This window comes from Bradyrhizobium sp. JHI2711 (assembly GCF_056156565.1).
Genome location: NZ_JBPZPT010000003.1, coordinates 841,536 through 895,499, shown reverse-complemented (window position 1 = coordinate 895,499; position 53,964 = coordinate 841,536). Strand labels below are relative to the sequence as shown.

The window sequence follows — 53,964 nt, the reverse complement described above, 5'->3', positions numbered from 1 at the left end:
GATTGCCGAGGCCGAGCAGCGCCACGGAGGCAGCGCCCTGAAGGATCAGGCGCCGCGTCGGATGAGGCCTCCAATGAGGCTTGGGGGTCGTGGTCATCTCAAGTCTCCTAGGGGCCGCCGGCGGTTACAGGGTCTGCAGGAAATCAACAATCGCGTTGATCTCCTGCTCGGTCAAAATCCGGTTCCGGCCGAACGGCGGCATCATGGTTTGCGGATTGCGCTTGGTCTCGTCGAAGATGATCGCGGTGAGCTCGTTGCGATCGGGGTATTTGGCCTTGATGTCCTTCAGCTCCGGTCCGATCGTCCCCGGCAGGTCGCCGCCTTTGATGACGTGGCAGGTGAGGCAATTGCCCTTGCCGCGGTCGAAGGCGAGCTTCTGGCCTTCCGTCACGGTGGATTGCGCCCCCGCCGGGGCCATTGCCGCGCCGGCGAGGAGGGCCAGCGCAGCAAGCAGAGCGGGCTTGCGAGGAAAGGCGGTCAAGGCATCGTCCCGGCGTTATCTCGATGATCTCGTTTGCGGAATTGTTCAAAAGCACAAAGGCCATCGCCTGACAATCAAGACTATGCACGCGGTGAAATGGAGTTAATATCCTGCGCATTGCAACTGACGAGATAGTTCGTTCATTCGGATGGGCGTGAACTAGCAGATTATTCTCGGACGTTTGGCCGCCTTTTCTGGTTCGCATTTTTTGGGGACGTCACTTGGCTGAATATGTGGTCGAATTTGGCAGGGATGGCGGACGGGTCGAGCCGGATGGCCGGCTCGATGCGCCTGCCTTCCATCGCAATCACGAACCGATCTGGGCAGCGCTGGAAAAGCATCTCGCGGATGCGACCGGCAACGTCGTGGAACTCGGCAGTGGAACCGGGCAGCACGTGGTGCATTTCGCCCGCCACACGCCGGGCCTGATCTGGTGGCCGAGCGATCTCAACCAGCGCCACCTCAAGAGCATCGAAGCCTGGCGCGTGCATGCCGGCCTGCCGAACATCCGTTCACCCCTGCGCATCGACCTCACCGATCCCGACTGGTGCCCGGAAATGAAAAGCGGGCAGGGGCCGACCAGCCTCGCGGCCGTGTTCTGCGCCAATGTCATTCACATCGCGCCCTGGGCCGTGGCCGAAGGCCTGTTCGCCGGCGCGGGCCGTTATCTGCGCCGCGACGGCAAGCTGTTCCTCTACGGCCCCTTCAAGCGCGACGGCAAGCATACCGCGCTCAGCAATGCGGTGTTCGACACCTCCTTGCGCGAGGGCAATCCCGAATGGGGCGTGCGCGACGTCGTCGACGTCGAGAAGCTGGCGAAGGCGGCAGGCCTCGGCCTCGTCGACACGATCGAGATGCCCGCGAACAATCTGACGCTGGTGTTTGCAAGAGGCTAGGAGGTCGTCATGCCCGGGCTTGTCCCGGGCATCCACGTTCTTCGGGCGGTAAGGCAAGGCGTGGATGGCGGGGCCAAGCCCGGCCATGACGATGTGGAGACGTCAGCGCACCCAACTCTAGCCTTCATCCCGCCACCCGATCTTCTCCTTCAAGAACCGATAGCCCAGCACCTCGAAACCGGCGCGCTCCTTGTTGTCCTTGCCGTAGCCGTGGCCGCCTGCGGGCGGCTCGTAGAACCAGGCCTCATAGCCCATGGCCTGCAGCTTTGCCGCCATCTTGCGGGCATGGCCGGGATGGACGCGGTCGTCGCGCCGCGTCGTTGCAATCAGGATCGGCGGATAGGACCGGCCGGCTTTCACATTGTGATAGGCCGAGTATGTCTGCAGCCATTCCCATTCCTCCGGCTTGTCGGGATCGCCATATTCCGCGATCCAGCTCGCGCCGGCGAGCAGCTTGGTGTAGCGGCGCATGTCGATCAGCGGGATGGTACAGAACAATGCGCCGAAACGCTCGGGATAGCGCACCAGCATGTTGGTGATGAGGATGCCGCCGTTCGATCCGCCCTGCGCGGCGATGCGTTTTGCGCTCGTCACACCGCGGCGGACGAGATCGGCGGCGACGGCGGCGAAATCGTCGTGTGAAAGCTTCTTGCCGGCAAGCCGTCCGGCATCGTGCCAGCACGTGCCGAACTCGCCGCCGCCGCGCAGATTCGCCTGCACAATCGTGCCGCCGCGCTCCAGCCACAACTTGCCGAGCGAGGAATTGTAGTACGGCTTCACCGAGTGACCAAAGCCGCCATAGGCGCTCAGATAGACCGGCGCATCGCCGGTCTCGCCGGCAGGGCCCGTCTGCACATAGGGGATACGCTCGCCGTCAACGGAGATCGCCTCGTGCTGCGTCACCACGAGGCCATCGGCGGTGAACGTCTTCGGCGCCTGCTTCAGCACGATCGGGCTTGCGACGCCGCGCTCGATCAGCAGCAGCGCCGGCGGCGTCAGCGGGTCCTGCACATTGGCGAGCAGATCGCCATTGCTCTCCGATGCATGGCGGTCGAGCGGCCAGACATCGACGACGCCGATCTGCGGCAGGCCTCCAAGTGTCTCGCGGCTCCAGCTAGTGGCAGACGGTGTGCAGATCTCGAAGCGAGGTTTGAGCTCGTCGAGAATCGACATCACCAGCTTTCCTTCCGCCCAGAACAACCCTTGCAGCGCGCGCCGCGGTGCGGGCTCGAACAGGACGACAAAATCGCGGCTGCCGGCGAGGAAGGCCGAGAGCGAGATGCCGAGCACGGTGTCGGTGGCATAGGTCCGGCCATCGACCTGCCAGTCCTTGCGTAGCTTCATCGCGAACCAGTCGCCATGCGCCTGCATCCAAATCCCGGTCGGCAGATCGAGCTTCGTCGTCGTGCCGGCCGCATCGCGCAGCCAGATGGCGTGGTTGAAGAAGTCGATCTGGTCGACGATCCAGACCCGGGGCGCCGCTCCGGTGTCGTCGGCCATGCCATAGATCACCATGTGATCGGCGGTGGTCTCGATGACCATCTGTGCCTGATCGACCGGTTGGCCGCGCCGCCACAGGCGGACGGTGCGCGCATAGCCCGAGCTCGTCGCCATGTCCTCGCCATGCGCGCTTGACAGCAGCAGCGTGTCGGCATCGAGCCAGTCGACGCCGCCTTTCGCTTCCGGCAGCGCAAAGCCGTTCGCCACGAAACTTTTCGTGGCGAGGTCGAATTCCCGCAAGGTGACGGCATCGCTGCCGCCGCGCGACAGGCTCAAGATCGCCCGCGAGCTTCCCGGCATCGTGGCGATACCGCTAAGCAACCAGTCCTCGTCTTCGCTTCTCGCGAGCTGGTCGATGTCCAGCATGGTCTCCCATGCCGGATCGGCTTTGCGAAATTCCGCAAGCGAAGTCCGCCGCCACAGGCCGCGCGGGTTGGCGGCGTCTTTCCAGAGATTGTGCAGGTCGTTGCCGCGCCGGCTGACATAGGGAATGTTGTCAGGTCGGTCATAGATCGCCGCGAGGATGTCGCGATCGTGCTCGAAGGCCTTGCCGCCGAACGCGGCGAGCGTCAGGCTGTTCTGCCGCTCGACAAAATCGAGCGCCTGCCGGCCCTCGATCTCCTCCAGCCACAGCCAGGGATCGTCGTCGGGCGCTTGACGTGTGGGCCTGTCGTCGACGGACATGAAGGTAACTCCCGGAAGATCGCGGCGGATAGGATTTGATCGAGCGCAAGCCGTCAAGGGTGCGCAGCGTTATCATTCCAGCGATTGCGTCAGGGGCATGGCCCGCGCCCGTTTGCGCCGGTTGCCGGCCCTCTCTCACCCCTCCATAGTGCCGCGAATCAACAGAGCCCTTTGGGCGGAAATGCCGATGCTGGACGTGACTGCAGCCCATGAGATCGCCGACGATGCCCGCGCGCGCGCCAACGTGGTGCGCCTCGCCGCCGCGCAGGCGCTGACCGGCGCCAACTCGGCCGTGATCTTCGCCACCGGAGCGATCGTCGGCGCCACGCTCGCGCCCGACATGTCGTTCGCGACCGTGCCGATCTCGATGTATGTGGTCGGGCTCGCCGCCGGGACGCTGCCGACCGGCGCGATCTCGCGCCGCTTCGGCCGCCGCGCCGCCTTCGTCATCGGCACGGGTCTCGGCACGCTCACCGGCCTGCTCGGCTCGCTCGCAATTCTGCGCGGCTCGTTCGCGCTGTTCTGCTTTGCTACCTTCCTCGGCGGTCTCTACGGCGCGGTGGCGCAATCCTATCGCTTCGCCGCCGCGGATGGCGCCAGTGCGGCCTACCGGCCGAAGGCCGTGTCCTGGGTGATGGCGGGCGGCGTGTTCGCCGGCGTGCTCGGTCCGCAGCTCGTGCAATGGACCATGGATGTCTGGCAGCCTTATCTGTTCGCCTTCAGCTTCCTGGTGCAGGCCGCCGTCGCGCTGATCGCGATGGGCATCGTCGCCGGCGTCGATATGCCGAAGCCCGCGCCGGCCGATCTGCACGGCGGCCGGCCGCTGCTCACGATCGTGTCCCAGCCGCGCTTCATCGCGGCAGCGCTGTGCGGCGTCATCTCCTATCCCATGATGAACCTGGTCATGACCTCGGCGCCGCTTGCGATGAAGCTGTGCGGCCTGTCCGTGTCCGATTCCAATTTCGGCCTGCAATGGCACATCGTTGCGATGTACGGGCCGAGCTTCTTCACGGGCACGCTGATCGCGCGCTTCGGCGCTCCGAAGATCGTCGCCGCCGGCCTGCTGCTGGAAGCGGGCGCCGCCATCATCGGTCTCTCCGGCCTTACGGCGATGCATTTCTGGGCGACGCTGATCGTGCTCGGCGTAGGCTGGAATTTCTCCTTCATCGGCGCCTCCGCGCTGGTGCTGGAGACGCATCGCCCGCAGGAGCGCAACAAGGTGCAGGCCTTCAACGATTTCCTGGTGTTCGGCATGATGGCGATCGGCTCGTTCTCATCGGGCCAGCTGCTCGCCAATTACGGCTGGTCCGCGGTGAACCTCGTGGTGTTCCCGCCGGTGGTGCTGGGCCTTGCGGTGCTCTCGCTGGTCTCCTGGGCGAAGCGCCGCAAGGCGCGGCTGGAGGTGGCCATGGGCGAATTCCCCGACGCCGTGTGAGTGGCGGGAGGTTGTCAGCAGCGTTGACACTTCGATCCAGGCCGAAGTGATTTTCTGAGGAAGGTTATTTAGATGTCGTCATGGCCGGGCTTGTCCCGGCCATCCACGTCTTTGCGAGGTCGGAAGAAGAACGTGGATGCCCGGAACAAGTCCGGGCATGACGGAGCAAAACAAACGGCAGATGAAATGCTCGACAATCCTCAGACCCCAGCGGCCCACGAATCCTCGCTCCGCTATGAAGGCTGGCGCATCGTCGCGGTCTGCTTCCTGCTCGCCACCTTCGGCTGGGGGCTCGGCTTCTACGGCCAGAGCGTCTATGTCGCCGAGCTGCAGCGCGCGCGGGGCTGGCCGGCCTCGCTGATCTCCTCCGGCACCACGTTCTTCTATTTGTTCGGCGCGCTGCTGGTCGTCTTCGTCGGCGAGGCCGTGCGGAAATACGGTCCACGGCTCAGCCTGATCGCCGGGACGCTGGCGATGGCGTCCGCCGCGGTCGCGATCGGCGCGGTGCGCGAGCCCTGGCAGCTCTATCTCGCCAATGCCGTGCTCGCCTTCGGCTGGGCCGGCACCAGTCTCGGCATGATCACCAACACGATCAGCCTGTGGTTCGACCAGAAGCGCGGCATGGCGATCAGTCTCGCGCTCAACGGCGCCAGCTTCGGCGGCATCGCCGGCGTGCCGCTGCTGGTAGCATTGATCGGCCATATCGGCTTCGCCGGTGCGATGTACGCCGCCGCCGGCGCCATGCTGATCCTGCTCGTGCCGGTCATCCTCCTTCTCGTCGGCCGCCCGCCCGATCGCCACGGGTGGAAGGCGGCGGCGAAGGCGAAGCCGCAATCATCGACTGAGATCCGCGCCTGGGCGCTGCGGGACGCCGGCTTCCTCACGGTGACGATCGCCTTCGCCCTGGTGCTGTTCGCCCAGGTCGGCTTCATCGTGCATCTGATCTCGTTCCTCGATCCCGTGATCGGACGCGAGCGCGCCGCCGTGGCCGTCGCGGTGCTCACCGCGATGGCGGTGGTCGGCCGCGTGCTGTTCTCGCTGGTGATCGACCGCATCAATCAGCGCCTCGCGTCCGCGCTGTCGTTCCTCAGCCAGGCCGCCGCGCTTCTCGTCGTCGTCAACCTGCACAACGATTACGTGCTGATCGCGGCCTGCGCCGTGTTCGGCTTTTCGGTCGGCAACCTCATCACGCTGCCCTCGCTCATCGTGCAGCAGGAGTTCGACTCCGCCGCCTTCGGCGTGCTGATCAGCCTCAACACGGCGATCAACCAGGTGACCTACGCGTTCGGTCCCGGCGTGGTCGGTTTCCTGCGCGATCTCTCCGGCGGCTATACGCTGCCCTTCTATCTCTGCATCGTGCTGGAGGTGATGGCGGCGGCGCTGATCATGGTGCGGGGGAGGCCGCGTCTCTCTGGGATGACATCCGCTTAGCGCGGCGTCGGAGCATGGTCCGGAAAAGTGTGTAGCGGTTTTCCGAAAAGATCATGCTCAAAAGAATAACCTAAAGCGCGATGACGATCCCAATCGCATCGCGCTTTAGTCCGCCACGATCTTGACGCGGTCGCGCACCTTCACCTGCGCGGTGCGATCGAGGCCGTTCAGTACGCGGAAGCGCTCGGCGGGATGGTCGACGCCGGCCATGCGGTGGGAGAGCGACTCTACGGTATCGCCGGGCTGCACAGTGATGACCTTGATGCGCAGCGGGCGCGCGGCCTGGATTTCCTCCAGCGTCAGCCGCCGGAACGAGTTGACGGTCTCGCGCGCATTCCGCTCGCTCTCGGTCGATTTCTGCCGTGCCGCGAAGATGAAGCGATAGACGTCGCTGCCGAAGCGCAGCGCATAGACCTTGAACTGCCACTGGTCGCCCTTGGCGGTGGCGGACGCCGCTGGAAAACCGTTGACGGTGAGATCCTCGGTCGAAGCCTTCTCGACGCCTTCCATCCAGCCGGAATTGAGGTAGTCGCCGAGCGACTGTTCGGCCGGCACGCGCACGACGTCGAAGCGCATCGCCTGCGCGCCGCCCTCGCGGACGCCGATCACGGCCTGCGCGGTGTTGTCGAGCGTGAAATTGTCCGGCGCCTGGAAGGTGAAGCCGAGCTTCGGATGCAGGAAGCGCCGGCCGCGGACAAAACCTTCGCTCGGGTCTTCGCCATAGACGAGATTGTCGATCGCGGCGAGATAGCTTTCGCGATCGCGCTCGGCGCCTTCAGGCGCGGTGTATTGGCGGGCAATGTTCTGCGCGTTCTGGACGCGTTCCGGGGTTGCCGGATGCGACGAGGTGAAATCCTGCGCGCGCGGATCGAGCGAGCTCTTGCCGGCCTTCAGCTCGGCATTTCGCTCCATCGCGGACAGGAAGCGCGCCGCGCCGTACGGGTCGAAATGCGCCTTGGCGGAGATGCCGACGCCGATGCCGTCGGCCTCGAACTCCTGCTTGCGCGAGAAGCTCGCCATGGTGAGCTTGGTCTTGGCCAGCGCCAGCGCGGTGAGGTCGGGATCGTTGCTCATGTCGGTGACGACGCGGGTGACGATCGCGGCCTGGCGGGCCTGGTCCTCGCGCATCGCCGCGTGCTTGGACAGCACATGCGCCATCTCGTGGCTGAGCACGGAGGACAATTCGGAGGTGTCGCTGGCGAGCGCGAGCAGGCCGCGCGTGACATAGAGCTGGCCGTTGGGCAGCGCGAAGGCGTTCACCGCCCCGGAATTGAGGATGGTGACCTTGTAGCCCTGGTCGGGCCGCTCGGAGGCCGCGACCAGCCGGTCGACGGTCTTGCTGACGAGCGCCTCGAGCTTGGGATCGTCATAGGTCCCGCCATAGCTCGCCAGGATGCGCTCGTGCTCCTTCTCGGTGGCCGGGGTTTGGGCGACGGCGGGCTTCGGCTTCGGCATCGCGACGGCTGCCGGGGTCGCCGCAGTCTGGAACCGGCCCATATCGCCGCAGCCAGCGAGAAGTCCGCCCAGCGCAAGGCAAAGCGCGGCCGGCGCAGCCCGCAGGCGGCGGCAATCGCCCAGTCCGTGCCGTTCTAGCACCCCATTCACGTCGTTTAACCCGTGCCCGGCCTGTCTTAAGGCCTTACCCCTGTCGGCTCGTTTGCGCCCAGCAACTCGATCTGCCCCACGAGGCGTACATCGATGCGTGGCCCCGTATTCCCCTCAACCCAGCCCCGAACGCGAATACGCCGATTCTCCAGGGACTTAAGGGCCATACCAGCGCTTTCGAACGCCGCTAGCGTGCGCTTTGAAATAGTCACGGCAAAGCCGCGTGTCCAGTTTCGTCCGAAGTTGAGGTAGGTCGTTGCCCCAGCTTGCCGGACCGACAGGACTTTGCCTTCGACCACCGTAAAGCGCCCGATCTCCGCCAAAATATCGTCCGGACTTTCCGCGTTTTTTATGGCCGACGGGTCAGCCCAGCTGCCCATTTTTTGGCGCCGCGCCGCAGCTTCGGACGCCATCAGGGCGGCCGCGCAGTCCTTGTCCAGGATCTCGGCGGAGGCGATGGCATCGCCCCGAGCGAGCAGCATGGCCTGCACCGAGATGTCGCCTTCGCCGATGAAGACAAGCGCACTCTGGCGGCCGTAGCGATCAGGCGTGTCGTCAGCGCTCCGCAGCATCACGTCGTGGCCGGCGAGCAGCGAGGTCAGCGCCTGCTTCGTGGTCGCGGTCGGCGCGATGCCGCTGAGGCGGATCTCGCGCCCGTCATCGAGCCGCACGCTGCGCGCATCGACGATGGCAGCGACGCGGCCTTCGCCTTGGGACTCGAACTGGCAGGGGCCCGCGAATGCCGAGCTACTTGCGACGAGAAGACATGCGACGATGAAGCGAAGCCGTTGCGTCACGTGATCCGGAGAGGTTGCATTGCGGCCGGACTTTAACTCATGCGTGGTGAGACGCGAAGGGGCTTTCTCACACCCTTCATTGCGAGGAGCTCTTCGCGACGAAGCAATCCAGACTGTTTCCGCGGACGCATTTCTGGATTGCTTCGCGGAGCCTGTCATCCGGCCGCGCTTCGCGCGGACCCGTTGGCTCGCAATGACAATGCGGGGACAGCTTCCGTCCTCGCGGCATTCCGCTTTGCGGAAAGCGCGCATTGATCATTCATCTGCATCGCACCTGCGCTTGCTGCGCTCTTGCGCATGCGGCATGATTGCGGCAACAGCGAATGGCCAAGAGCAATAACCCAAGAGCAATAACCAAGCCGCCATCAGAGCACGGCGCGATAAGGGAGGTCGTTTTCGATGAAGACTATTTTGTCCGGCATTTTTGCCGCCGCGTTTGCCCTCAATGCGAGCGCCGCACAGGCTCAGGACAAGCCGCCGCTGAAGATCGGCGGCATCCTCGACATGTCGAGCCTTTATGCAGATATCACCGGCTCCGGCAGCGAGACTGCGGCGAAGATGGCGGTCGAGGATTTCGGCGGCGAGGTGCTGGGACGCAAGATCCAGGTGCTGGCGGCCGACCATCTCAACAAGGCCGATCTCTCCGCCAACATTGCCCGCGACATGCTCGATAATCAGGGCGTCGAGATGATCTACGACGTCGCGGCCTCCGCGACCGCGCTTGCCGCCGGCGAGATCGCGAAAGCGCGCAACAAGATCATCATGTTCAACGGGCCGGGCTCGATCCGTCTCAGCAACGAGGCCTGCGGCCCCTACACCATCCACTACGTGTTCGACACCTACGGCCAGGCCAACGTAACCGGTCTTGCGGCGGTGAAATCTGGTCTCGACAGCTGGTTCTTCCTCACCGCCGACTACGCCTTCGGCCAGGATCTCGAAAAGGACACCAGCGCGGTCGTGACCAAGACCGGCGGCAAGGTGCTTGGCAGCGTCCGCCACCCGCTCAACACGTCGGATTTCTCGTCCTTCCTGCTCCAGGCCCAGGCCACCAAGGCCAAGGTGATCGGGCTCGCGAATGCCGGCGGCGACACCATCAACGCCATCAAGCAGGCGGCGGAGTTCGGCATCACCAAGGGCGGCCAGAAGGTCTCGCCGCTGCTCGCCTTCGTCACCGATATCGACTCGATCGGGCTCGAGACCGCGCAGGGCCTGCTGCTCGCGGAAGCGTTCTACTGGGATCTCAACGACGACACGCGTGCCTTCTCGAAGCGCTTCATGGAGCGCACCAAGCGCGTGCCGACCTCGGCACAAGCCGGCGTCTATTCCTCCGTCACCCATTATCTGAAAGCTGTGAAGGCAGCCGGCACGACCGACGCGGCGGCGGTGATCAAGGTTATGAAGGAGACGCCGATCAACGACTTCTTCGCCAAGAACGGCAAGATCCGCGAGGACGGCCGCATGATCCACGACATGTACCTGTTCGAGGTGAAGAAGCCGTCGGAGTCCAAGGGGCGCTGGGACGATTACAAGCTGCTCGCCACCGTCCCCGGCAACGAGGCGTTCCAGTCATTGGAGCTGTCGCGCTGCCCGCTGGTGAAGAAGTGACGGCGTGACGTAAGGCACGCCGTCATCCCGGGGCGCGCCAAACAATAGGTCGTCATCCCGGGGCTCGCGAAAGCGAGAGCCCGGGATCCATTGGGCGGCATTGACGGTTGAGAGATGGATTCCGGGTTCGCGACTTCGTCGCGCCCCGGAATGACAAAGTGAGAGAGTGGCACCACAGAATGAGGCCAACATCCATGAACGACATGGTCCTGCAAAAGCTCGAAGGCGGGCTGCTCACCATCACGATGAACCGGCCGGAGCGGAAGAACGCGCTCAATCCCGAGATGGTCGCCGGGCTGGTCGAGGCGGCACGGCGCGCGGCTGATGATCCCGAGGTGCGGGCGGTGCTGTTCAAGGGCGCCGGCGGCTCGTTCTGCGTCGGCGGCGACGTCAAGTCGATGGCGCAGGGGCGCGCGCCGCTGCCGTTCGAGCAGAAGCTCGCAAATCTGCGCCGCGGCATGGAGGTCTCGCGCATCCTGCATCAGATGCCAAAGCCCGTGGTGGCCCAGCTCGATGGCGCGGCGGCTGGCGCCGGCCTGTCCATGGCGCTGTCCTGCGACCTGCGCATCGCCTCCGAATCCTGCAAGATCACCACTGCTTTTGCCAAGGTCGGCTTCTCAGGTGATTACGGCGGCACCTATTTCCTGACCCAGCTGCTCGGCAGTGCGCGGGCGCGCGAGCTCTATCTGATGTCGCCGGTGCTCACCGCGAAGGAGGCACATGCGATCGGCATGGTGACGAAGGTCGTGCCCGACGCCGAGATCGACGCAGCCGCGCACGAGCTCGCGCTGTCGCTGGCGCAGGGGCCGTCGATCGCGCTCGGCTTCATCAAGCGCAACATCAACAACGCCGAGCACCTGGCGCTGGAGGATTGCTTCGACGGCGAGGCGATCCATCACACCCGTTGCGGCGACACCGAGGATCACAAGGAGGCGGCCAAGGCCTTCGTCGAGAAGCGCAAGCCGACCTTTAAGGGCGCATGACGATGACGCCCTATATCCGGCTGCGTCAGATCTGCCTGGTCGCCCCGCAGCTCGAGCCCGTCATCACGGATATCGGTCGGATCATGGGCCTCGCCGTCTGCTATCGCGACGGCAATGTCGCCAAATACGGCCTCGAGAACGCGCTGCTCCCGGTCGACACGATCCTGCTGGAGGTGGTCGCGCCGTTCAAGGACGGCACCACGGCCGGTCGCTTCATCGAGAAGACCGGCGGCCGCGGCGGTTACATGGCGATCTTCTGCTGCGACGACCCGGACGAGCGCGGCCGCAACGCCAATGCGCTCGGCGTGCGCATCGCCAATGTCATCGACCACGCGCCGTATCACGGCGTCCAGCTCCACCCCCGCGACTGCCGCGCCGCCTTCATCGAGTTCAATCACACCGAAGGCAGCGACGACATCCTCGGGCCGTATCCTCCGGCGGGACCGGACTGGCAGAAATTCATCCGCAAGGATGTGACCGAGGCGCTGACGGCGGTGGAGATGCAGAGCCCGGATCCCGCGGGGCTCGCCGAGCATTGGGGCAAGATCATCGGCGTCCCGCCTGAAGGCACCGAACTGAGGCTGCCCAACGCGACCTTCCGCTTCGTTAAGGGCGCCAGCGAGATCATGAGTGCGCTGGAGTTTCGGGTGGCTGACGTGGCGCAGGTGCTGCATACAGCCAAGGCAAAAGGGCTCGCGGTTGCGGGCAACGAGTTTCTGCTGGGCGGAGTGAAGTTCCGCGTGAGTTGATCGACTCATCCGTAGGGTGGGCAAAGCGAAGCGTGCCCACCAATTCCGCCACACAAATGAAGCGATGGTGGGCACGGCGCTATGCGCCTTTGCCCACCCTACTGCCCCGGCTTACCTTCCCTTGAAATTCGCCACCCGCCGCTCTTCCGTGGCCTTCACGCCTTCCTTGAAATCGTCCGTCGCGCGCAGCCGCGTCTGCTCGGCGAGCTCGTGATTGGTCGCGGCCATCACGCGGTCGGCGAGGCCATTGCGCATCGTGGCGCGGGTGGAGAGCAGGCCGAGCGGGGAGCATTCGGCGATCTCGCCGGCGAGCTTCATCGCGGCCACCTTCACCTGGTCCTGCGGCACCAGCTCGTTGGCGAGGCCCCATTTGTAGGCTTCCTCGCCCGTGACGCGGCGGCTGGTATAGAACATCAGCTCGGCGTTGTTCTTGCCGATCAGCTCCGGCAGCGTCACGGTCAGGCCGAAGCCGGGATGGAAGCCGAGCTTGGTGAAGTTTGCGGAGAAGCGCGCTTCGGGACAGGTGACGCGGAAATCGGCCGACACTGCAAGCCCGAGACCGCCACCGATGGCCGCGCCCTGCACGGCGGCAACGATCGGCTTCTTGGCGCGGAAGATGCGCACGGCCTGGATGTAGAGATGGTTGATCGGGCCGAGACTGTCGGCCGGATCGCCCTTTTTCTCGGCCTCGCGCGCCTCCTGGGCCTGCCGCGCCGGATCGCCGAAATTGGCGCCGGCGCAGAACGCCTTGCCCTGCGCGGAGAGCACGGAGGCACGGATTTCGATGTCGCGGTCGAACTCGTCGAGCGCGTCCGCGATCTGGTTGATCAGCGAGATATCGAAGAAGTTGAGCGGCGGACGGCGGATCTCGATGGTGCCGACATGCCCGACCTTCTCGACGCCGATATCTTGATAGGTGCTCATGATGATCCTCGATTGACTTAACGCAAACCCAATCCGCGGGCGATGATACCGCGCAGCACCTCGGTGGTGCCGCCCTGGATGGTGAGTTTCGGCGCGGTCTTGATCGCGAAGTCGAGCTGCCGCTCCAAGGTCTCGCGGTTGCTCGCGGTCTCCTCGACGAAGGCGGCGAGATCGCGCACGCGATGCGGCAGCTGCTGCTCCCAGACCGTGCCGATGTCCTTGACGATGGATGCCTCCACCACCGGCTCCTTGCCGGCTTCGAGCATGCCGGCCACCGAGACCGACATCCGCCGCATGGTGTGGAGCTGCGCGACCAGGCGGCCGATGCCCTCGGCGCTGCGCGTATCGGGATTGGGACCGACAGCGCGGACCAGCTCGGTGAGGACGTAATAGGTCTCGAGGAAACGCTCAGGGCCCGAGCGTTCATAGGCGAGCTCGCTCGTCGCCTGTTTCCAGGCGCCGTCGACCTCGCCGAGCACATGGTCATCGGGAATGAAGTGATCGGTGAAGACCACCTCGTTGAATTCATACTGGCCGGTGATCTGGCCGATCGGGTTCACCTTGATGCCCGGCTGTTTCATCTTGACCAGGAACTGGGTCAGGCCGTGGCGGCGGTTCTCCTTGGTCGGCGGCGAGGTCCGGAAGATCGCGATCATGTAGTCGGCTATATGCGCCGACGAGGTCCAGATCTTGGTGCCGTTGATGAGATAGCCGCCGTCGATCTTGGTCGCGCGCGTCTTCGCCGCGAACAAATCGGAGCCCGAGTTCGGCTCGCTCATGCCGATCGCAAAGCAGATCTCGCCGCGGCAGATCCGCGGCAGGATCTCCATCTTTATGTGCTCGGGCGCATATTTCAAAAGCACCGGCCCGCTCTGGCGGTCGGCGACGAAGAAGCGCCGCGTCGGCGCATTGGCGACGCGCATCTCCTCGGTCACCACGTAGCGCTCGAGGAAGGAGCGTTCCTGGCCGCCATACTTTTTCGGCCAGGTCATGCCGAGCCAGCCCTTGGCGCCGACCCGGCGGGAAAATTCCGGCGCGTCGGTGTCCTCGCGATTGGGCTTGTGCGGATCGAAAGTGCCAGCGGCGATTTCCTCGGCGAGGAAGGCGCGCACTTCCTTGCGCAATTGCTCGCATTTCTCCGGCAGGCGGATCGGATCGAAACGGAGGGCAGCGGTCATTTTTGTCTCGTCCCCTGATCAGCGCGACGCCACGAGCGGCCACAATTCATCGGCGCCGCGGTTTGCCACGAGCTTGCCGAGCTCGACGGCCCAGTAGCTTTCCGAGCCGAAATCGTCGCGCCAGGCCAGCGCGCGCAGCGAATAGCGGTGCAGGATGTGCTCCATGGTGAAGCCGATCGCGCCATGGACCTGATGCGCGATGCCGCCGCCCTTCTCGGCAGCTTCCGCGCAGCGGATCTTTGCGGAGGCGGCTTCGAGATAGATCTCGTCCTTGAACGATCTTGCATTGGCGATGGCGTCGGCGGCGGACGTCGCCGCCGCGAGCGCCGCGGCGGATTCGCCGGCAAGGCGGGCGAGATTGTGCTGCACGGCCTGGAATTTCGAGATCTTCTTCTCGAAGGCGACACGCTCGTTGGAATAGCGCACGGAGATGTCGAGCATGGATTCCAGCGCGCCGGCGATCTGGAGGCTGCGCGCGACGCCGCCCATCAGCATCAGATGGGTCTGCTCAAAGCCGTTCGGCGCGGGCTTGATGGCGACGGGCTGGACCTTGTCAAGCGTGACGGTATCGCTGTGGTCGTAGCCGACATTGAGCCCGGCCTCGATCCGCGCCCTGGCCGCGTCGATCAGCGCAATGGAAGCACCGTCCTTGCCGTGTGCCAGCACCGCAAAATGCTTCGCTGCTTTTGCAAAGGGCACGCCGCGCGCGCGACCGGAGAGCGCACCGTCGGCATCGAGGGTGATACGGTCCTTCGGGGACGCCGGCACGATCGTCATCTCGCCTTCGGGGGAAGCGATCTTGGCCTGTGCCAGCAGCCATCCCGCCAGCATGGTCTCGGCCAGCGGCACCGCGACTGCGAAACGGCCGGCGGCGTTCAGCAGCGCAAAGCCGTCGGCGAGGCTCGCGCCCGAGCCGCCGAGATCGTCCGGCACCCAGGACAGCGGCAGGCCGGCTTCGCTCAGCGCCTGCCACAGCGGCGCCTGCCAGGAATTGTTCTTGTCGTTGTTGATGGTTTGCGGGTCGGCGAGATCGGCGAAGATTTTCTCCGCGGTCTCGACGACGATATTGTCACTCTCCGCCACAGCGTTCCCCGTATCTTGCCATTGGCGCGTCCGGTCTGATCGGCCAGTGCGCAGTCTCTTCTTGCGCCCGATGATCGGAAAAAGCCATGGCCCTGACAAGCGTTGATCGCAGGTCCATCTGCGGCGTGGGCATGGGGCCAGGCTTCAGGAAATGCTAATTCCGCTTAGCGGAGTTTGCTCGATTTGCAGGGCGCGGCAAACTCGCTAAACAGGACGCCACACCAGAGACAGGGGAAGGAAATTCGGATGGCAACAGACGGCTTGTGCGCAATCGTGACGGGGTCCGCATCCGGGCTGGGTGCAGCGACTGCGGAGATTCTCGCCCGCAGCGGGGCGCGGCTCGTCATCAACTATTCGTCGAGCCAGAAGGAAGCCGAGGCGACGGCCGAGACCTGCCGCAAGGCCGGCGCCGCGGAGGTTTTGGTCGCACAGGGCGACGTCTCCAAGGATGAGGATTGTCGCAAGATCGTCGCAGCAGCCAGCGGCTGGGGCCGGCTCGACATCCTCGTCAACAATGCCGGCACCACCAAGCATGTGGCTCACGCCGATCTCGACGGTCTGTCGGCGGAAGATTTCCAGCGGGTCTATGGCGTCAACACCATCGGTCCGTTCCAGATGGTGCGCGCGGCGCGCAGCCTGCTCGAAGCCGCCGCCAAGGCTTCGGGGCGGCCATCTGCGGTCGTGAACGTCTCCTCGGTCGCCGGCATCAGCGGCGTCGGCTCGTCGATTGCGTACGCCGCGAGCAAGGGTGCGCTCAACACCATGACGCTGTCGCTGTCGCGCGCGCTGGCGCCGCTGATCCGCGTCAACACGGTCTGCCCTGGCTATATCGACACGCCCTGGTTCACCAAGGGCCGCGGCGAGGCGCAGGCCAAGCAGGTGCGCGACAGCGTCGTGGCGAAAGTGCCGCTGAAGGTCGCATCATCCGCGGAGGACATCGCCCAGCTCGTCTGCTTCCTGGCGACGCCGGCCTCCAGCAACATGACCGGCGAGGTCGTGCGCATGGATGCGGGGATGCATTTGATTACGTGAGACCCGATACGCCCTCTCCGCGTCATGGCCGGGCTTGACCCGGCCATCCACGTGAGGCCGCTCGGGTCGAAGGACGTGGATGCCCGGGTCAAGCCCGGGCATGACAATGAGGAGGTGGCGTGCTCTCGTCGTTACCGCTTCTAAGCGCTACCCCTTGATCACGCCGCTCGCTACCAGCCGATTCCAGATGAACAGCACCACCACCGCGCCGATGGTCGCGGTGATGAAGCCGGCGCCCTGGTCGGGGCTGTAATGGCCGATGGCCTGGCCGATCCAGGTGGCCAGAAACGCGCCGGCAATGCCGAGGATGGTGGTGAGGATGAAGCCGCTCGGATTGTTCGGCCCCGGCGACAGCCAGCGCGCGATGAGGCCGGCAATGAAGCCGACCAGGATGATCCAAAACAGGCCGCCCATGCTCATGACAGTGCTCCCCTCTCTTTGAACCGATCAGACCCGATCCGAGAGTTCATTCTCGGTCGGCAGCCGTCCGTCCGGCGTCAAATGGTCGACCACCTGCGGCAGATACTGGCTGAGGCCGGAGAGCAGCTCTTCGCGTGACAGGCCGCTCTGGGCGGACAAACTCTCGATCTGGTCGGCGCCGAGCGCGCTGGCGAGATCGCCCGGCGCGATTGGCTTGTTCTCGCCCTTGCCGACCCAGGAATTGGCGGCATCACCGTGTCCGCTCTGCTGGAGCTGGTTGAGGAGATCGCCAAGCCCGCCGCTCAGAATGCTGCCGGCCGCACCGCCGGCGAGCAGGCCGCCGAGGCCGCCCTTGAGCATGTCGTTCAGACCGCCGCCCCGACCTACGTTCACCGGCGGAGGCGCGGGTGTCGGCAACGGTTGGGGCGCTGAGCCGGACTGGTTGCCGGTGAAATGCTTGAATGCCTTCCAGGCGAGCAGGCCGAGCAGCGCCATGGTCATCGGCGACATGCCGCCGGAGGATTTCTCGGAGCTCGGTGTGCTCTGGCCGCGCGGGCCGTTCTGCATGCCGTTGAGGACGTCGAGTAGACCCATGGTGCTCTCCTTTGGCGTCTCGTTCGGCGAGCGCTCGCCGCTGACTGCCCCCGGGGCGAGAAGATATGGGGCACTCATGACCGTTACAAGTCGGATGCGCCGCGATTGGTTGTCGGGCTCGGCTCTGCTATCGAAGGCCGGTCATTCAGGGAGTGAGCTCGGTGATTGCGGATCGACCGATCGTTGTGGCCGGCGCCGGCGCCATCGGCTGTTTCGTCGGCGGCATGCTGGCCGCCAGCGGCCGCCGCGTCGCGCTCCTGGTGCGGCCGCGGGTAAAGACCGAGATCGAGCGGTTCGGCTTGCTTCTGACTGATTTCGACGGCTCCGAGAACAAGCTCGGCGCGGGTCAACTGGCGCTGTCGGAGGATCCCTCGATCTTCCACAGCGCCGGCATCGTGCTGGTGACGGTGAAAAGCGCCGATACCGCTGCTGTCGCCGAGCAGATCGCGCAGCATGCGCCTGAGGATGCCGTCATCGTCTCGCTTCAGAACGGCGTCGGCAATGTCGCTGCGCTGCGCGAGCGGCTGGGCGGCCGCCGCGTGCTGGCCGGCATGGTGCCGTTCAACGTGATCGCGATGGGCGAGGGCCGCTTCCACCGCTCGACCTCCGGCGACATTCATGTTGGCGAGGATGCGGAGAACACGGCCGGGAAGCTCTCGGTCGCCGGCCTCACGATGCGCGCGAGCGGCGAGATCACCGGCGTGCAATGGGGCAAGCTGATCATCAACCTGAACAACGCGCTCAGCGCGCTGTCGGACATGCCGCTTGCCGCGCAACTGGCCAGCCGCGACTGGCGCAGGCTGTTCGCCGACCAGATGGCCGAAGGGCTGGCCGTGCTGAAGGCCGCCCACATCGTGCCGGTGTCGTCGACGCCGATCCCGATGAGCTGGTCTCCAACCCTGCTGCGGCTGCCGGATGCGATCTTCGGTGCAATCCTGGGACGGACCATGAAGATCGATCCCGAGGCGCGCTCCTCGATGTGGCAGGATCTGAAGCAGGGCCGCAAGACCGAGATCGACTATCTGCAGGGCGCGGTGATCGCGCTCGCCGAGCGGAACCATGTCGCCGTGCCGCTGATGCGCCGCATTGTTGCGCTGATCAAGGAAGCCGAGGCGGCCGGCAACGGTCCGCTCCGTATGACGCCGCAGCAGATTCGGGGGTAGCGCCCGAAAGGAGGAGCGTGATGAAACGTGGTCTTGTGATCGGGCTCGCGCTGACCGCCTTCTGCGGCACATCGACGCTCGCCTATGCGAGGCCGCCGACGGTGATGAACTCACCTGGATATGACAGGCGATTGCAGGAGAGCCGGTCGCAGTTGGGTGCTTCGCCGATGGTGACGGAGCCGGCGACTGCGCCGTTGGTGAAACCGAAGCAGGGCAAGAAGAAGCGCACGAACTGAGGGTGGGAGCTGATCTCCATCCAACTCGTCATTGCGAGCCACCGGGTCGGCGCAAAGCACCGCCCGATGACAGGCTCCGCGAAGCAATCCAGAATCCTACCGCGGAAAGACCCTGGATTGCTTCGTCGCAAGGGCTCCTCGCAATGACGGTTATGGATGCAACTCACCCCTTCTTCGCGGGCTTGCTCGGGGTCGGGTTGAACAGCTTCTTCAGGTCGTTCAAGCTCTCCGACAGCCGCGGCCATTCGCAGGAGAACGAGCCCTTGGCGCAAGGTGCAGCCTTCGGCTTCGCGCCCGCGGCTTGCTGCACCTTCGGCCGCTCGACCGGCACCGGCACGCGCGCGACTTCGGTCCGCAGCGCGACCTGCTGCAGCTGCTGCAACTGCTGCTCCTGCTGTTCGCGCTGCTGCCGGGCGATAGCCTGGGCCGCTTCGTTGCTGCGGCGCTGGTTGGCGAGATAGGCCGTATAGGCTTCGTCGATCTTCTTCTGCTCCTCCGGCGTCGGATTGGGACCGGCGATATCGAAGGTGCGATCCTGGAGGAAATCGTAATAGGAATAGCCGCCGCCCGGCTTGCGGCGGCCGGCGAACTTGGCGTTGCAATCGGCAAGGGCGGCCGTCTTCTCGGCTTTGGTTGCGGCCTTCTCGGCGGCGTCGGCGCATTCCTCGAAATCAACCGGAGCGCGCTTCCACCATTGCGCCTCGGCATGCCCGTGCGTCAGCAGGAACAAACCTGCTGTACCTACGGCGAGCAGCGCCGCACGACGCGATGTAACGACCGACGACATTCTACGAGAGCATTCCTTGCGCAACTCAACCCGAACTGAGTCGAGCCGGATTTTTGCCCCTTTCTTGCCGGCTTGTCACCCATGGAACCCAGGAAATTCAGGGCTGCGATGCTGACATTTTGTGCTTGACGTGGCGCGAGAGTCACAGCGCCCTGACCGCAGGCTGGTACACTCGTGCCGCGAGCGCCTCACTCCTGCGGCGACGCCAAGAAGACGAAATGGAAACGCCTGATGTTGCTGCCGCTCTCAGATGTGCCGCGCTGGTACGCGGAACGCAAACCACACGGCACGATTGCGATCCGTCACGGGCAGGACACGCTGACCTGGGACGAGCTCGAGCGCGGCGCCAACCGCCGCGCGCGGGCATTCATGGCCAAGGGCGTCAAGCCCGGGGATTTCGTCGCGATCGGATTGCCGAGCGGCAACGCGTTCTTCGAGACCTCCTTTGCGGTGTGGAAATGCGGCGCAACGCCGACCTCGCTGTCGTGGCGGCTGCCGCGCGGCGAAGCCGCCGCCGTGCTTGACATTCTCAAGCCTGCGCTGGTGGTCGGCGGCGAGGCCGACTGGAATGCGCCCAACCGGTTGGCCGCCGACTTCGTGCCGGAAGGATTCTCGGATGGGCCGCTGGCGCCGCCGGTGGCGCGATACTGGAAGGCGATGACCTCAGGCGGCTCGACCGGCCGACCCAAAGTGATCCTCGATCACCAGCCGGCCGTGACCGATACCGCGGCTGCGCCGCCGCTCAATATTCCATTCGGCGTATCGCTGCTCAATCCCGGTCCGCTCTACCACAACGCGCCGTTCATCGTGTCGCATTATGCGCTGTTCGTCGGCGGCAAGCTCACGGGGCTGACCAAGTTCGACGCCGAGGAGACGCTGCGGCAGATCGAACGCGAGCGCGTGCAATGGGTCAATTTCGTGCCGACCATGATGCACCGGATCTGGGCGCTGCCTGCGAGCGTGCGCAACTCTTACGATCTGTCGAGCCTGCAGACGGTCTTCCACATGGCTGCGCCGATGCCGCCGTGGCTAAAGGAGAACTGGATCGGCTGGCTCGGACCCGAGCGGATTTGGGAGCTCTATGGTGGCACCGAGCGGCAGGGCGCCTGCATCATCTCCGGCACTGAATGGCTGACGCACAAGGGCTCGGTTGGCAAGATCGGCGACATGGCGAAGCTTCGCATCGTCGGCGAGGACGGCAAGGACGTTGCGCCCGGCGAGACCGGCGAGATCTATTTCCTCAACAATGACGGCAAGGACGCCACCTACCATTATCTCGGCGCCGAGCCGAAGCGCCGCGCCGACGGCTGGGAATCGCTCGGCGATATCGGCCGGCTGGACGCCGAAGGTTATCTCTATCTCGGCGACCGCCTCGCCGACATGGTGCTGCGCGGCGGCGCCAACATCTATCCGGCCGAGGTCGAGGCCGCGGTGTCCGAGGCTCCCGGTGTGCGCTCCTGCGTCGTGGTGGGCCTGCCCGATCCGGAATTGGGCCAGCGTGTGCATGCCATCATCGAGCCGGAGCCCGATGCGGACGGGCAGGCCATTGCCGACGGCATGGCGGATTTTCTCAAGGACCGGCTCAGCCGCTATAAGCATCCCGAAAGCTTCGAATTCGTCAGCGCCCCGCCGCGCGACGATTCCGGAAAAGTTCGGCGCACCCTGTTGCGCGATGAGCGTGCGACGTGGATGAAGGAGGGGCGCGCGTTCCGGATCTTGCCTTCGAAGGCGCGGGCGCATGCCGAATGAGACAAGCAAGGAAGGACTGACATGACGATCACCATCGTAGCGAGCAGCGTGCCGAAGCCGCCGGCAAATATCATCGAAGGTTTCAGGGACGCGCCGACCTCGGGGATCTCGGACAATCTCGCCCGGCTGCCCGGCGCAGTGGGGCTGAGGCCCTATCACCGCGGCGGCAAGCTGGTGGGCACGGCCTTCACCGTGCGCACCCGTCCCGGCGACAATCTCGCGATCCACCGCGCGCTGGATCTGGTCGGGCCCGGCGACGTCATCGTGGTCGACGGCGGCGGCGACGAGACGCGCGCGCTGATCGGCGAGATCATGAAGAACATCGCGCAATGGCGCAAAGCCGAAGGCTACGTAATCGACGGCGCGATCCGCGACGTCGCAGCATTCGCGGCCGACGACTTCCCCTGCTACGCCCGCGCAGTGATCCATCGCGGTCCCTACAAGAACGGCCCCGGCGAGATCAACGTGCCGGTGACGATCGGCGGCAGCGTGATTGCGCCCGGCGACATCGTCGTCGGCGACGAGGACGGCGTGGTGTCGTTTCCCGCTGCCGGCGCGGCCGCCCTGTTGGACGCGGTGCGTGTCCAGGTCGCGCGCGAGGAGGAGACGCTGAAGGCGATCCGCGAGGGCCGTTACCAGGGCGCCTACGGCAAGTCCTGATCAGAGGAGCGTGAAGGGAGGATGGCGTGAGCCAGAAGGACGAATTCCACAATCTCGATGATGCCAGCGACGGACTCTTCCGCGAGCTTGCCGCCGGCGTGACCACGCGCATCTTCTCCGGCGAGCAGGCGATGCTATCGGTGGTGACGCTGGCACCGCATGCGCAAGGCACGCTGCATCATCACCCCGAGGAGCAGTGGGGCGTGCTGCTCGACGGCTCCGCCATCCGCGTCCAGGGCGAGGAGGAAATCCCGGTGAAGAAGGGCGATTTCTGGCGCACGCCCGGGAACGTGCCGCACACCATGCGCGCCGGGCCGGACGGCGCCCGCGTGCTGGACATCTTCAGTCCGCCTCGGCCAGAATACAGAAAAGCAGGATCAGGCTTCGGCACGACCTAGCGCTTAAAAGCAAAAAAGCAAAGCGCTACACATAAAGGGAGGGGACCATGACGATCACACGACGGGCGCTGCTGGCCGCGCCGGCTATTCTCACATTGACGCCGGCGATGGCGCAGGCCGGCAAGATCACGCTGGTGGTGCCGTTCCCGCCGGGCGGATCGACCGACGCCATGGCGCGGCTGCTGCAGACGAACCTGCAGACCAAGCTTGGTCGCATCGTGGTGGTCGAGAACAAATCGGGCGCGGCCGGTGCGCTCGGCGCGGCGCAGGTCGCCAAGAGTCCGGCCGACGGCTCGACCTTCCTGGTGACGTTCGATTCCCACGCCGTGATCCCGTCGATCCTCGACAAGCCGCCGGTCGATGTCGAGCGCGAGCTGATGCCGGTGCTGCTGATCGGCACCGCGCCTTACGTGATCGCGGCCGGCGCCGGCCGCCCCTACAAGAGCTTCGCCGACGTGGTCGCCGCCTGCAAGGCAAGCCCCGGCGCGGTGAAATACGCCTCGGTCGGCATCGGCACGCTCGGCCATCTCGCCATGACCGTGCTCGGCAGCAAGGCCGGCGTCGAGATCATGCACGTGCCCTATCGCGGCGGCGGGCCGGCCATGAACGACGTGCTCGGCGGCCACGTCGATCTCATCGCGGGATCGGCGGCGCTGGTCGCCGCCCAGCTCGGCACCAATATGCTGCGTCCGATCCTGCAGCTCGGCCGCGAGCGGCTGCCGGCCCTGCCTGATACTCAGACCGCGATCGAGGCCGGCTTCCCGGACTTCGAGACGCTGGCCTGGTGGGGCATCTTCGCGCCCACGGGCACGCCGCCGGACGTCGTCGCGGCCTTCGCGGCGGCGTCCAAGGAGATCCTGAGCGAGCCCGCGACCGCCGCCCAGCTGAAGGAGACGCAACACATGACGCTGCTGCTCCAGGACGGCGCCGCCTTCAAGACCTTCTTCGACAAGCAGGTCGCCACCTGGGGCAAGGTCGTGAAGGACAACAATATCAAGGCGTGAGGCCCCGTCATGCCCGACGAAGGGGACGTGCGAAACTGAGCTCATGGCCATCGGGGTCGGTGAGATGGAAGTAGCGCTCGCCCCATTCGGCGTCGCGCGGCGTGGTTGACGGCTGCCATCCGGCGGCGCGCGCCTGCTCATAGGTTGCGTCGACATCGGCGACATGGAAGATGACGCGGCCCCACCAGGACCAGCGCTTGTCGTCCGGCTGTGCCGTCAGGTTGAGATAACCGGGGCCGACGCGAAAGCTCGTGAATGCGGCGGCTTCGCCACCATACAAGAGCTCGAACCCCAGCGACCGGTAGAAGTGCACGGCGCGCCCCATGTCATGCGTGCCGAGCGTGATGGCGCTGATGCTTTCGATCATGTGAGCTGCTCCGTTGGGAGGGGCCTGGAAGTATAGCCGCCCCGTTCAGGTTGATGAGATCTCGCCCGCTTGACGGCTGGCGAACCGCATTTTGCTCTGCTATGAGGGGGCCGAGCCCGCACCCACGGGTTCCGCGGTCCCGTAGCTCAGCCGGATAGAGCGGCGGTTTCCTAAACCGTAGGTCGGAAGTTCGAGTCTTCCCGGGATCGCCATTTTCCGCGCGTTTGCGCCGCGCCAAGGGCACGCAACGCCGGTATTCCCCCCAAGCGTTATTCCATCGTGACGTGTGCCGACAGCCGGCTAAAATACGGCGGGTGCAGGGGGCCTTGCATGGCGGACTCATGGTACTACGCTGAGGGCGGGCAGCGGCGCGGCCCGTTCTCGATTTCTGAACTCCTTCCGCTCCTCGCTAGTATCGCCGATCCTCGGCGTGTGCTGGTCTGGCGGCACGGCTTCGAGAATTGGAAGCCGGCCGGGGAGGTGCACGAGATCACGCAGCAGCTCCTTCAATCGCCGCCGCCAAGCCCAGCATCGCCGCCGGTTGAGGTCATTCGCGAGGCGGCCGCTCCCGCAGAAGACGGCGCTTCATTCAAGGACGTCCAGCCAGAGATGACCGGCATCAGCGGCTGGCTCGGGCTTCTGGCGTTCGGCCAAATGATCGGCATCGTGCGCCTAGTCGTCAATACCGCGCAATATGTGCAGTCGATCTCCAGCGAGACCTGGGTGCAATTCTCAATCGTATTTTGGGGCGAGATTGCGATGAACGTCGCGCTGATCGGTCTCGCAATCTGGACGGCGGTGCTCCTGTTCATGCATTCCCGTAGATTTCCAGCGTTCTTCATTGTGCAGATGATCTGTGCGGTACTGATCCCGTTGATCGATCTGGTTTGGGTTGCATCGATCTTTTCCATCGGCTTGAACCGTCCGTTCGGTGATTTTTTCACTATCGAACCTCTTCAAGTCGCACGAATGGTCGTCGGTGCGATCAGTGCCGCGATTTGGATAACCTATGTCCTTCGCTCCCGTAGAGTCGCGAATACGTTCACGGAGTAAGCCGTCATGCATCTGGCGGCCCGCAAGCCGGGCGGACAGGATGCCCGCTGATTTGCTCGGCTGGTGCAAGAATTGCTAACAGAAGCGGCCGGGCCGGAAGGGGCACCTTCCAGCCCGGTCCATGCCTGTCCGTTGCCATACCCGGAGACCATGATGCCTTTTGACTTGATCCTTCGCGGCGGAAGGGTCATTGACCCCTCGCAGAAGCTCGATGCCGTGACGGATGTCGCATTTTCGAACGGCAAGGTTGCCGCTGTTGGCACTGGGCTCAAGGCGGATCCGGGCACGGAGGTGCGTGACGTCTCCCGGTTCATCGTGACGCCGGGACTCATCGATCTCCACACCCATGTCTACTGGGGCGGCACCTCGCTCGGCATTGATGCCGAGGAGTTCTGCCGCCTCTCCGGCGTCACCACGGCGGTGGATACCGGCAGCGCTGGCCCCGGCAATTTCGCCGGCTTGCGCAAGCATGTGATCGAGCCGAGCCAAGTCCGCATCCTCGCCTATTTGCACGTCTCGCATGCCGGCATCTTCGGCTTCTCGCACCGGATTATGGTCGGCGAGAGCGAGGAGCTGCGCCTGATGAATCCGATCGAGGCGGCCGAAGTGGCCGATGCCAACCGCGATCTCATCGTCGGCATCAAGGTGCGCGTGGGCCTGCATTCGTCGGGCACGTCGGGCGCGGTGCCGCTCGACATCGCGCTCGAGGTCGCGAACGAGGTCGGCATGCCGCTGATGGCGCACATCGATCATCCGCCCCCGAGCTATGAGGACGTGTTGGCGCGGCTGCGTCCCGGCGACGTGCTGACCCACGCGTTCCGCCCCTTCCCGAACACGCCGGCGACGGCGCAAGGCACCGTGAAGAAGGCGGTGCTGGAAGCGCGCGAGCGCGGCGTGCTGTTCGATATCGGCCACGGCAAGGGTTCGTTCGCGTTCAAGACCGCGCGCGCCATGCTGGCCAATGGTTTCCATCCGGACACGATTTCCTCGGACATCCATCAGCTCTGCATCGACGGACCGGCCTATGACCAGGTGACGACCATGTCGAAGTTCCTGTGCATGGGCATGGAGCTGCCGGATGTGATCGCGGCATCGACGGTGAATGCGGCGATGGCGCTGCGGCGTCCTGAGCTCGGCAGCCTCAAGCCGGGCAGCGTCGGCGACGCCACGTTGATCTCGGTGCGGCAGGGCCAGTTCGACTATGAAGACGTCGTCGGCGAGCACCTGATCGGCGATCGCAAGATCGTGTCCGAAGGCGTCGTCATCGGCGGCCGCTGGTGGCATCCGAATTGAGCGGCGCGCGCGGATCGTGACCACGTGCTCGCATGACGCACTGATCAGTCGCGCCCCGCCTCCATGATCGCCTTGGCGAGCCGCGCCGGATCGGAGAAGCACAGCTCGTGGCTTCCCGGCACCTGCACCAGGCGGAACAGGCCGAGCTTCTCCGACAGGCGCGGATGCCAGCCATGGCTGTGCGGCATCGCGGTATCCTCGGTGCAGTTGATGTAGGATTTGGCCAGCGGCATCTCGGCCGGATTGCTCTTGAGCGTGATCTTGTCGCTGAAGGTCGCCAGCGGATGCGGGTTGAGCACGTCATAAGCGCGCTGCGCCGTCTCCAGATCGGCATCGTTGATGAAGGCCTCGCGCCAGATCGGGAAGGGCAGCACCACCGAGCCGTCGCCGCGCTCGGCCGCGATGGCGTCGAACAGTCCGATATAATGCGGCGGCACCATGTCGTTGAGGCATTCGCCGTCATTGGGCACGAAGGCATTCCAGTAGACCAGGCGGCGGATGCGCTCCGGCGCGAGGTCGGCAACGCCAGTGATGACCATGCCGCCATAGGAATGGCCGAGCAGGATGACGTCCTTCAGATTATTCTCGGCCAGGTAGTCCGCGATCGATTGGATCGCTTCCTTCAACCCGGTCGTCTTGGCATCGCCCGGACGGTTGCCCTTGATGGTGGGGGTATGGACCTGATGGCCGGCGGCGCGGATCGGCGCGGCGACCGGCTCGAGCTCGGCGCCTGTATGCCAGGCGCCATGGACGAGAACGTAGGTCGACATATTGTGGCTCCTCCCGAGGGTGTGGTTAGATCGGCGCAGCGTCGCCGCACGGCAAGTGTGGACCGGCGACCGATTTGCCGCTTGGCTGGAAGTGAACCGTATTGGTCTCGGAGTGAACCGATGCAGCAGATCGAGCGCCCCGTCCCGTCGCGCCACTCGGCCTGGAATACGGTGGGTGTACGGCCTCACGAGCAATTCGCCTATTATCGCGAGGCAATCTGCCAGGCTTTCATGAATCTGACGCCGGAGCCGGCGGCGGCAAGCGGCTTTCCCGCCAGCGTCGAGCACGTCCGTCTCGGTGATGCCGCGATCAACCGCGTCAGCTTCCCTGAGCATTTGGTGCGCCGTTCCGCGGCCGATATCGCGGCGTCCGATCGCAGCTGCTTCTACCTCAACCTGAAGCTGGCCGGCCGCTGCCGCATCCAGCAGGACGGTCGCGAGATCAGCCTGTCGCCCGGACAGGTCGGCATCTTCGACAGCGACCGCCAGTTCGCGCTCCTGCACGATCGTGGTCCGCAGCTGTGCGTCGCCTCGTTCTGGGTGCCGGCAGAAGCCTTGCGTGAACGGCTGCCGGCTTCGTTCGACGTCGTTGCGGCACGCCTCTCGGACGATCCCGTCGTCGGCCACCTCATTGTCGAGACCGCGCGCACGCTCAGCGAGGGCGCGCTGCAGATGAGCGAGGACGAAGGTGTGCGGCTGTTCCGGGCGCTGATCGAATTGGTTGCCGTGAGCCTGTCGCGAAGCAGCCGCCTGCACGCAGCTGAAGCCGAGAGTCTCGCCGATGCAACCACGCTGGCGGTGAAACGTGCCATCCACCGGCGGCTCCGCCAGCCGGGACTTGCGGTCGCAGACGTCGCCGCCGCCGTCGGCATCAGCGAGCGCTACGTGCACAAGCTGCTGGCGCGATCGGGCTCCAGCTTCACCGACTACGTCATCGACCATCGTCTCGACGGCGCGGCCAGGGATCTCAGGACTCCCGCGATGGCGGAGCGCGCGATCGGCGCCATCGCGTTCGATTGGGGTTTTTCGGACCTCTCCCACTTCACCCGCCGCTTCAAGCAGCGCTTCGGCTGCCGGCCGCGCGACTGGCGCGCGCGGTGAGAGAAACTGCGCGGCGACTCGCTCGATGAGCCCCCTCTCCCCGTTCTTACGGGGAGAGGGTTGGGGTGAGGGGCTGCTTCCGCGAATACGGTGAGAGACGGACCTGTGGAGAGTCCCCCTCACCCGATCGCTACGCGATCGACCTCTCCCCGCAAGCGGGGCGAGGTGGAGCGCCTCACAGCGACCGCGCGATTAGCAGCTTCATGATCTCGTTGGTGCCGCCATAGATCTTCTGGATGCGGGAATCGATGAAGATGCGCGAGATCGGGTATTCCTGCATGTAGCCGTAGCCGCCGAATAGCTGCAGGCATTCGTCGGCGGTCTCGACCTGCTTCTCCGAGCACCAATATTTCGCCATCGAGGCCGTCACGGTGTCGAGGTCCTTGGCGATCAGGCGCTCGATGCACCAGTCGACGAAGACGCGCGCGATCATCGCCTCGGTCTTGCGCTCGGCCAGCGTAAAGGCGGTGTTCTGGAAATCCATCAGCGGCTTGCCGAACGCCTTGCGCTCCTTGGTGTAGTCGGTGGTGAGCTTGACCGCGCGCTCCATCGAGGCGACGGCGCCGACCGCGAGCGCAAGGCGTTCCTGCGGCAATTGCTGCATCAACTGGACAAAACCCTGGCCCTCCTCCTTGCCGAGCAGGTTTTCCGGCGGCACGGTCACGTTGTCGAAAAACAGCTCCGAGGTGTCGGAGGCGTGCAGGCCGATCTTGTCGAGGTTGCGCCCACGCTTGTAGCCGTCCGCGCCCGCGGTCTCGACCACGATCAGCGAAATGCCTTTGGCACCTAGCTCGCCGGTGCGCGCGACCACGATGACGAGATCGGCGGCCTGGCCGTTGGTGATGAAGGTCTTCTGGCCGTTGATGACGTAGGAATTGCCCTGCTTCTTCGCCGTGGTCTTGACAGCTTGCAAGTCCGAGCCGGTGCCGGGCTCGGTCATGGCGATGGCGCCGACCATCTCGCCGGACGCCATCTTCGGCAGCCAGCGTTTCTTCTGCTCCTCCGAACCGTAATTGAGGATGTAATGCGCGACGATGGCGCTGTGCACGGAGACGCCGGTGGTCAGCTCTGGCACCGTGCTCTCGAGATCGTCGAGCACGGCGGCGTCATAGGCGAAGGTGGCGCCGAGACCGCCATATTCCTCCGGCACGCTCGCCAGCAGCGCTCCCATCTCGCCGAGCCCGCGCCAGGCGAAGCGGTCGACCATTTTCTGCTCGCGCCATTTCTCGGCATGCGGCGCCAGGTCCTTGGCGAGATATTTGCGGAACTGGTCGCGGAACGTGTCCAGCTCTTCGGTCATCCACGACGATCGGTACTGCATCAGCGCCTCGCTCTCAGACAATCAGGCCGCCGCCGGCGACGACCACCTGACCGCTGATATAATTGGATTCCGGACTGCAGAACAGATAGACGGCATCGGCTGCCTCTTCCGGCGTACCGCCGCGGCCGAGCGGGATCATGCGCGACATGGCTTCGAGCATGTGCGGCTGCACGCCGACCTTGATGTCGCGGCCGGCGACGTCGATGGTCTTCTGCTGCGCCTCGATCGGCTGGGTCAGGCGGGTGTTGATGAGGCCGAAGGCGACGCAATTGACGTTGACCTTGTAGCGGCCCCACTCCTTGCACATGGTTCGGGTCAAGCCGATCAGCGAGGCCTTGGCCGAGGAATAGCTGGCCTGCCCGGCATTGCCGTAGAGACCCGCGATGGAGGAGATGTTCACGACCTTGCGGAACACCTCGCGTCCCTCTTCGGCCTCCTTCCTGGCGAAGACGCGGATCGGCTCGGCGGCCGCGCGCAGGATCCGGAACGGCGCGACGAGGTGGACGTCGAGCATGGCCTGGAACTGCTCGTCGGTCATCTTCTGGATGGTGGAGTCCCAGGTATAGCCGGCATTGTTGACGATGATGTCGAGCCCGCCGAACTTGTCCAGCGCGGCGCCGACGAAGCGATCGGCGAAGCCCGCCTCGGCGACGCTGCCGTTCACGGCAGTGGCATTGCCGCCGAGTGCCTCGATCTCCGCGACCACGGCGTTGCCGGGCTCGGCATCGAGGTCGTTGACGACCACCCTGGCGCCTTCGCCCGCCAGCTTGAGCGCGATCGCGCGTCCGATGCCCCGGCCTGAGCCGGTGACGAGCGCGACCTTTCCCTGCAGTCTTGTCATTTGAATGAGTCCTCTTGCTGTCACAGCGCGACGACGGCGCTGCCTTCGAGCTTGACCTCGCCGCGATCGTCCTTGGTGGTGAGCGCGAGCCTTGCGCGACGCTCGCCGTCCTCGACGAAGAGCTCGGTCACGGTGCCTTCGCAAGTGAGCTTGGCGCCGAGCTGAGTGATCGAGACGAACCGGGTCGCAAAGCTGCGGAGCTTCGACGGCGGCACCACATCCGTCAGCGCCTGCCCAAGACAGGCCATCACCAGCATGCCGTGGGCGAACACATCGGGAAATCCGGCCGCCTTGGCGAAGTCGATGTCGACGTGGATCGGATTATGATCGCCCGATGCGCCGCAATAGAGCGCGAGCGTGTGGCGGGTGATCGGCGGAAAGACCTTGTGGACGATGCGCTCGCCGGCCTTGATGTCTCCGGATGCCGTCATGACGCCGCCTCGTTGCGCACGACGATGGTGCGCGCGGTATCGGCGACATGCACGCCGTCTTGATTGGTCACCTCGCATCGGATGCCGATCAGCGTCATCGCGCCGCCCTTCTTGTCCGTTACGCTGGTTACGCGCGGCCGAAACGTTAGGGTGTCGCCGACCAGAACCGGCGCGTGATAGGCGAAGCTTTGCTCACCATGCAGCACGCGGGACAGATTGATGCCGAGCGCGCTGAACATTTCGAAGGGATCGTCGATGTCCATCATCTCCAGGCAGAACAGATAGGTCGGCGGCACCGGCATGCCGGTGAACCCGGCCGCCCGGGCAGCATCCGCATTGCGGTAGACCGGATTCTGTTCACCCAGCGTGTTGAGGAAGTAGCGGAGACGGCCGGGCTCCACGCGCGCGGTGACCGGCGTGAAGCTGCGCCCTACGGCGGACTGGTCGACCATGGCCGATATCAGTGCCGCTTGTAGAGCGTGACGACGCAGGCGCCGCCGAGGCCAAGATTGTGCTGAAGTGCGACCTTGGCACCCTCGACCTGCGTGGCGCCGGCGGTGCCGCGCAGCTGCCGCGTCAGCTCGTAGCACTGCGCAAGCCCGGTGGCGCCGAGCGGATGTCCCTTGGACAGCAATCCGCCGGACGGATTGGTCACGATCCGGCCGCCATAGGTATTGTCGCCGTCATTGATGAACTTGCCGGCTTCACCCTCGCCGCAGAGGCCGAGCGCCTCGTAGGTGATGAGCTCGTTATGAGCAAAGCAGTCGTGCAGCTCCACCACGTCGAGATCGCCGGGGCCGATGCCGGCGCTCTCATAAACCCGGCTGGCAGCCTCTTTTGCCATGTCGTAGCCGACCAGCTGCATCATGTCGCCGGCCTTGAAGGTCGAGGGCGTATCGGTGGTCATGGCCTGCGCCGCGATGCGTACTTCTTTGCCGATGCCATGCTTGTCCGCAAACCGCTCGGAGACCAGCACGGCGGCGGCGCCGCCGCAGGTCGGCGGGCACGCCATCAGGCGCGTCATCACGCCGGGCCAGATCACCTGGTCGTTCATCACGTCGTCCGCCGTGACTTCCTTGCGGAAAAGCGCGAGCGGATTGTTCTTCGCATGTCGGCTCGCCTTGGCGCGCACCTTGGCGAAGGCGTCGAGCGGCGTGCCGTATTTCTTCATGTGGCTGAGCCCGGCGCCGCCGAAATAGCGCAACGCCAGCGGAATGCCGGGGGCGTCGATCAGCTGGTCCGCGGCGGCGTCGAACTCCTCGAACGCGCTCGGGCGATCGGTGTAGACGCTGCCGAGCGCGCCGGGCTTCATCTGCTCGAAGCCGACCGCCAGCACGCAATCCAGCGCCCCGCTTGCGATCATTTGCCGCGCCATGAACAGCGCGGTCGATCCGGTCGAGCAATTGTTGTTGACGTTGACGATGGGGATGCCGGTCATCCCGACGGGGTAGAGCGCGCGCTGCCCGCAGGTGGAATCGCCATAGACGTATCCGACATAGGCCTGCTCGATCTTCTCGTAGCCGAGGCCGGCATCGGCGAGCGCGAGCTTGACCGCTTCCGTTCCCATTTCGTGATAGGGGGCGCTGGCGCCCGGCTTGGCGAACGGAATCATGCCGACCCCGGCGACGACCACGTCAGACATCGCTTCCTCCCAATAAATTACCCGTTGGACTTTTTCTTACCCCTGGGTAACATATCGTCCGATCTCCACCAGAGTCAACCGACCGACCATGGATTCAGCGCCGCCCGCTCCGCCGTCATCGCCTTCGCCCTGGCTGCCGTTCGAGAGCCGGCGCCGCGCCCGCGACGAGAAGCGCGAGGCGGTGCTGCGCGCCGCCGTGCAGCTGTTCCTGGAGCAGGGCTATCATCGCGCAACGCTGAACGAGGTTGCGGACCGGCTGAACATCACCAAGCCCGCGCTGTACAATTACTTCCGGGGCAAGGACGAGATCCTGTTCGAATGCTGGTCGATGGGCGCCGAACTCGTCGACGGCGTGATCACGGAGATCAACGCCGGCGGCGGTTCGGGTCTCGCCAAGCTGCGCAAGCTGGTGCACGCCTATGCCGAACTGATGGCGACCGATTTCGGCGCGAGCCTGGTGCGTTTCGATTTGCGCGATCTGGCCGAGCGGAACGCCGGTGTCGCACGCGCCGCCAAGAGGCGGATCGACGCCACCTTCCGGCGATACATTACTGCAGGCATTGCTGACGGTTCGATCAGGCCTTGCGATCCCAAGCTTGCAGCCTTCGCGATCGCGGGTTCGCTCAATTGGATCGGCCATTGGTATCGACGGGAGGGCAAGCTGTCGCCGACCGCGATCGCCGACGAGTTCACGGTGCGGCTGACGGACGGCCTGGCGGCCGAGGTTCGGCTGCAAATGACAAAGAAGACGCCGAGGGCGCCGCAAGGGCGCAACTCAGGACGCAAAGCAACAGGGAAGAAACGCACGGGAGGAGAGACGGGATGAACATCACGCACGGCCTGCGCAGGGCGCTGCAGATCAATCCGAATGGGCTGGCGACCGTTTATGGCCAGCGGCGGCGCAGCTGGGGCGAGCTCGGCGAGCGCGTTACAAGGCTGGCCGGCGGCCTGCGCACGCGCGGCGTCAGGGACGGCGACCGTGTTGCGGTGCTGTCCTTCAACTCGGACCGCTATCTCGAGCTCTATCTGGCGACCGGCTGGGCGGGAGGCGTGATCGTGCCGCTCAACATCCGCTGGAGCGCGCTGGAAAACGAGGATGCGCTGCGCGACTGCCGCGCGTCCGTTCTGCTGGTCGACAAGGCCTTTGCGCAGGTCGGCGCGCAGCTCGCCGGCGCCATTCCGGGGCTGAAGCTGATCTATGCCGACGATGGCGAGGCGCCGGCGGGGATGGAGAGCTATGAGGCTTTGGTTGCGGGCAGCGCTCGGGTGCCCGACGCCATGCGCAAAAGCGACGATCTCGCCGGCATCTTTTACACCGGCGGCACCACCGGCCGTTCCAAAGGCGTGATGCTCAGTCACCAGAATCTGATGGCCAATGCGCTCAACGCACTCGGCGAAGGCCTGTTTCCGGCAAGTGCGATCTATCTGCATGCGGCTCCGATGTTTCACCTTGCCAACGGGGCGGCGATGTATTCGCTGCTGCTCTCCGGCGGCTCGAACGTGATCGTTCAGGGCTTCACGCCCGAAGGCGTGATGGCTGCGATGCAGAACGAGCGCGTCACAGACGTGCTGCTGGTGCCCACGATGATCCAGATGTTCGTCGATCACCCCGCGATCGGCAAATACGACCTGTCGTCCCTGAAGAACATCATCTACGGGGCCTCGCCGATCAGCGAGGCGGTGCTCGATCGTGCCGCGCGCGCACTGCCGCATGTGCGCTTCACCCAGGCCTATGGCATGACCGAATTGTCGCCGATCGCGACGCTGCTACATGCGAACGAGCATGTCGCGGAGGGGCGCAGAAAGGGACGTCATCGCGGTGCGGGCCGCGCCACGCTCGGCTGCGAGGTGCGGATCGTCGACGAGAACGACCAGCCGCTGCCGGCGGGCGCCGTCGGCGAGATCGTGGTGCGCGGCGACACCGTGATGATGGGCTATTGGGAGCGGCCGGAGGAGACCGCGCGCGCCGTCGTCGACGGCTGGATGCACACGGGCGATGGCGGCTACATGGACGAGGACGGGTTCATCTATGTCGTCGACCGGGTGAAAGACATGATCATCTCGGGCGGGGAGAATGTGTACTCGGTCGAGGTCGAGAACGCGCTGGCGCAGCATCCGTCGGTGCTGCAATGCGCCGTGATCGGAATTCCCAATGAGCAATGGGGAGAGCAGGTCCATGCCGTCGTGGTCAAACGCAGCGGCGTAGAGGTTTCAACCGGCGAGCTGATCGAGTTCACGAAGACGTTGATTGCCGGCTACAAATGTCCGCGCAGCATCGAGATCACCGAGACGCCACTGCCGTTGTCCGGTGCCGGCAAGGTGCTGAAGCGCGAGCTGCGCAGGCCGTTCTGGGAGGGGCGGGAACGGCGGGTCAGCTGACGGCTCCCGCGCGTTACGGCCTGCGCGCCGAGGACGCGCGAAGATTGATGTTTTCCAGATCGTGGTCGCGCGGATACGCCCACCGGGATCGCCATGAACTGTGTTTTCAGGCTGCGTCCGATCTAGCCATGAGCCGTCTTGCCGCCGTCGATCACGAACTGGCCGCCGGTCGTATAGGGATGATCGTCGGAGGCCAGCACCAGCGCAAAAGCCGCGATCTCCTCAGGCGCTGCCACGCGCTGTAACCCCGGGACGTTGGATTTGGCCCATTGCGCGATGCCGATATGCCAGGCCGCATCGGGCAGGCCCTCCATGCCGGCGAGCCGGCGGATCATCGGGGTGTCCGTGGTGCCGGGGATCAAGGTGTTGATGCGGATGCCATGCTTTGCGTAGTCGAGTGCCGCGGCCTGCACCAGGCCGACCAGTCCCCGCTTGGCAGCCGAATAGGCCGAGCGCTTGGCCGACGTCGCAATGGCGTTGGACGAGGAGGTGACGACGATCGATCCGCCTTTCTCCAGCATGTGCGGGATTTGATATTTCATCGACAGGAACACGCCGCGCAGATCCGTGCCGATCACGTCGTCGAATTCGGCCGCGCTGAATTCATGCAGCGGCTTCTCGATTGAGATGCCGGCATTGTTGAAGGCGACGTCGAGCCGCCCGTAGCGCGCGATGGTCGTATCGACCAGCGCCTTCACCTCGGATTCGTGGCGCAGGTCGGCGCGAACGAAGACGGCCTCGCCGCCGGACTCGCGCACCTCGGTCTCCACCTGCTTGCCACGGTCGGTGTTGCGCCCGCAAAAGGCGACGCGGCCGCCCTCGGCGGCGAACATCAGCGTTGCGGCCCGCCCGATTCCGGAGGTGCCGCCCGTGACGATGACGACCTTGCCCGCGAACCTTTGCTTGCCGCTCGGCTTTTGCTGCGGCAGCGCCGCGCCCTGGCCGAGCGCCACGCCGCCGGCGAGGCCGCCGACGGCACCTGCGAGCATGCCGAGGGCCGCGCCCCCAACCAGATGACGCCGCTTTACGGAATGGCTCGCGGTGATATTCTGCATTTCGGTCATTTCGAACTCCGATCCGCTCAATCTGAACAGTGTTAAGATAGATATGCTGCAATCTGAACAGTGTCAAGTTACATGAAGAAACGGGCCCCCGCCGCCAAGCGCAGCACCGCTCCGACCCGGCCAAGGCCGGAGGTCGGATACCATCACGGCGAATTGCAAGAGGCGCTGATCGCCGCGAGCGAAGCCATTCTCGCCGAGCAGGGTGCGGAAGCCTTCACGCTGCGCGAAGCCGCACGCCGCGCCGGCGTTTCGCCGGCCGCGCCGTCTCATCATTTCGGCAACGCCCAGGGCCTTCTCACCGAAGTGGCGATCCGCGGCTACGACGCGCTTGCCGGCGCCTTGCGCGAGGCGGCCTCCGGCAAGCAGGGCGTCCGCGACAAGCTCCATGCCCAGGGGCTTGCTTATGTCGATTATGCGTTGAGGCATCCCGGCCGTTTTCAGATGATGTTTGCCAACAAGCGGCTGGTTGCCGACGATGCGCGCCTGAAGCAGGCGAGCAGGGCCGCCGGCCATGCGTTCGAGGTCGTCGTCGCCGAGCTGACCGGCGGCACCGCGAAGGAGGCGAAGACGGCGGCTGCGGCGGCCTGGTCCACCGTTCACGGCTTTGCCAAGCTTGCGCTCGAGGAGAAATTCGGCTCTGTGAACAACGAGGCCGGACGCCGCGAGATCATGATGACGCTCGATCAGGTCCTGAACTATCTCTGGCCCGCGAGCGGCACGCGCCAATAGAGCATGATCCGTAAAAGTGCGAAGCGGTTTTCCGGAAAGATCATGCGCAAACAACAACCTAAAGCGTCATGACGATTCATCCAGATCTCATCGCGCTTTAGATGCACATCGAGGCTTGCGTAGGTCATGACGGGCAAGACGACAGAGCTCAAGCTCGACATCGAGCGCATCGGCACGGTCTCGGCGATCCTGACGCAGCCGACCCACGCGCGCGCCTGCTACGTCCTGGCGCACGGCGCCGGCGCAGACATGCGGCATTCCTTCATGGAGAAGGTTGCAGCCGGCCTTGCCGAACGCGGCATTGCGACGTTCCGCTTCAATTTTCCCTACATGGAAGCGAAGAAGGGACGTCCTGACCCGCCCGCAATCGCACACGCGAGCGTGCGCGCCGCGGTCGCGGAGGCGGGGCGGCTCTGCCCCCGGCTGAAGCTCGTTGCCGGTGGAAAATCATTCGGCGGCCGCATGACCTCGCAGGCGCAGTCGAAGTCGCCGCTCCCCGATGTCAAGGGGCTGGCCTTCCTCGGCTTTCCCCTCCATGCCGCCAAGAAGCCGTCGAGCGAGCGCGCCGAGCATCTCGCTGCAATCGCGATTCCCATGCTGTTCCTGCAAGGCACACGCGATGAGCTTGCCGATCTTGCCCATATCGAGCCCGTCATCGAGCGGCTCGGGCGTAAGGCGACGCTGCATGAGGTCGCAGGCGGCGACCATTCCTTTGCGGTGCTCAAGAAATCCGGCCGTAGCAATGACGAGGCGCTCAACGAGGTGCTGGACACGCTCGCGGCCTGGATCGATGCGCTCGCCTGAGGCTCACGCGGAATAAAGCCCCTTGTCGCGCGCCTTCTGGATCGCGAGCGCGGCGATCAGGTCGAGCGTCGGCGTGGACAGGCCGGCGGTGCGCGCGAAGGCCTGGGGCGCCTTCACCAGCACGTCGACTTCCATGGCGCGGCCGAGCTCGTAATCCTGCAGCAGCGACGGCTTGTGGTTGGGGGCGGGGCCGCTGCGGCTGGCACGCTTGACCTCGGGAATGAAGTATTGGGCGATCTCGTTGGCCTCGTTCAGCATGCGCGGAATTACCTCCGTGAAGGCGGGGTCGTCGCGCACGCCGCGCGCGGTCTGGCCTGTAAGCAGGCACAGCACCGACAGCGACATGTTGGTCAGCAGCTTTGACCAGATCGCCTCGCGGATCTCGGCGACCGGCGGCGATTCCAGCCGCGCATCGTTGAAGACGCCGCGCAGTTTCGTGATCCGCTCGCAATTGCGGTCGTCGCATTCGCCGATCAGGAGGCGGTTGCGGTCCGGCGTCAGGTTCTGCACCACGCCGGGCGCGATCACCTCGTTGGAGGAGAAGATCACGCCGCCGATGATCCGCTCCTTCGGGATGCAGGCGCGCAGGCGCCCGCCGGGATCGAGGAATGAAATGTCGGGCGGTGTCGGGTGCCGCGGCGGCAGGCCGATACCGTACCACCAGGGAATGCCGTTCTGCGCGAACACGATCGCAGTATCGTCCTGGAGCAGCGGCTTGATGCTGGAAACCAGTCCCTGAAGCGCCGTCGCCTTCAAGGTCGAGATCACGACGTCCTGCGGGCCGAGCTGGGCCGGGTCGCCTGACGCGTTCACCTTGGCGCCGACCTCGGAATCGCCGACGCGCAGCTTGAGCCCACCCGCGCGGGCCGCCTCCAGATGCGCGCCCCGCATCACGCAGCTGACCTCATGGCCGGCGCGCGCCAGCCGTACCGCAATGTGGCTGCCGACGGCGCCTGCGCCGAAAATGCAGATGCGCATATTGATATCCCGTATCCATCCCGTGGTGTCGCCCGCAGCCAGCATGACACAAGCCGCCATGCGATGGACGCGGCCGCCCTACGCCGGAAAGATATGGATCAGGGCAGGCGCGCTCAGCCATAGTGCGCGGCAAACAACCGGAGGACCGCCGATGACTGCCAGCCCCGTCCTGTGGAGCCTCGATGAACGCGGGGTTGCGACCGTCACGTTGAATCGGCCGGAAGTCAACAATGCCTATGACGGCGCGCTGATCTCAGGCGTGCTCGCGGCCATGGACGACCTCGGCAGCAAGCCCAATTTGCGCGTCGTCGTGCTCCGGGGCAACGGCAAGCACTTCCAGGCCGGCGCCGATCTCAAATGGATCAACAGCGTGCGGCCGCAATCGCGCGAGGCGAACGAGGCAGCCTCGCGGGCGACGTTCGAGGCCGTGCAGCGGCTCAACACTTTGCCGCTTCCGACCGTCGCGCTGGTGCAGGGCGGCTGCTTCGGGGGCGGCACCGGCGTCATCGCGGCCTGCGATGTCGTGATTGCAGCGGACAACGCCCTGTTCTCGATCACCGAGGTGCGCTGGGGCCTGACCGCGGCGATCATCATCCCGCAGCTCTGCGATGCCATTAGTGTACGGCAAGTCCGCCGTTACGCGCTGACCGGCGAGCGCTTCGGCGCCGAGGACGCCCGCCGCATCGGCCTCGTCCACGAGGTGGTGCCGCTCGCCGATCTCGAGGCCGCAGGCGCCAAGGTGGTCGAGCAGCTGCTCGCCAACGGACCGGAGGCGATGGCCGAGACCAAGCGGCTTGCGCTGGAGAGCTCGTTCGGCGGCATGGCCGTGAACGATGCCGCTTACACCCGGCTCGTGCGATTGCACTCGCTCAAGCGCCAGAGCGCCGAGGCGGCGGAGGGACTGGCCTCCTTCGCCGAGAAGCGGGCGGCGAACTGGGGTAGTGGCAGCTAGGGCGCCGACGATCCTGATTTCAGTGAATGGCGGGCTTTCATCAGCGCAAAACCCAGCAGGTTGAGGCCCGGCCAGTTATGCGGGTCACTGGCTCGCTTGTCGTCTGCGGCAACACCGATCCCCCAGACGCTATCAACGGGGCTGGCTTCTACAAGCACAGCATCACGGGTCGCGAGCAGCCAGTCTCCGAGCTCCGGGTTCTGGCCAAACTTCGCCAAATTGCCGCGTACCGCGACGTCGAAGCGATGGACTATCCAGCGCTCCTCGTCGAAGCCCTTGACTCGCCGACCGAGCTTCTTCGCTTCCGAAGGACCGGGCGCAGAAAGGATGGCGGCGAGCGTGTCCTGATCCCCAAATAGTTCAGCCTTCTGGGCCATCATATAGTGCTCGGCTGTACTATAGGTTTGGCCATCAATGACGAAGGTCGCCGGCCACCACTGGCTGAGCACGTGCTTGCCGATCCTGTGATCCTTCGGAGTGTGTCCCCAGAAGAAGACGAACTCGGGAGCCCATCCAGAACTGATTGCGTTCCTTAGAGCATCAACTCCATCGATCTGCATCCCTATGCTTCCTCTTGTCCGTCCTTGGATCCTGCCATCGTGGTCAGCAGCCGCGGCAGATGTTGTTGATGCTGCGATAGACCGCGTCGTCATCCTGTCGCAATTGGCGCAGCGTTTCGAGCGTCGTGCTCTCAGCCGCCGGCGCGGCCGGCTTGCGCTTGGCCGCAAGTTCTTCCTCCTGGCGTTTGTAGCAGGCTTCGCGATCGGGCTTGGCGGGGATGAAACGGCAATTTTGCTCCACGGCCGAGGCTGGAACGGCCGAGAGCGCGAGGGCGATAGAAGCGGCGAAGCAGGACCTGATGATGATCGAATTCATGGCCGTCCTTGTCTCAGGTTCACCGGTGGCGAGCAACCGCGATCTTGCGGGCATGAGGACCGCCGGCTAAGCCGTGATCCAGTTCGAACCAGATTCCGGAAGGAACGCGCCATGCGGGCCACGACGATCGACGAACCGGCGCGCAAAGTGCCGCTCTATGGCGAATATGAAGTCGTCGTGCTCGGCGGCGGGCCGGCCGGCATCGTGTCGGCGGCCGCAGCGGCGCGCGCGGGCCGGAAGACGCTGCTGATCGAGCGCTACGGCTTTCTCGGCGGCATGGGCACCGCGGCCGGCGTCACCAATTTCTGCGGCCTGCACGGCAATGTCCATGGCGAGCACCGGCGGCTGGTGCAGGGGCTGGCCTCGGAGCTGCTGGCGCGGATCGATCGCTTGAACGGCCTCAACGCGCCGCATCTGATCCTCGGCAAGGTTTTTGCCCAGGCCTATGACACCGCCGCCTACAAGATCGCGGCCGACCAGCTGCTCGCCAGCCATAAGGTGAATATGCTCTTCCACGCCCTCGGCGCCAGCGTCGTGATGGCCGATGAGCGCCGCATCGACGCGATGCTGATCGAGACCAAGGCCGGCCGGCAGGCGGTGCGCGCGGAGATCTTCATCGACTGCTCCGGCGACGGCGATCTCGCCGTGTGGGCCGGCGCGCCGTTCGAGATCGGCGACGAGCATGGCCATCCGCTCTACCCCTCGATGATGCTCCGTCTCAACGGCATCGATCCCGCAAAGGCCGGCGAGGCCTGGCGCACCATTCCGCAATTGATGGAAAAGGCCGTAGCGGCCGGCACGCACAGGTTTCCGCGCAGAAGCGCGATCGTGCGGCCACAGAAATCCGGCATCGAATGGCGGGTGAACTTTACGCAGGTGGCGCGCGAGGACGGTCATGCCATCAACGGCATCGAGCCCGACGATCTCACCCGCGGCGAGATCGAAGGCCGCAAGCAGGCGCTCGCCGCGTACGAATTCCTGCGCAGCACGGTGCCCGGATTTGAGAAGTCCTACATCGTCGACCTGCCGCCACAGCTCGGCATCCGCGAGACCCGCCGCATCAAGGGTGGCTACCAGCTCAGCGGCGAGGACGTGCTCGGCTGCGCCTCGTTCGCGGATTCCATCGGCGTCAACGGCTGGCCGATCGAGGCCCATGTGCCCGGCGACGTCGTCTTCACCTTCCCGCCGATCCCGGAATCGCGCGGCTATAATGAGCTGCCTTACCGGATGCTGGTCCCTGAGGGCGTCGACAATCTCCTGGTCGCCGGCCGCTGCGCCTCGATGACCCACGAGGGCCAGTCGGCCGCCCGGGTCTCCGGTGCCTGCTTCGCGATGGGTGAGGCCGCCGGTTCCGCCGCCGCTCTGGCGCTGTCCGGAAACCGGATTCCACGCGAAATCCCCATTGAAAAGTTGCAGGAAACGTTGAAACAACAGGGCGCCTTCATCGGACGGGACCAGGCGGTGCCCGAAGGCCTGTAAACGCACTGCAAGACAAAGCGGAGGAAACGGGATGATCGGGATTGCGCGGCTCGCGGTAGGGGGCCTGATGGCGATCATGGCTATGGGCACGGCACGGGCCGAGGATCCGCTGAAAGCCAGGATCGGCGTGCTCCGCCTGTCTTCGTCGGCGCCGGTCTTCATCGCGCAGGACAAGGGTTATTTCCGTGAGGCCGGCTTGGAGGTCGAGCTGAAGTTCTTCGACGCGGCGCAGCCGATTGCGGTCGCCACCACCTCGGGCGACGTCGATTTCGGCGTCACCGCCTTCACCGCCGGGCTCTACAATCTCGGAGGCAAGGGCACGCTGAAGGTGATCGGCGGCATGAGCCGCGAGAAGCCGGGCTATCCCCTGATCGGCTATTTCGCCAGCAACAATGCCTATGCGAGCGGCCTGAAGACGCCGAAGGACCTTGCGGGCAAGCGTGTGGCGATGACGCAGGTCGGATCGAGCTTCCATTATTCGCTCGGCCTGCTCGCCGACAAATACGGCTTCAAGCTCGCGGACGTGAAGATCGTGCCGCTGCAATCGCTGTCGAATGCCGCCGCCGCGCTCAAGGGCGAGACCGTGGATGCCGCCTTGCTGCCGATCTCGACCGCGCGAAAGCTGATGGACGAGGGCGGCGCGAAATTCCTAGGCTGGGTCGGTGACGAGACGCCGTGGCAGCTGGGCGCGGTATTCGCCGCGCCGAAGACGTTGGCCAACAAGGCGCTGGTGACGAAATTCCTCGGCGTGCTCGCGAAAGCCGACCGCGAATATCACGACGTCATCCTTGCCGCGATGAAGGACGGTGTCGCCCCGATCAACGACAAGACCAGGCCGCTGCTGGAGATCATCGCAAAGTACACCAACCTGCCGGTCGAGCAGGTGGTCGGCAACTGCGCCTATATCGATCCCGACGGCAAGCTCGACGTGAAGAACGTCGACAACCAGATCAAATGGCTGCAGGAGCAGGGCTTCGTCGATAAGGGCTTTGATGCGGAAGCGATCATCGCGAAGGAATTCGTGAAGGTGGATTGATGCTGATTGTGCAAACTCCCGCGGCAGGCGATCTGCCACCCTCCCCTGGAGGGGGAGGGTCGATCGCACCGGCGATGCGCAGCATCGTCCGGAGCGAGCGGGGCGGGGTGAGCCACGGCGGTGGTCTATCTGTCGCTTGCTCCGACCATTCGCGGGAAGTTCGGGGGCAGGAATTGCCAGCATCCGCGCCGATAGACTGTCACCCCACCCCGGTTCGCATTTCGCTTCGCTCAATACGACATAGCCGAAGCTTGGCTTCGGCGTTCTCAGGGACGGCCGCCATAGGCGGCCTATGCCCTCCCCCTCCAGAGAAGGGTGAAGAGCGCGCACACCAGCCCGAGCAGAAACGGTGCGCCTCATGGACCTGATCGCCAGCCACATCTCCCATCGCTTCGGCGATCTCGCTGTGCTCGACGACGTCTCGTTCACCGTCGGGGCCGGCGAGGTGGTAGCGATCGTCGGGCCCTCCGGCTGCGGCAAAAGCACGCTGCTGTCGATCCTCGGCGGGTTGCTGCAGCCGACCTCCGGCGCGCCCGAGCTGCGCGGCGCGCCGCCGGCGGACAGTCTCAATCCGCTGACCTTCGTGTTCCAGGACTTCGCGCTGCTGCCCTGGGCGACGGTGGAGGAAAACGTCGAATTCCCGCTGCTGCACACCCAGCTCTCGGCCGCGCAGCGCCGCGCGCTGGTCGAGGATGCGCTGCGCCGCACCGGCCTCACCGATTTTCGCCAGACCTATCCAAAGCAGCTCTCCGGCGGCATGCGCCAGCGCGTCGGCATCTCGCGCGCGCTTGCGGTGAGGCCCGCGATCCTCTTGATGGACGAGCCGCTGTCGGCGCTGGATTCGCAGACTCGCGAGCTGCTGCTGGAGGATTTCATCCGCCTGCTTGCCGATGGCGGCATGGGCGCGGTCTACGTCACCCACAATCTCGAAGAGGCCGCGCGGCTCGCCGACCGCATCGTGGTGCTGTCGCGCCGTCCTGGCCGCACCCGCGAGGTCGTCACCGTGCCGATGGCGCGGGCGACGCGCGGCGAAGCGGCGGCGCGCGAAAAGCTGCTGGTGCTGCAGAACCAGATCTGGTCGCTGATCCGCAACGAGGCGATCGATGCCGAGCGCGAGGTCCAGCATGCTTGACCGCGCGGCAACGGACACGGCCAAGAACGAAGCTACGCGGCCCGTCCGCTTCCGCGGCGCCGGTTTCGTGCCTGCCTCGAGCCGGTACGGCGGCTGGATCGCGCTCGGCCTGCTTATCGCGATCTGGCAGGCCGCCGGCAGCGCCGGCCTCGTCAATGCGCTGTTTCTGCCGACTCCTTCCGCAATTGTTCGCGCGATCTATCAGCTCGCCGTTTCCGGCGCACTCTGGCAGCATGTTTCGGCCTCGCTGCTGCGGATCGGCGTCGGCTGGCTGTTGGGAACGGCGGCTGGCATCGCCGTCGGCTTCGCCATCGGCCTGTCGGGCCTTGCGCGCAGCGTCGGCATCACCTTCATCTCGGCGCTGTTTCCGATTCCGAAGATCGCGTTGCTGCCGCTGCTCATTCTCTGGCTCGGCATCGGCGAAGAGCCGAAGATCGCGACCATTGCGCTCGGGGTATTCTTCTCGACCGCGATCTCGGTCTATAGCGGCGTCGATGCCGTGCCGCGCAATCTGATCCGCATGGCGCAGAGCTTCAACGTTCCGTTCGCCACCATCGTGCGCAAGGTGATCTGGCCCGGCGCGCTGCCGGCGATCCTCGCGGGCTTCCGCATCACCGCCTCCGTCGCGCTGCTGCTGGTCGTCAGCGCCGAGATGATCGGCGCCCAATACGGCATCGGCGCCTTCGTGCTGCAGGCCGGCAACCTGATGCAGACCGATCAGTTGCTCGCCGGCGTCGTGATCCTGTCGGTGTTTGGGCTGGCGGTCGGGAAGATGATCGGCTGGCTGGAGATGCGGCTGTTGCACTGGCGGTAGCCGCACTCACCGGCGCTGTATGGTGGCAAAGCGACTTGTCCGCCGTAGCTCGAAGAGCGAAGGCGGAAGCGTGCCCACCATTCCTTCATGAGTCGCGAAGACGTGGGCACGGCGCAAGGGCGCCTTTGCCCACCCTACGAGACCGGCGACCGTCACGCGTTCCCGCGATCTTCCCTGAACAGATCCAGCTTCTGCTGCACCGGCCGGTCCGAGAAGCTGAACAGCACGGCATCCTCATCCGCCTCGTGCGTCACCCAATGCCAGCTCGGCACCACGAACAAATCGCGGGGACCCCATTCGAACATTGTATCGCCGATACGGCTGCGACCGCGTCCTTCGATCGGGCAGAACACCGTCGCATCGGTCGAACGATAGCGCGCGGTGTTGAAACCCTTCGGCAGCAGCTGGATGAAGGTGCCGATGGTCGGCATCGCGAAATCGCCGGTCTCGGGGTTGCTGAACTTCAGCTTGAGGCCGTGGCAGGCGTCCCATTCCTGGGTCGTCCTGGCCTTCTCCAGCGCCTCGCGGGTGTAGGCATAGGGATAGCTGAAGATGGGCGACGTCTTCGAGCTCCGCTTCACATCGACGGGCAAGAGGTTGTGGCCGTAGCGGGCAAAGCTGTCGCCCGCAGGCTTCGTGATCTTCTGCTGGTCTTGCTTCGCCCCTTCGGCAAAGGAGCAGTCGAAGAACTGCACCAGGGGAATGTCGAGGCCGTCGAGCCAGAACATCGGATGGTCGGTCTCGTTGGAATGATCGTGCCAGGTCATCGACGGCGTGATGATGAAGTCCCCGGGCTCCATCGCGGTGCGCTCGCCGTCCACCGCGGTGTGGGCGCCCTTGCCTTCGAGCACGAAGCGCAGCGCCGACTGGCTGTGGCGATGTGCCGGTGCGACGTCGCCGGGCACCACCATCTGCACGCCGGCATAGAGCGAGGTCGTGATCTTGGATTGCCCGCGCAGGCCCGGGTTCTCCAGCACCAGCACGCGCCGCTCGGCTTCCTTGGCGGTGATGAGCTTGCCGGCTTCAACCATGTAGTCGCGGATGACGTCGAACTTCCAGAGGTGAGGCCGGCACGCGCTTTTCGGCTCCGGCGTGATCAGGTCGCTCATCACCGTCCACAGCGCGGTGAGATTCTCGCCGTCGATCTTCCGGTAGAACGCCTCGCGTTCCGGCGTCTTGGTCACGGCTTCCATGGTTGCTGCTCCCGATCGTTTGTTGATTGACAGTATACTGAGGATCTAGGTAGCGTCAACGTGACGGATGACATACAAGGTTGTCATTCCGGGGCGAAGGGCCGCGCAACGCGTGGCCCGGCGAGCCCGGAATCCATAACCACGATCGGGAGTATGGATTCCGGGCTCGACGCTGGCGCGTCGCCCCGGAATGACAAAGCAGGGAGGTCTCAATGAAGCTGCACGGCTATTTCCGCTCCAGCGCCGCCTACCGCGTGCGGATCGCGCTGAACCTCAAGGGGCTCGGCGCCGAGCATCTGCCGCATCATTTGCGGAAGGGCGAGCAATGCGCCCCCAGCTATCTCGCCATCAACCCGCAGGGCCTGGTGCCGGCGCTGGAGGACGATGCGGGCGGAGTGCTGACGCAATCGGTCGCCATCATCGAATGGCTCGACGAGACCCATCCCAATCCGCCGCTGTTGCCGAAGGATCCGCTGCGCCGCGCCAAGGTGCGGGCGTTTGCGCTGGCGATCGCCTGCGACACCCATCCGGTGCAGAACCTGAAAGTGCTGGCGCGGCTGCGTGAGCTCGGCCTGCCCGAGGAGAAGGTCCAGGATTGGGCCGCCTGGGTCAACCGCGAGGGCCTGTCGGCCTGCGAGACGCTGATCAAGGACGAGAAGGGCCCATTCTGCTTCGGCAATGCGCCGACGCTGGCCGATCTCTGCCTCGTGCCGCAGCTCGGCAATGCGCGCCGCTTCGGCGTCGACGTCTCCGCCTATCCGCGCCTGCTCCAGGCCGAGGCCGCCGCCAAGGCACTGCCGGCATTTGCCGATGCCGCGCCGGAGAAGCAGCCCGATGCCGAGTAAGCCGCCCCCTCCGATCACGATCGACGCGGTCTATGCCGCGCCGGGCTATCTGTTCCGGCGCATGCAGCAGATCGCCGTCTCGATCTTCATGGAGGAGTGCAAGGCGTTCGACCTCACGCCGGTGCAATATGCCGCGCTGGTCGCAATCCACACCCATCCCGGCATCGACGCGACGCGGCTGTCGGCGGTGATCGCCTTCGACCGCTCGACGCTCGGCAGTGTGATCGAACGTCTCCAGGCCAAGGCCTATATCGAGCGCAAGCCGGCGCCGGAAGACAAGCGGATCAAGCTCCTGTACTTGACGAAGTCCGGCGCCGCGATCCTGCGCGAGATCATCCCCGCCGTCGAGCGCGCCCAGGCCCGGATGCTGGAGCCGCTCAAGCCCGCCGACCGCAAGGCGCTGATGGGCCTGCTGGCGCAGCTGGTCGATCTCAACAACGAAGCCTCCCGCGTGCCGCTGCGCGCGGAGGACGCGCTGGAGCATCTTGGGAAGGCTGGGTGAGGGGCTCCAGTTGTAGAGCGACACTGTCGCCCTCAATCTCGACTGTCATTCCCCGCGCAGGCGGGGAATCCAGTACCCCGCGGCGTCTCGATTCAACCGCTACCGTCTCGGAGTACTGGATCGCCCGGTCAAGCCGGGCGATGACAGCGCGCCTCACATCCGCAGCAACGCCTGCCGATCGATCTTCCCCGTCCCCGTCTTCGGCAACTCGTCGATGAAGATCACCTCGCGCGGATATTTGTAGGGCAGCAGCCTGGCCTTGACATAGTCCTGCAGCCTGCGCGTCGCCTCACTCTGGTCGACCGCTCGGCTGTTCATCACCACCACCGCCTTCAGCGTCATGCGACGGTCCGGCAGCTCGGCGGCGAACACCGCGCATTCGCGGATGTCGGGGTGATCGGCGAGGCACAGCTCGACCTCGAGCGGGTAGACCCACTGGCCGGAGATCTTGATGAGATCGTCGGCGCGGCCACGGAAGAAGTGGAAACCGTCGGCATCCCGCACGAAGCGATCACCGGTGTAGATCCAGCCGCCCTCGCGGATGGTCTCGGCGGATTTGTCCGGCCGGTTCCAGTACAGCGGCGTGTTGGAATCACCGCGGACCCACAGAATCCCTTCCTCGTTGTCGCCGACGTCGCGGCCGTCCTTGTCGCGCAGCGCGACCTCGTAGCCGGGAACGCGCAGGCCCGCAGCGCCGAGCTTCTTCTGCTCGGGCCGGTTGGAGAGATAGATGTGCAGCACCTCGGTCGAGCCGAGGCCTTCGACGATTTCGAGCCCCGTGAGCGTCTTCCAGCCGTTGAAGACCTCGGCCGAAAGCACCTCGGCGGCGGAGAGTGCCATGCGCAGCGACGAGAAGTCCGTCTTGTCCGCGCCCTCGGCCTTGGTTAGCGAGGTGTACAGCGTCGGAAGGCCGAAGAAGATTGTCGGCTTGTACTGCTCGATCGCCGCGAAGATCGCTGCCGGCTTCGGCTGGCCCGGCAGCAGCAATGTTGCGGCGCCGGCCGAGAACGGGAAGGTGACGGAATTGCCGAAGCCATAGGCGAAGAAAATCTTCGGCACCGAGAAGCAGATGTCGTCAGGCGTCAGCTTCAGTACGTTCCGCGCAAAGGCGGCATCCGTGTAGGCCATGTCGTGCTGCAGGTGCACGATGCCTTTGGGCCGTCCGGTCGAGCCGGAGGAGTACATCCAGAACGCCATTTCGTCGCGCCGCGTCGGCGCTTCCGCCAGCTCAGCAGAAAATTGCGCGAGCCAGCTCGCCGCCGCGAGCGCCCGCGGCGCCGCGTGCTCGCCGGCCGCGCCGTTGGCCACGATCAGCGTATGCAGCTTGGTCTCCCTGCAAGCCTCGGCATTGAAGCGCGCCGCGAATTCTGCATCCGCGACCGCGACGGTCGCGCCGGAATCGGTGAGGTAGAATTGCAAGACGTCCGGCGGCGTCAACGTGTTGATCAGCAGCGGCACGAAGCCGGCGCGCACGGCGCCGAAGAAGGCGGCGGGGTAGGCCGGCGTGTCGTCGAGGAACAGCAGCACGCGGTCGCCGCGCTTCAGGCCGAGCGACGCGAGGCCGTTGCCCCAGCGGCAAGCCTCGTCGCAAAGCTCGGCATAAGTCCGTGTGCCCGCGGGGCCGATCAACGCGCGCTTGTGGCCGCGGCCCTTGGCGAGATTCTCGAACAGGATGCGGCTGGCGTTGTAGATGTCAGGGACGGCAAAGCCGATCTCGCGTGCGCCCTCGCTGTCGGCGGGCACCTGATCGGAAATCGCGTTGCTCATGCCTCGCCTCCGCCATTGTCGCCGCCATTCCTGGCCGCTTCATAGCGGGCCATGAAGGCCGGCGACATCGCGCGTAGCCGGGAATCGTCGATGCGGCCGGAGCGGGTGATGTAGCTGTAGGCGAAGTCCATCACGGGAAGCTTCATGTGCTCGGCGAAATGCTCGTACCAGAACGCACTGGTGCGCGCCGCGTTGACGAGCTTCTGCACGATGGGCTTGCGCGCGGCCTGATAGCGATGCAGCGCGGTCGCAAGATGCGCGTCCGACTCCAGCGCCTTGACGAGGGCGATGGCGTCCTCGATCGCGAGCCGCGTGCCCGAGCCGATCGAGAAATGTGCCGAATGCAGGGCGTCGCCGAGCAGCACCATGTTCTTGAACGACCAGTGCTCGTTCCAGATCCAGGGAAAATTGCGCCAGACCGATTTGTTGGAGACGAGGCAATGGCCGCCGAGCGTGTCGGCGAACACCTCCTCGCAGACGCCCTTGGACTGCTCGACGTCCTTGTAGGCGAACCCATAGGCCTGCCAGGTGGCGTAATCGCATTCGACCAGGAAGGTGCTCATGGTCGGCGAATAGCGGTAGTGATGGGCGTTGAAGGCGCCGCGCTCGGTCTTCACGAAGGTCTGCGACAGCGTGTCGAAGCGCTTCGAGGTGCCGTACCAGACGAACTTGTTGGATGAGTAGGACAGCGAGGTGCCGAAATCGCCCTCATAGGCGCGGCGCACCAGCGAGTTCAGCCCGTCGGCGGCGACGATCAGATCGTGGCCGTTGAGCTGGTCGATCGCCTGGATCTGCGTGTCGAAGCGCGGGGTGACGCCGACATCGAGCGCGCGCTGCTGCAGGAATCTGAGCAGATCCAGTCGCCCGATCGATGAGAAGCCGACGCCGTCGATGGCGACGCTGTCGCCATGCAGGTGCAGCGTGATGTTCTCCCAGCTCTCCATGTGCGGGGCGATCGCATCGACCGTATCGGGGTCGTCAGCGCGCAGGAACTCCAGCGCCTGGTCGGAGAACACGACGCCAAAGCCCCAGGTCGCGTCGGCCGGGTTCTGTTCGAACAGGTCGACCTGATCCTCGGGGTGACGCTTCTTCCAGAGATAGGCGAAGTAGAGCCCACCGGGCCCCCCGCCAATCACGGCGATCCGCAACGTCTGCCTCCCTAATTGACAGTATACTTACTATCTAGGGGTAGACTAATGTGCTCCGGTGTCCGGCGCCAGCGGAATATTGCCAGCGCGCGGCACGCCAAAGCACGTGTCCGGACACGCGTTTTGCGGGTCCGAAACCGTCAGGTGCGAATCATAGCCAAACCGGGGCGGATTGGCCACCGGGGGGTCAGACGCAGCGCTTCACATAGACCCCGTTCACCAGAACCCGGGTGCAGCGGACCGCCGGCACCGGCTTGCGGACGACCACGGCCGCGTTCGGGCCGGCGCAGCCGGCGCGAACGACGCCGCGTGCGCACACCACCGCATTGGCGTCGGTGGCATCGAAGGTCATGGTGGCGAAAGCCAGAAGCGCAGAAGCAACGAGCAGCAATGAACGCATGTTGTCCTCCCGGGGCTTGTCGTGGTCGTAGCGGCCTTTCAAACAAGGATCGGTTAGTTTACGCCTCAGCACGCGAAAACCTTTGCGTCACGCACCGCAATTCATGCCGCGGACGAATTAAGCTCGCTCGGTCTCATCGCGCCGCGAAAGGCGCGAGCACCTCCTTGCAGGCCGGCGAGAGCGATGCCGCCCGGTTGGAAATGCATTGGATGATCCGGCCGCCGCCGGGCGCCACGCCGGCGCAGAGGGTGCGGATGTCGGCGCCGCAAGCCGACCGCACGATGAACAGCTCTTCGCGCGGCAGCAATGGCCGCAGCACGATGGCGGCCGGTGCCGCGGCAGGCGCCGCCTCTGCGGCCGGTGCAGCAGCGGAAGCAGGCGCGGCCGCTCCGCCACCGAAAGCCGCGTTCACCGCCTTGGCGCAACCGGCCGACACCTTCGCCTTGTTCTTCTCCAGGCATTCGAGCGCGGGCGCGCCGCCGGGCGGCACGCTGGCGCAGACCTTGGGATAATCGCCGCGGCAGGCGCTCTTGATCGCGGAAACCTGCGCGGGGCTCGGCTGCTTTGCTGCTGCTGCCTTCGGCGCCGCCGCCGCTCCCGGCTTGGAAGCTGGCGCGGCAGCCGGCGCCGCTTCCGTTTTGGCCGGTTCAGACTTGGCCGGTTCAGATTTGGCCGGTTCAGATTTGGCCGGTTCAGATTTGGCGGGCGCTGCTTCGGTCTTCGGCGCGGCGGCCGGTTCGACCGCGCGAACCGCAGCTTGGCAGCCCGACGACAGGCTCGACATGTTCTTGGCGAGGCATTGATACGCCTCCACTCCGCCAGGCGTCACGCTCGAGCAATGCGCCATGAAGTCCGAGCGGCATGCGGACCGGATCGCGCTTTTCTGGGCCTCGGTCTGCGCGAACGCTCCTGTTGCAGTTGCGAAGAGTGCTGTCGCCAGCAACGCTGTGCGCGTCGATGCATGCTTCAACGTTTTGAACATTTGAATGAATTTCCTGCCCGATCGGGAACGCCGACCATCCTGAAAAAATATGCAAGCGCAATCGTCGCGAGGGTCAGCTCGCGAGCGGCATCTTTGGCCGCTTCGGCCTCTACCGCAAGTCAATTGTGCCGGCGCAATTGGGGCGCGACTACGTCGTCAGTCTCACCATGCGCTTGCCGCGGTTCTCGCCTGCGAGCAATCCAATCAGCGCTTTCGGCGTGGTCTCAAGTCCATCGAGAATGTCCTCCTGCACCTTGAGCTTGCCGGATTTCACCCAAGCCTGGAGATCGGCGAGCGCGCGCTCGCTGTCCTTCATGTAGTCCATCACGATGAAGCCCTGCATGGTCAGCCGCTTCACCACGATCAGGCCGGGCACGCCGCGCGGGCCATGTGCGGCAGGCGCGCCGTCATATTGCGAGATCGCGCCGCAACAGGCGATGCGGCCGTAGTTGTTCATCTGCGGCAGGCAGGCTTCGAGGATGTCGCCGCCGACATTGTCGAAATAGACGTCGATGCCATCAGGCGCCGCTGCGCGCAGCGCCTTGAACACCGCGCCATCCTTGTAGTCCACGGCGGCATCGAAGCCGAGCTCGGAGGTCAGCCAGCTGCACTTGTCGGCGCCGCCGGCGATGCCGACGACGCGGCATCCCATGATCTTGGCGATCTGTCCGACGATCGAGCCGACCGAGCCTGCGGCTGCGGAGACAACGACCGTCTCGCCCTCCCTGGGCTTGCCGATCTCAAGCAGGCCGAAATAAGCGGTGAGGCCGGCGATGCCGAACACGCTGAGCAGGTGCGTCATCGGCTCGAGCTTCGGCATCTTGGTCAGATGCTTCGCCGGCACGGCGGCAAATTCCTGCCAGCCGGTGTCGCCGAATACGATGTCGCCGGGCGCAAGCCCCGCTGCCTTCGAGTTGACGACCTCGGCGATGGCGCCGCCGGCCATGACACTGTTGGCTTCGACGGCGGAACGATAGGTCGCGCCGTGCATCCAGGCGCGGTTGGCTGCGTCGAGCGAGATATAGCGCACACGCAGCAAGGCCTCGCCGTCCTTCGGCTCCGGCATCGCGCCCTCGACCATCCTGAAATGTTCGGGACCGAGCTTGCCGCTGGGCTTCTCCACCAGCAGGATCTGGCGATTGATGTTGCCGCTCATGGCGTTTCCCTCTTCATTTGCTTGACGATCATTGATGCAGCCGCCGCAAGGAAAGCGTGCAAGCCGCATGCGTCGTGCGCTGCATGAAGGCTAGATCGCCGCTTTCCATTTCACAACGGGAACATCCTGAAAACGCGGCCGCACGCAGAAGGGGTTGCAGCTTGCGCTTGGCGCTCAGAGCGTCACGCAAACACCCGGTCGAGCGCCGCGCCATACGCCGCCTGCACCAGCTCCGGATGCAGCTTGCCCAGCGCCTCCATCATCACGCCGGAATTGATCTCGAGCACCTTCCATTCGCCGTTCACGCGAACCACGTCGATCGAAGCAAAGACGATGCTGATGGCGCACGCGGCATCGATCGCGAGCTTTGCGCAGGCCGCGCGGACTTCGCCGTCCTCCAGCAACACCGGCTTTGCGCCGGCATCGAGATTGTGCCGCCAATCCGAGCCGCGCTGCTTGCTGTAGACGACGAGCGGCATGTCATCGAGCAGGACCACGCGGACCTCCTCCTCGATCGCGACAAAGGGCGAGATCACGAGCCCCGTACTCATCGAAAAGACCTCGCTGGCCGCCCGGTCGAGCTCCGCCTCCGTCGTCACCTTGAACACCGATCGCCCCGATGTCCCCTCGTTCGGCTTCACCACCACGCCCTGCGGGTTTTGGGCAAGCTGCGCCAGCATCCCCTTGCGCCAATCGGCGCCGGCGACATGCACGCCCAGCTTCGGGTTGAGGAACAGCCGATGCGGAACGCAGGGCACCTCCGCCAGCGTCAGCGCCTCGGCGGTGGCCGATTTGTCATTGGCGAGGCGATGGGCGATGGCGCTGTTGAGGCCGATGTCGTAGCCGAAGGCGAAACGGCGCCGTGGCCCCCGGCGCATTGCGATCAGCCAGCCGTCGGAGCGGACATCGACCGCGATGCCCCTCTCCGTGCAATACCGCCTGATCGCCTGAACGAAGATCCGCTCGCCGCTTGCCATGGTGTTTCGTCATTCCTGTCGCCAAAAGCCGCAAAAATGCGGGCATCGGCGCCAAACCGGCTGAAAATCAGAGCTATTCTTAATGAAATTCTTGCGAGCGCGCCGGAAATTAAGTGCTGCAATGAAGGCCGGGAGGGAAAAGATATTATCCTCCGCGCGCGCCAGGCAGCAGATTCCTTAATGATGTGACCAGTTCTGCCGCAAATGCCGGTTTGACCGGCATCAATTGCATCCGAAACGAGGTTGATTATTGGTCTCAATGGCGTAGATCACACACGCGAAATCCTCCGCCATGGCAAATGGTGCCGCCCCGATTTCAGGGCCGGGCAACGCTTTTGCCCTAAAACCGCAGTTATTCGGAATATCGAAAATCATGAGCGCGTTTTACCGAGAGAAGGTTCTTTCCGTCCACCACTGGACCGACACGCTGTTCAGCTTCCGCGCCACCCGCGATACCGGCTTCCGGTTCCAGAACGGCCAGTTCGCCATGATCGGCCTCGAGGTCGATGGCCGGCCGCTGCTGCGGGCCTACAGCATG

Annotated in this window: 57 protein-coding genes and 1 tRNA gene (2 of these 58 running past the window's edge); 29 read left to right on the top strand and 29 right to left on the bottom strand. The window is 65.1% G+C overall.

The genetic code is table 11. The features are described 5' to 3' along the window. Both soxY and soxX read right to left on the bottom strand, forming a co-directional pair. A protein-coding gene (gene soxY / locus ACTEK7_RS26535; protein ID WP_225148489.1) for a thiosulfate oxidation carrier protein SoxY crosses the window boundary here: on the bottom strand, window positions 1-97 show its start. It extends 401 nt beyond the left edge of the window; the window shows 97 of its 498 coding nt (coding positions 1-97); its start codon is at window positions 95-97; the stop codon falls past the left edge of the window. Between the two features lie 27 nt (window positions 98-124). Then, window positions 125-481, bottom strand: a complete 357-nt coding sequence (soxX, locus tag ACTEK7_RS26530; protein ID WP_036014593.1) for a sulfur oxidation c-type cytochrome SoxX — start codon at window positions 479-481, stop codon at window positions 125-127. A gap of 221 nt (window positions 482-702) precedes the next feature. Here soxX and ACTEK7_RS26525 point away from each other — a divergent pair, with 221 nt between their 5' ends. Continuing rightward, window positions 703-1,377 carry a DUF938 domain-containing protein gene (locus ACTEK7_RS26525; RefSeq protein ID WP_036014591.1) on the top strand — a complete coding sequence of 225 codons (675 nt, stop codon included), beginning with the start codon at window positions 703-705 and terminating at the stop codon, window positions 1,375-1,377. Between the two features lie 117 nt (window positions 1,378-1,494). On the opposite strand, the gene ACTEK7_RS26520 is transcribed toward ACTEK7_RS26525, so the two are convergent. Then, a complete protein-coding gene (locus ACTEK7_RS26520; protein ID WP_225148490.1) occupies window positions 1,495-3,561 on the bottom strand; it encodes a prolyl oligopeptidase family serine peptidase in 2,067 nt (688 codons plus the stop codon). 187 nt (window positions 3,562-3,748) lie between these two features. Between ACTEK7_RS26520 and ACTEK7_RS26515 the strand changes: the two genes are divergently transcribed. Together ACTEK7_RS26515 and ACTEK7_RS26510 are read left to right on the top strand one after the other, a co-directional pair. Then, on the top strand, window positions 3,749-4,996 hold the full coding sequence (locus tag ACTEK7_RS26515; RefSeq protein ID WP_225148491.1) for an MFS transporter: 1,248 nt from the start codon (window positions 3,749-3,751) through the stop codon (window positions 4,994-4,996). A 186-nt stretch (window positions 4,997-5,182) separates the two neighbouring features. Further along, the gene (locus ACTEK7_RS26510) at window positions 5,183-6,427 is read left to right on the top strand and encodes an MFS transporter (RefSeq protein ID WP_225148492.1); all 1,245 of its coding nucleotides are present in this window, start codon (window positions 5,183-5,185) and stop codon (window positions 6,425-6,427) included. Between the two features lie 105 nt (window positions 6,428-6,532). Here ACTEK7_RS26510 and ACTEK7_RS26505 read toward each other — a convergent pair whose 3' ends face one another. Together ACTEK7_RS26505 and ACTEK7_RS26500 are read right to left on the bottom strand one after the other, a co-directional pair. Further along, window positions 6,533-8,023, bottom strand: a complete 1,491-nt coding sequence (locus tag ACTEK7_RS26505; protein WP_036014583.1) for a M48 family metalloprotease — start codon at window positions 8,021-8,023, stop codon at window positions 6,533-6,535. 35 nt (window positions 8,024-8,058) lie between these two features. Then, window positions 8,059-8,829 carry a thermonuclease family protein gene (locus ACTEK7_RS26500; RefSeq protein WP_225113658.1) on the bottom strand — a complete coding sequence of 257 codons (771 nt, stop codon included), beginning with the start codon at window positions 8,827-8,829 and terminating at the stop codon, window positions 8,059-8,061. A gap of 399 nt (window positions 8,830-9,228) precedes the next feature. On the opposite strand from ACTEK7_RS26500, the gene ACTEK7_RS26495 reads away from it, so the two are divergent. From ACTEK7_RS26495 to ACTEK7_RS26485, 3 genes are all read left to right on the top strand, one after another. Continuing rightward, window positions 9,229-10,434, top strand: a complete 1,206-nt coding sequence (locus tag ACTEK7_RS26495; protein WP_225148493.1) for an ABC transporter substrate-binding protein — start codon at window positions 9,229-9,231, stop codon at window positions 10,432-10,434. Window positions 10,435-10,628: 194 nt separating this feature from the next. Next, on the top strand, window positions 10,629-11,417 hold the full coding sequence (locus ACTEK7_RS26490; RefSeq protein ID WP_225148494.1) for an enoyl-CoA hydratase: 789 nt from the start codon (window positions 10,629-10,631) through the stop codon (window positions 11,415-11,417). Window positions 11,418-11,419: 2 nt separating this feature from the next. Continuing rightward, window positions 11,420-12,166: a VOC family protein gene (locus ACTEK7_RS26485; RefSeq protein WP_225148495.1), complete on the top strand. Its 747-nt coding sequence runs from the start codon at window positions 11,420-11,422 to the stop codon at window positions 12,164-12,166. Between the two features lie 111 nt (window positions 12,167-12,277). Here ACTEK7_RS26485 and ACTEK7_RS26480 read toward each other — a convergent pair whose 3' ends face one another. Genes ACTEK7_RS26480 through ACTEK7_RS26470 form a run of 3 tightly spaced genes read right to left on the bottom strand, consistent with a single transcriptional unit; the run spans window position 12,278 to window position 15,351 of the window. Beyond that, complete coding sequence (locus ACTEK7_RS26480) at window positions 12,278-13,090, bottom strand: enoyl-CoA hydratase/isomerase family protein (protein ID WP_109141718.1); 813 nt, start codon at window positions 13,088-13,090, stop codon at window positions 12,278-12,280. 17 nt (window positions 13,091-13,107) lie between these two features. Continuing rightward, window positions 13,108-14,268, bottom strand: coding sequence for an acyl-CoA dehydrogenase family protein (locus ACTEK7_RS26475; protein WP_225148496.1), 1,161 nt, complete (start codon window positions 14,266-14,268; stop codon window positions 13,108-13,110). Window positions 14,269-14,286: 18 nt separating this feature from the next. After that, window positions 14,287-15,351, bottom strand: coding sequence for an acyl-CoA dehydrogenase family protein (locus ACTEK7_RS26470; protein ID WP_225148497.1), 1,065 nt, complete (start codon window positions 15,349-15,351; stop codon window positions 14,287-14,289). 246 nt (window positions 15,352-15,597) lie between these two features. On the opposite strand from ACTEK7_RS26470, the gene ACTEK7_RS26465 reads away from it, so the two are divergent. Next, window positions 15,598-16,383, top strand: coding sequence for an SDR family NAD(P)-dependent oxidoreductase (locus tag ACTEK7_RS26465; RefSeq protein ID WP_225137673.1), 786 nt, complete (start codon window positions 15,598-15,600; stop codon window positions 16,381-16,383). 147 nt (window positions 16,384-16,530) lie between these two features. On the opposite strand, the gene ACTEK7_RS26460 is transcribed toward ACTEK7_RS26465, so the two are convergent. Both ACTEK7_RS26460 and ACTEK7_RS26455 read right to left on the bottom strand, forming a co-directional pair. Then, window positions 16,531-16,803, bottom strand: coding sequence for a GlsB/YeaQ/YmgE family stress response membrane protein (locus tag ACTEK7_RS26460; RefSeq protein WP_370103030.1), 273 nt, complete (start codon window positions 16,801-16,803; stop codon window positions 16,531-16,533). Between the two features lie 27 nt (window positions 16,804-16,830). After that, on the bottom strand, window positions 16,831-17,397 hold the full coding sequence (locus tag ACTEK7_RS26455) for a YidB family protein (protein ID WP_036014559.1): 567 nt from the start codon (window positions 17,395-17,397) through the stop codon (window positions 16,831-16,833). Window positions 17,398-17,558: 161 nt separating this feature from the next. Here ACTEK7_RS26455 and ACTEK7_RS26450 point away from each other — a divergent pair, with 161 nt between their 5' ends. Both ACTEK7_RS26450 and ACTEK7_RS26445 read left to right on the top strand, forming a co-directional pair. Then, entirely contained in the window at window positions 17,559-18,560 is a 1,002-nt protein-coding gene (locus tag ACTEK7_RS26450; RefSeq protein WP_225131010.1) for a 2-dehydropantoate 2-reductase, read from the top strand. Between the two features lie 20 nt (window positions 18,561-18,580). Next, complete coding sequence (locus tag ACTEK7_RS26445) at window positions 18,581-18,796, top strand: hypothetical protein (RefSeq protein ID WP_225113663.1); 216 nt, start codon at window positions 18,581-18,583, stop codon at window positions 18,794-18,796. A 163-nt stretch (window positions 18,797-18,959) separates the two neighbouring features. Here the strand turns inward: ACTEK7_RS26445 and ACTEK7_RS26440 are convergent, their stop codons facing one another. Next, a complete protein-coding gene (locus ACTEK7_RS26440; protein ID WP_057027447.1) occupies window positions 18,960-19,583 on the bottom strand; it encodes a hypothetical protein in 624 nt (207 codons plus the stop codon). Between the two features lie 231 nt (window positions 19,584-19,814). On the opposite strand from ACTEK7_RS26440, the gene ACTEK7_RS26435 reads away from it, so the two are divergent. Genes ACTEK7_RS26435 through ACTEK7_RS26420 form a run of 4 tightly spaced genes read left to right on the top strand, consistent with a single transcriptional unit; the run spans window position 19,815 to window position 23,394 of the window. Then, entirely contained in the window at window positions 19,815-21,332 is a 1,518-nt protein-coding gene (locus ACTEK7_RS26435; protein ID WP_225148498.1) for an AMP-binding protein, read from the top strand. Between the two features lie 21 nt (window positions 21,333-21,353). Beyond that, window positions 21,354-21,992, top strand: a complete 639-nt coding sequence (locus ACTEK7_RS26430) for an RraA family protein (protein WP_225148499.1) — start codon at window positions 21,354-21,356, stop codon at window positions 21,990-21,992. 26 nt (window positions 21,993-22,018) lie between these two features. Then, a complete protein-coding gene (locus tag ACTEK7_RS26425) occupies window positions 22,019-22,390 on the top strand; it encodes a dimethylsulfonioproprionate lyase family protein (RefSeq protein ID WP_225145217.1) in 372 nt (123 codons plus the stop codon). 47 nt (window positions 22,391-22,437) lie between these two features. Then, window positions 22,438-23,394, top strand: a complete 957-nt coding sequence (locus ACTEK7_RS26420; RefSeq protein ID WP_225148500.1) for a tripartite tricarboxylate transporter substrate-binding protein — start codon at window positions 22,438-22,440, stop codon at window positions 23,392-23,394. Between the two features lie 7 nt (window positions 23,395-23,401). Here the strand turns inward: ACTEK7_RS26420 and ACTEK7_RS26415 are convergent, their stop codons facing one another. After that, window positions 23,402-23,761, bottom strand: coding sequence for a VOC family protein (locus tag ACTEK7_RS26415; protein ID WP_036014526.1), 360 nt, complete (start codon window positions 23,759-23,761; stop codon window positions 23,402-23,404). 135 nt (window positions 23,762-23,896) lie between these two features. Between ACTEK7_RS26415 and ACTEK7_RS26410 the strand changes: the two genes are divergently transcribed. The 3 genes from ACTEK7_RS26410 to ACTEK7_RS26400 all read left to right on the top strand — a co-directional run bounded on the left by ACTEK7_RS26410 (window position 23,897) and on the right by ACTEK7_RS26400 (window position 26,107). Then, window positions 23,897-23,973, top strand: a tRNA-Arg gene (locus ACTEK7_RS26410). 118 nt (window positions 23,974-24,091) lie between these two features. Continuing rightward, on the top strand, window positions 24,092-24,814 hold the full coding sequence (locus ACTEK7_RS26405; protein WP_225148501.1) for a DUF2569 family protein: 723 nt from the start codon (window positions 24,092-24,094) through the stop codon (window positions 24,812-24,814). A 153-nt stretch (window positions 24,815-24,967) separates the two neighbouring features. Beyond that, window positions 24,968-26,107, top strand: a complete 1,140-nt coding sequence (locus ACTEK7_RS26400) for an amidohydrolase/deacetylase family metallohydrolase (RefSeq protein WP_225148502.1) — start codon at window positions 24,968-24,970, stop codon at window positions 26,105-26,107. Between the two features lie 44 nt (window positions 26,108-26,151). Here the strand turns inward: ACTEK7_RS26400 and ACTEK7_RS26395 are convergent, their stop codons facing one another. After that, window positions 26,152-26,877 (bottom strand): alpha/beta fold hydrolase, encoded by a 726-nt coding sequence (locus ACTEK7_RS26395; protein WP_225148503.1) that lies wholly within the window; start codon window positions 26,875-26,877, stop codon window positions 26,152-26,154. A gap of 120 nt (window positions 26,878-26,997) precedes the next feature. On the opposite strand from ACTEK7_RS26395, the gene ACTEK7_RS26390 reads away from it, so the two are divergent. Continuing rightward, window positions 26,998-27,978 carry a helix-turn-helix domain-containing protein gene (locus ACTEK7_RS26390; RefSeq protein WP_225148504.1) on the top strand — a complete coding sequence of 327 codons (981 nt, stop codon included), beginning with the start codon at window positions 26,998-27,000 and terminating at the stop codon, window positions 27,976-27,978. A 175-nt stretch (window positions 27,979-28,153) separates the two neighbouring features. Here the strand turns inward: ACTEK7_RS26390 and ACTEK7_RS26385 are convergent, their stop codons facing one another. From ACTEK7_RS26385 to ACTEK7_RS26365, 5 genes are read right to left on the bottom strand one after another with little or no spacing between them, the layout of a single operon-like run. Continuing rightward, window positions 28,154-29,299, bottom strand: a complete 1,146-nt coding sequence (locus tag ACTEK7_RS26385; protein ID WP_225127100.1) for an acyl-CoA dehydrogenase family protein — start codon at window positions 29,297-29,299, stop codon at window positions 28,154-28,156. A 13-nt stretch (window positions 29,300-29,312) separates the two neighbouring features. Next, on the bottom strand, window positions 29,313-30,140 hold the full coding sequence (locus ACTEK7_RS26380) for an SDR family NAD(P)-dependent oxidoreductase (RefSeq protein ID WP_225148505.1): 828 nt from the start codon (window positions 30,138-30,140) through the stop codon (window positions 29,313-29,315). A 20-nt stretch (window positions 30,141-30,160) separates the two neighbouring features. Further along, window positions 30,161-30,571: a MaoC family dehydratase gene (locus ACTEK7_RS26375; RefSeq protein WP_225148506.1), complete on the bottom strand. Its 411-nt coding sequence runs from the start codon at window positions 30,569-30,571 to the stop codon at window positions 30,161-30,163. Then, window positions 30,568-31,023: a MaoC family dehydratase N-terminal domain-containing protein gene (locus tag ACTEK7_RS26370; protein ID WP_109141709.1), complete on the bottom strand. Its 456-nt coding sequence runs from the start codon at window positions 31,021-31,023 to the stop codon at window positions 30,568-30,570. The genes ACTEK7_RS26375 and ACTEK7_RS26370 overlap by 4 nt, the downstream gene beginning before the upstream one ends. An 8-nt stretch (window positions 31,024-31,031) precedes the next feature. Beyond that, a complete protein-coding gene (locus ACTEK7_RS26365; RefSeq protein WP_225148507.1) occupies window positions 31,032-32,213 on the bottom strand; it encodes a lipid-transfer protein in 1,182 nt (393 codons plus the stop codon). Window positions 32,214-32,301: 88 nt separating this feature from the next. Between ACTEK7_RS26365 and ACTEK7_RS26360 the strand changes: the two genes are divergently transcribed. Both ACTEK7_RS26360 and ACTEK7_RS26355 read left to right on the top strand, forming a co-directional pair. After that, window positions 32,302-33,039: a TetR/AcrR family transcriptional regulator gene (locus tag ACTEK7_RS26360; protein ID WP_109141707.1), complete on the top strand. Its 738-nt coding sequence runs from the start codon at window positions 32,302-32,304 to the stop codon at window positions 33,037-33,039. Beyond that, a complete protein-coding gene (locus ACTEK7_RS26355) occupies window positions 33,036-34,592 on the top strand; it encodes an acyl-CoA synthetase (protein ID WP_036014511.1) in 1,557 nt (518 codons plus the stop codon). Before ACTEK7_RS26360 ends, ACTEK7_RS26355 begins: the two co-directional genes overlap by 4 nt. 122 nt (window positions 34,593-34,714) lie before the next feature. Here the strand turns inward: ACTEK7_RS26355 and ACTEK7_RS26350 are convergent, their stop codons facing one another. Beyond that, complete coding sequence (locus ACTEK7_RS26350; RefSeq protein WP_225148508.1) at window positions 34,715-35,656, bottom strand: SDR family NAD(P)-dependent oxidoreductase; 942 nt, start codon at window positions 35,654-35,656, stop codon at window positions 34,715-34,717. A gap of 72 nt (window positions 35,657-35,728) precedes the next feature. Here ACTEK7_RS26350 and ACTEK7_RS26345 point away from each other — a divergent pair, with 72 nt between their 5' ends. Next, on the top strand, window positions 35,729-36,385 hold the full coding sequence (locus tag ACTEK7_RS26345) for a TetR/AcrR family transcriptional regulator (RefSeq protein WP_225148509.1): 657 nt from the start codon (window positions 35,729-35,731) through the stop codon (window positions 36,383-36,385). Between the two features lie 126 nt (window positions 36,386-36,511). Further along, window positions 36,512-37,189, top strand: coding sequence for an alpha/beta hydrolase family protein (locus tag ACTEK7_RS26340; protein WP_225137642.1), 678 nt, complete (start codon window positions 36,512-36,514; stop codon window positions 37,187-37,189). 3 nt (window positions 37,190-37,192) lie between these two features. On the opposite strand, the gene ACTEK7_RS26335 is transcribed toward ACTEK7_RS26340, so the two are convergent. Then, entirely contained in the window at window positions 37,193-38,167 is a 975-nt protein-coding gene (locus tag ACTEK7_RS26335) for a ketopantoate reductase family protein (protein ID WP_225148510.1), read from the bottom strand. A 151-nt stretch (window positions 38,168-38,318) separates the two neighbouring features. On the opposite strand from ACTEK7_RS26335, the gene ACTEK7_RS26330 reads away from it, so the two are divergent. Then, window positions 38,319-39,119, top strand: coding sequence for an enoyl-CoA hydratase-related protein (locus ACTEK7_RS26330; protein ID WP_225113681.1), 801 nt, complete (start codon window positions 38,319-38,321; stop codon window positions 39,117-39,119). On the opposite strand, the gene ACTEK7_RS26325 is transcribed toward ACTEK7_RS26330, so the two are convergent. Further along, window positions 39,116-39,679: an NADAR family protein gene (locus ACTEK7_RS26325; RefSeq protein WP_036026370.1), complete on the bottom strand. Its 564-nt coding sequence runs from the start codon at window positions 39,677-39,679 to the stop codon at window positions 39,116-39,118. The two genes, ACTEK7_RS26330 and ACTEK7_RS26325, sit on opposite strands and share 4 nt — an antisense overlap. A gap of 43 nt (window positions 39,680-39,722) precedes the next feature. Then, window positions 39,723-39,995: a hypothetical protein gene (locus ACTEK7_RS26320; RefSeq protein ID WP_225148511.1), complete on the bottom strand. Its 273-nt coding sequence runs from the start codon at window positions 39,993-39,995 to the stop codon at window positions 39,723-39,725. Window positions 39,996-40,106: 111 nt separating this feature from the next. On the opposite strand from ACTEK7_RS26320, the gene ACTEK7_RS26315 reads away from it, so the two are divergent. The 4 genes from ACTEK7_RS26315 to ACTEK7_RS26300 all read left to right on the top strand — a co-directional run bounded on the left by ACTEK7_RS26315 (window position 40,107) and on the right by ACTEK7_RS26300 (window position 44,456). Continuing rightward, window positions 40,107-41,474 (top strand): FAD-dependent oxidoreductase, encoded by a 1,368-nt coding sequence (locus ACTEK7_RS26315; protein ID WP_225148512.1) that lies wholly within the window; start codon window positions 40,107-40,109, stop codon window positions 41,472-41,474. A 31-nt stretch (window positions 41,475-41,505) separates the two neighbouring features. After that, window positions 41,506-42,510 (top strand): ABC transporter substrate-binding protein, encoded by a 1,005-nt coding sequence (locus ACTEK7_RS26310; protein ID WP_225148513.1) that lies wholly within the window; start codon window positions 41,506-41,508, stop codon window positions 42,508-42,510. Window positions 42,511-42,868: 358 nt separating this feature from the next. Continuing rightward, the gene (locus ACTEK7_RS26305; protein WP_057027464.1) at window positions 42,869-43,642 is read left to right on the top strand and encodes an ABC transporter ATP-binding protein; all 774 of its coding nucleotides are present in this window, start codon (window positions 42,869-42,871) and stop codon (window positions 43,640-43,642) included. Beyond that, window positions 43,635-44,456 (top strand): ABC transporter permease, encoded by an 822-nt coding sequence (locus tag ACTEK7_RS26300; RefSeq protein WP_225148514.1) that lies wholly within the window; start codon window positions 43,635-43,637, stop codon window positions 44,454-44,456. Before ACTEK7_RS26305 ends, ACTEK7_RS26300 begins: the two co-directional genes overlap by 8 nt. Before the next feature lie 152 nt (window positions 44,457-44,608). Here ACTEK7_RS26300 and gtdA read toward each other — a convergent pair whose 3' ends face one another. Next, entirely contained in the window at window positions 44,609-45,649 is a 1,041-nt protein-coding gene (gtdA, locus tag ACTEK7_RS26295; protein ID WP_225148515.1) for a gentisate 1,2-dioxygenase, read from the bottom strand. A gap of 212 nt (window positions 45,650-45,861) precedes the next feature. Between gtdA and maiA the strand changes: the two genes are divergently transcribed. Together maiA and ACTEK7_RS26285 are read left to right on the top strand one after the other, a co-directional pair. Beyond that, window positions 45,862-46,494 carry a maleylacetoacetate isomerase gene (gene maiA / locus ACTEK7_RS26290; RefSeq protein WP_109145513.1) on the top strand — a complete coding sequence of 211 codons (633 nt, stop codon included), beginning with the start codon at window positions 45,862-45,864 and terminating at the stop codon, window positions 46,492-46,494. Further along, window positions 46,484-46,996 (top strand): MarR family winged helix-turn-helix transcriptional regulator, encoded by a 513-nt coding sequence (locus tag ACTEK7_RS26285; RefSeq protein WP_225113689.1) that lies wholly within the window; start codon window positions 46,484-46,486, stop codon window positions 46,994-46,996. Before maiA ends, ACTEK7_RS26285 begins: the two co-directional genes overlap by 11 nt. 153 nt (window positions 46,997-47,149) lie before the next feature. On the opposite strand, the gene ACTEK7_RS26280 is transcribed toward ACTEK7_RS26285, so the two are convergent. The 6 genes from ACTEK7_RS26280 to ACTEK7_RS26255 form a co-directional block, all read right to left on the bottom strand. Further along, window positions 47,150-48,763, bottom strand: coding sequence for a benzoate-CoA ligase family protein (locus tag ACTEK7_RS26280; RefSeq protein ID WP_225148516.1), 1,614 nt, complete (start codon window positions 48,761-48,763; stop codon window positions 47,150-47,152). Continuing rightward, the gene (locus tag ACTEK7_RS26275; protein WP_225148517.1) at window positions 48,760-49,911 is read right to left on the bottom strand and encodes an FAD-dependent monooxygenase; all 1,152 of its coding nucleotides are present in this window, start codon (window positions 49,909-49,911) and stop codon (window positions 48,760-48,762) included. The genes ACTEK7_RS26280 and ACTEK7_RS26275 overlap by 4 nt, the downstream gene beginning before the upstream one ends. Window positions 49,912-50,098: 187 nt before the next feature. Continuing rightward, entirely contained in the window at window positions 50,099-50,311 is a 213-nt protein-coding gene (locus ACTEK7_RS26270; RefSeq protein WP_225148518.1) for a hypothetical protein, read from the bottom strand. A gap of 133 nt (window positions 50,312-50,444) precedes the next feature. Then, window positions 50,445-51,293, bottom strand: a complete 849-nt coding sequence (locus tag ACTEK7_RS26265; RefSeq protein WP_225148519.1) for a cysteine rich repeat-containing protein — start codon at window positions 51,291-51,293, stop codon at window positions 50,445-50,447. A gap of 148 nt (window positions 51,294-51,441) precedes the next feature. Continuing rightward, window positions 51,442-52,449, bottom strand: coding sequence for an NADP-dependent oxidoreductase (locus ACTEK7_RS26260; protein WP_225148520.1), 1,008 nt, complete (start codon window positions 52,447-52,449; stop codon window positions 51,442-51,444). A gap of 182 nt (window positions 52,450-52,631) precedes the next feature. Then, window positions 52,632-53,426 (bottom strand): ATP-grasp domain-containing protein, encoded by a 795-nt coding sequence (locus ACTEK7_RS26255; RefSeq protein WP_225148521.1) that lies wholly within the window; start codon window positions 53,424-53,426, stop codon window positions 52,632-52,634. Window positions 53,427-53,799: 373 nt separating this feature from the next. Between ACTEK7_RS26255 and ACTEK7_RS26250 the strand changes: the two genes are divergently transcribed. Beyond that, a protein-coding gene (locus ACTEK7_RS26250; RefSeq protein WP_036014229.1) for a ferredoxin--NADP reductase crosses the window boundary here: on the top strand, window positions 53,800-53,964 show its 5' end (the start). Its footprint extends 609 nt past the window's final position; 165 of the gene's 774 nt are visible here — the first part of the coding sequence; the start codon lies at window positions 53,800-53,802; the stop codon falls past the right edge of the window.

Excerpts from the sequence above, each read along its gene's own strand:
- ACTEK7_RS26520 (WP_225148490.1), bottom strand. The coding sequence starts at position 3,561 with ATGTCCGTCGACGACAGGCCCACACGTCAAGCGCCCGACGACGATCCC.
- ACTEK7_RS26515 (WP_225148491.1), top strand. The coding sequence starts at position 3,749 with ATGCTGGACGTGACTGCAGCCCATGAGATCGCCGACGATGCCCGCGCG.
- ACTEK7_RS26510 (WP_225148492.1), top strand. The coding sequence starts at position 5,183 with ATGCTCGACAATCCTCAGACCCCAGCGGCCCACGAATCCTCGCTCCGC.
- ACTEK7_RS26495 (WP_225148493.1), top strand. The coding sequence starts at position 9,229 with ATGAAGACTATTTTGTCCGGCATTTTTGCCGCCGCGTTTGCCCTCAAT.
- ACTEK7_RS26490 (WP_225148494.1), top strand. The coding sequence starts at position 10,629 with ATGAACGACATGGTCCTGCAAAAGCTCGAAGGCGGGCTGCTCACCATC.
- ACTEK7_RS26485 (WP_225148495.1), top strand. The coding sequence starts at position 11,420 with ATGACGCCCTATATCCGGCTGCGTCAGATCTGCCTGGTCGCCCCGCAG.
- ACTEK7_RS26480 (WP_109141718.1), bottom strand. The coding sequence starts at position 13,090 with ATGAGCACCTATCAAGATATCGGCGTCGAGAAGGTCGGGCATGTCGGC.
- ACTEK7_RS26475 (WP_225148496.1), bottom strand. The coding sequence starts at position 14,268 with ATGACCGCTGCCCTCCGTTTCGATCCGATCCGCCTGCCGGAGAAATGC.
- ACTEK7_RS26465 (WP_225137673.1), top strand. The coding sequence starts at position 15,598 with ATGGCAACAGACGGCTTGTGCGCAATCGTGACGGGGTCCGCATCCGGG.
- ACTEK7_RS26460 (WP_370103030.1), bottom strand. The coding sequence starts at position 16,803 with ATGAGCATGGGCGGCCTGTTTTGGATCATCCTGGTCGGCTTCATTGCC.
- ACTEK7_RS26455 (WP_036014559.1), bottom strand. The coding sequence starts at position 17,397 with ATGGGTCTACTCGACGTCCTCAACGGCATGCAGAACGGCCCGCGCGGC.
- ACTEK7_RS26445 (WP_225113663.1), top strand. The coding sequence starts at position 18,581 with ATGAAACGTGGTCTTGTGATCGGGCTCGCGCTGACCGCCTTCTGCGGC.
- ACTEK7_RS26440 (WP_057027447.1), bottom strand. The coding sequence starts at position 19,583 with ATGTCGTCGGTCGTTACATCGCGTCGTGCGGCGCTGCTCGCCGTAGGT.
- ACTEK7_RS26435 (WP_225148498.1), top strand. The coding sequence starts at position 19,815 with ATGTTGCTGCCGCTCTCAGATGTGCCGCGCTGGTACGCGGAACGCAAA.
- ACTEK7_RS26430 (WP_225148499.1), top strand. The coding sequence starts at position 21,354 with ATGACGATCACCATCGTAGCGAGCAGCGTGCCGAAGCCGCCGGCAAAT.
- ACTEK7_RS26420 (WP_225148500.1), top strand. The coding sequence starts at position 22,438 with ATGACGATCACACGACGGGCGCTGCTGGCCGCGCCGGCTATTCTCACA.
- ACTEK7_RS26415 (WP_036014526.1), bottom strand. The coding sequence starts at position 23,761 with ATGATCGAAAGCATCAGCGCCATCACGCTCGGCACGCATGACATGGGG.
- ACTEK7_RS26405 (WP_225148501.1), top strand. The coding sequence starts at position 24,092 with ATGGCGGACTCATGGTACTACGCTGAGGGCGGGCAGCGGCGCGGCCCG.
- ACTEK7_RS26400 (WP_225148502.1), top strand. The coding sequence starts at position 24,968 with ATGCCTTTTGACTTGATCCTTCGCGGCGGAAGGGTCATTGACCCCTCG.
- ACTEK7_RS26395 (WP_225148503.1), bottom strand. The coding sequence starts at position 26,877 with ATGTCGACCTACGTTCTCGTCCATGGCGCCTGGCATACAGGCGCCGAG.
- ACTEK7_RS26390 (WP_225148504.1), top strand. The coding sequence starts at position 26,998 with ATGCAGCAGATCGAGCGCCCCGTCCCGTCGCGCCACTCGGCCTGGAAT.
- ACTEK7_RS26385 (WP_225127100.1), bottom strand. The coding sequence starts at position 29,299 with ATGCAGTACCGATCGTCGTGGATGACCGAAGAGCTGGACACGTTCCGC.
- ACTEK7_RS26380 (WP_225148505.1), bottom strand. The coding sequence starts at position 30,140 with ATGACAAGACTGCAGGGAAAGGTCGCGCTCGTCACCGGCTCAGGCCGG.
- ACTEK7_RS26375 (WP_225148506.1), bottom strand. The coding sequence starts at position 30,571 with ATGACGGCATCCGGAGACATCAAGGCCGGCGAGCGCATCGTCCACAAG.
- ACTEK7_RS26370 (WP_109141709.1), bottom strand. The coding sequence starts at position 31,023 with ATGGTCGACCAGTCCGCCGTAGGGCGCAGCTTCACGCCGGTCACCGCG.
- ACTEK7_RS26365 (WP_225148507.1), bottom strand. The coding sequence starts at position 32,213 with ATGTCTGACGTGGTCGTCGCCGGGGTCGGCATGATTCCGTTCGCCAAG.
- ACTEK7_RS26360 (WP_109141707.1), top strand. The coding sequence starts at position 32,302 with ATGGATTCAGCGCCGCCCGCTCCGCCGTCATCGCCTTCGCCCTGGCTG.
- ACTEK7_RS26355 (WP_036014511.1), top strand. The coding sequence starts at position 33,036 with ATGAACATCACGCACGGCCTGCGCAGGGCGCTGCAGATCAATCCGAAT.
- ACTEK7_RS26350 (WP_225148508.1), bottom strand. The coding sequence starts at position 35,656 with ATGACCGAAATGCAGAATATCACCGCGAGCCATTCCGTAAAGCGGCGT.
- ACTEK7_RS26345 (WP_225148509.1), top strand. The coding sequence starts at position 35,729 with ATGAAGAAACGGGCCCCCGCCGCCAAGCGCAGCACCGCTCCGACCCGG.
- ACTEK7_RS26340 (WP_225137642.1), top strand. The coding sequence starts at position 36,512 with ATGACGGGCAAGACGACAGAGCTCAAGCTCGACATCGAGCGCATCGGC.
- ACTEK7_RS26335 (WP_225148510.1), bottom strand. The coding sequence starts at position 38,167 with ATGCGCATCTGCATTTTCGGCGCAGGCGCCGTCGGCAGCCACATTGCG.
- ACTEK7_RS26330 (WP_225113681.1), top strand. The coding sequence starts at position 38,319 with ATGACTGCCAGCCCCGTCCTGTGGAGCCTCGATGAACGCGGGGTTGCG.
- ACTEK7_RS26325 (WP_036026370.1), bottom strand. The coding sequence starts at position 39,679 with ATGCAGATCGATGGAGTTGATGCTCTAAGGAACGCAATCAGTTCTGGA.
- ACTEK7_RS26320 (WP_225148511.1), bottom strand. The coding sequence starts at position 39,995 with ATGAATTCGATCATCATCAGGTCCTGCTTCGCCGCTTCTATCGCCCTC.
- ACTEK7_RS26315 (WP_225148512.1), top strand. The coding sequence starts at position 40,107 with ATGCGGGCCACGACGATCGACGAACCGGCGCGCAAAGTGCCGCTCTAT.
- ACTEK7_RS26310 (WP_225148513.1), top strand. The coding sequence starts at position 41,506 with ATGATCGGGATTGCGCGGCTCGCGGTAGGGGGCCTGATGGCGATCATG.
- ACTEK7_RS26305 (WP_057027464.1), top strand. The coding sequence starts at position 42,869 with ATGGACCTGATCGCCAGCCACATCTCCCATCGCTTCGGCGATCTCGCT.
- ACTEK7_RS26300 (WP_225148514.1), top strand. The coding sequence starts at position 43,635 with ATGCTTGACCGCGCGGCAACGGACACGGCCAAGAACGAAGCTACGCGG.
- gtdA (WP_225148515.1), bottom strand. The coding sequence starts at position 45,649 with ATGGAAGCCGTGACCAAGACGCCGGAACGCGAGGCGTTCTACCGGAAG.
- maiA (WP_109145513.1), top strand. The coding sequence starts at position 45,862 with ATGAAGCTGCACGGCTATTTCCGCTCCAGCGCCGCCTACCGCGTGCGG.
- ACTEK7_RS26285 (WP_225113689.1), top strand. The coding sequence starts at position 46,484 with ATGCCGAGTAAGCCGCCCCCTCCGATCACGATCGACGCGGTCTATGCC.
- ACTEK7_RS26280 (WP_225148516.1), bottom strand. The coding sequence starts at position 48,763 with ATGAGCAACGCGATTTCCGATCAGGTGCCCGCCGACAGCGAGGGCGCA.
- ACTEK7_RS26270 (WP_225148518.1), bottom strand. The coding sequence starts at position 50,311 with ATGCGTTCATTGCTGCTCGTTGCTTCTGCGCTTCTGGCTTTCGCCACC.
- ACTEK7_RS26265 (WP_225148519.1), bottom strand. The coding sequence starts at position 51,293 with ATGTTCAAAACGTTGAAGCATGCATCGACGCGCACAGCGTTGCTGGCG.
- ACTEK7_RS26260 (WP_225148520.1), bottom strand. The coding sequence starts at position 52,449 with ATGAGCGGCAACATCAATCGCCAGATCCTGCTGGTGGAGAAGCCCAGC.
- ACTEK7_RS26255 (WP_225148521.1), bottom strand. The coding sequence starts at position 53,426 with ATGGCAAGCGGCGAGCGGATCTTCGTTCAGGCGATCAGGCGGTATTGC.